Source organism: Methanomassiliicoccales archaeon, from assembly GCA_036504055.1.
GTDB lineage: Archaea > Thermoplasmatota > Thermoplasmata > Methanomassiliicoccales > UBA472 > DASXVU01.
The window spans coordinates 1-56055 of record DASXVU010000003.1 but is presented as its reverse complement, the minus strand read 5'-3'; the positions used below and the strand labels follow the sequence as shown (position 1 = coordinate 56055).

General features: G+C 54.0%; 63 protein-coding genes (1 of these 63 only partly in view). 28 read left to right on the top strand and 35 right to left on the bottom strand.

Annotation, left to right across the window (positions count from 1 at the left end):
* From VGK23_00635 to VGK23_00620, 4 genes are all read left to right on the top strand, one after another.
* Nucleotides 1-467: the final stretch of a hypothetical protein gene (locus VGK23_00635; GenBank protein ID HEY3419044.1), read on the top strand. 745 nt of this gene lie to the left of the window's left edge; only the last 467 of its 1212 coding nucleotides appear in the window; the start codon falls outside the window, past its left edge; its stop codon occupies nt 465-467.
* Between the two features lie 32 nt (nt 468-499).
* Nucleotides 500-1033 carry a RusA family crossover junction endodeoxyribonuclease gene (locus VGK23_00630; protein ID HEY3419043.1) on the top strand — a complete coding sequence of 178 codons (534 nt, stop codon included), beginning with the start codon at nt 500-502 and terminating at the stop codon, nt 1031-1033.
* A gap of 410 nt (nt 1034-1443) precedes the next feature.
* Nucleotides 1444-1596 carry a hypothetical protein gene (locus tag VGK23_00625; protein HEY3419042.1) on the top strand — a complete coding sequence of 51 codons (153 nt, stop codon included), beginning with the start codon at nt 1444-1446 and terminating at the stop codon, nt 1594-1596.
* 225 nt (nt 1597-1821) lie between these two features.
* A complete protein-coding gene (locus tag VGK23_00620; protein HEY3419041.1) occupies nt 1822-2172 on the top strand; it encodes an SdpI family protein in 351 nt (116 codons plus the stop codon).
* Between the two features lie 118 nt (nt 2173-2290).
* Here the strand turns inward: VGK23_00620 and VGK23_00615 are convergent, their stop codons facing one another.
* A complete protein-coding gene (locus VGK23_00615; protein HEY3419040.1) occupies nt 2291-3085 on the bottom strand; it encodes an ABC transporter permease in 795 nt (264 codons plus the stop codon).
* Nucleotides 3085-4059 carry an ABC transporter ATP-binding protein gene (locus VGK23_00610; GenBank protein HEY3419039.1) on the bottom strand — a complete coding sequence of 325 codons (975 nt, stop codon included), beginning with the start codon at nt 4057-4059 and terminating at the stop codon, nt 3085-3087. The genes VGK23_00615 and VGK23_00610 overlap by 1 nt, the downstream gene beginning before the upstream one ends.
* Nucleotides 4060-4152: 93 nt before the next feature.
* Here VGK23_00610 and VGK23_00605 point away from each other — a divergent pair, with 93 nt between their 5' ends.
* From VGK23_00605 to VGK23_00595, 3 genes are all read left to right on the top strand, one after another.
* Nucleotides 4153-4842, top strand: a complete 690-nt coding sequence (locus VGK23_00605; GenBank protein HEY3419038.1) for a TetR/AcrR family transcriptional regulator C-terminal domain-containing protein — start codon at nt 4153-4155, stop codon at nt 4840-4842.
* A gap of 97 nt (nt 4843-4939) precedes the next feature.
* Nucleotides 4940-5173 (top strand): Lrp/AsnC ligand binding domain-containing protein, encoded by a 234-nt coding sequence (locus VGK23_00600; protein HEY3419037.1) that lies wholly within the window; start codon nt 4940-4942, stop codon nt 5171-5173.
* A 44-nt stretch (nt 5174-5217) separates the two neighbouring features.
* Nucleotides 5218-5853 (top strand): hypothetical protein, encoded by a 636-nt coding sequence (locus VGK23_00595; protein HEY3419036.1) that lies wholly within the window; start codon nt 5218-5220, stop codon nt 5851-5853.
* 23 nt (nt 5854-5876) lie between these two features.
* Here the strand turns inward: VGK23_00595 and VGK23_00590 are convergent, their stop codons facing one another.
* Entirely contained in the window at nt 5877-7127 is a 1251-nt protein-coding gene (locus VGK23_00590; protein ID HEY3419035.1) for a hypothetical protein, read from the bottom strand.
* Nucleotides 7128-7331: 204 nt separating this feature from the next.
* On the opposite strand from VGK23_00590, the gene VGK23_00585 reads away from it, so the two are divergent.
* Nucleotides 7332-7958 (top strand): LysE family transporter, encoded by a 627-nt coding sequence (locus tag VGK23_00585; GenBank protein ID HEY3419034.1) that lies wholly within the window; start codon nt 7332-7334, stop codon nt 7956-7958.
* Between the two features lie 168 nt (nt 7959-8126).
* On the opposite strand, the gene VGK23_00580 is transcribed toward VGK23_00585, so the two are convergent.
* Together VGK23_00580 and VGK23_00575 are read right to left on the bottom strand one after the other, a co-directional pair.
* The gene (locus VGK23_00580; protein ID HEY3419033.1) at nt 8127-8414 is read right to left on the bottom strand and encodes a winged helix-turn-helix domain-containing protein; all 288 of its coding nucleotides are present in this window, start codon (nt 8412-8414) and stop codon (nt 8127-8129) included.
* 721 nt (nt 8415-9135) lie between these two features.
* Nucleotides 9136-10629 (bottom strand): PQQ-binding-like beta-propeller repeat protein, encoded by a 1494-nt coding sequence (locus VGK23_00575; GenBank protein ID HEY3419032.1) that lies wholly within the window; start codon nt 10627-10629, stop codon nt 9136-9138.
* Nucleotides 10630-10779: 150 nt separating this feature from the next.
* On the opposite strand from VGK23_00575, the gene VGK23_00570 reads away from it, so the two are divergent.
* Nucleotides 10780-11265 (top strand): hypothetical protein, encoded by a 486-nt coding sequence (locus tag VGK23_00570; GenBank protein ID HEY3419031.1) that lies wholly within the window; start codon nt 10780-10782, stop codon nt 11263-11265.
* A gap of 141 nt (nt 11266-11406) precedes the next feature.
* Complete coding sequence (locus VGK23_00565; GenBank protein ID HEY3419030.1) at nt 11407-11733, top strand: hypothetical protein; 327 nt, start codon at nt 11407-11409, stop codon at nt 11731-11733.
* Here VGK23_00565 and nadA read toward each other — a convergent pair.
* From nadA to VGK23_00545, 4 genes are all read right to left on the bottom strand, one after another.
* Nucleotides 11730-12638 (bottom strand): quinolinate synthase NadA, encoded by a 909-nt coding sequence (nadA, locus tag VGK23_00560; protein HEY3419029.1) that lies wholly within the window; start codon nt 12636-12638, stop codon nt 11730-11732. The two genes, VGK23_00565 and nadA, sit on opposite strands and share 4 nt — an antisense overlap.
* Nucleotides 12639-12746: 108 nt before the next feature.
* The gene (locus VGK23_00555) at nt 12747-13364 is read right to left on the bottom strand and encodes a superoxide dismutase (protein HEY3419028.1); all 618 of its coding nucleotides are present in this window, start codon (nt 13362-13364) and stop codon (nt 12747-12749) included.
* 17 nt (nt 13365-13381) lie between these two features.
* The gene (locus tag VGK23_00550; GenBank protein ID HEY3419027.1) at nt 13382-14167 is read right to left on the bottom strand and encodes a hypothetical protein; all 786 of its coding nucleotides are present in this window, start codon (nt 14165-14167) and stop codon (nt 13382-13384) included.
* A gap of 40 nt (nt 14168-14207) precedes the next feature.
* Nucleotides 14208-15074, bottom strand: a complete 867-nt coding sequence (locus tag VGK23_00545; protein ID HEY3419026.1) for a DUF362 domain-containing protein — start codon at nt 15072-15074, stop codon at nt 14208-14210.
* A 129-nt stretch (nt 15075-15203) separates the two neighbouring features.
* Between VGK23_00545 and VGK23_00540 the strand changes: the two genes are divergently transcribed.
* The 5 genes from VGK23_00540 to VGK23_00520 all read left to right on the top strand — a co-directional run bounded on the left by VGK23_00540 (nt 15204) and on the right by VGK23_00520 (nt 19484).
* Complete coding sequence (locus tag VGK23_00540; GenBank protein HEY3419025.1) at nt 15204-15599, top strand: dihydroneopterin aldolase family protein; 396 nt, start codon at nt 15204-15206, stop codon at nt 15597-15599.
* Nucleotides 15600-15720: 121 nt separating this feature from the next.
* Nucleotides 15721-16263: an NTPase gene (locus VGK23_00535; GenBank protein ID HEY3419024.1), complete on the top strand. Its 543-nt coding sequence runs from the start codon at nt 15721-15723 to the stop codon at nt 16261-16263.
* On the top strand, nt 16260-17375 hold the full coding sequence (locus VGK23_00530) for a tRNA (guanine(26)-N(2))-dimethyltransferase (GenBank protein ID HEY3419023.1): 1116 nt from the start codon (nt 16260-16262) through the stop codon (nt 17373-17375). Before VGK23_00535 ends, VGK23_00530 begins: the two co-directional genes overlap by 4 nt.
* 27 nt (nt 17376-17402) lie before the next feature.
* A complete protein-coding gene (locus VGK23_00525) occupies nt 17403-18725 on the top strand; it encodes an adenylosuccinate synthase (protein HEY3419022.1) in 1323 nt (440 codons plus the stop codon).
* A gap of 216 nt (nt 18726-18941) precedes the next feature.
* On the top strand, nt 18942-19484 hold the full coding sequence (locus tag VGK23_00520; GenBank protein HEY3419021.1) for a hypothetical protein: 543 nt from the start codon (nt 18942-18944) through the stop codon (nt 19482-19484).
* Between the two features lie 73 nt (nt 19485-19557).
* On the opposite strand, the gene VGK23_00515 is transcribed toward VGK23_00520, so the two are convergent.
* The 5 genes from VGK23_00515 to arsB all read right to left on the bottom strand — a co-directional run bounded on the left by VGK23_00515 (nt 19558) and on the right by arsB (nt 22934).
* Nucleotides 19558-20559 (bottom strand): uroporphyrinogen decarboxylase family protein, encoded by a 1002-nt coding sequence (locus VGK23_00515; GenBank protein HEY3419020.1) that lies wholly within the window; start codon nt 20557-20559, stop codon nt 19558-19560.
* Nucleotides 20560-20657: 98 nt separating this feature from the next.
* Nucleotides 20658-20936: a zinc ribbon domain-containing protein gene (locus VGK23_00510; GenBank protein ID HEY3419019.1), complete on the bottom strand. Its 279-nt coding sequence runs from the start codon at nt 20934-20936 to the stop codon at nt 20658-20660.
* Nucleotides 20937-20991: 55 nt separating this feature from the next.
* Nucleotides 20992-21588: a hypothetical protein gene (locus tag VGK23_00505; GenBank protein ID HEY3419018.1), complete on the bottom strand. Its 597-nt coding sequence runs from the start codon at nt 21586-21588 to the stop codon at nt 20992-20994.
* Complete coding sequence (locus tag VGK23_00500) at nt 21578-21811, bottom strand: carboxymuconolactone decarboxylase family protein (GenBank protein ID HEY3419017.1); 234 nt, start codon at nt 21809-21811, stop codon at nt 21578-21580. Before VGK23_00500 ends, VGK23_00505 begins: the two co-directional genes overlap by 11 nt.
* A 4-nt stretch (nt 21812-21815) precedes the next feature.
* Entirely contained in the window at nt 21816-22934 is a 1119-nt protein-coding gene (arsB, locus tag VGK23_00495) for an ACR3 family arsenite efflux transporter (protein HEY3419016.1), read from the bottom strand.
* A 394-nt stretch (nt 22935-23328) separates the two neighbouring features.
* Here arsB and VGK23_00490 point away from each other — a divergent pair, with 394 nt between their 5' ends.
* The gene (locus VGK23_00490) at nt 23329-23658 is read left to right on the top strand and encodes a metalloregulator ArsR/SmtB family transcription factor (GenBank protein HEY3419015.1); all 330 of its coding nucleotides are present in this window, start codon (nt 23329-23331) and stop codon (nt 23656-23658) included.
* A 345-nt stretch (nt 23659-24003) separates the two neighbouring features.
* Here the strand turns inward: VGK23_00490 and VGK23_00485 are convergent, their stop codons facing one another.
* Genes VGK23_00485 through VGK23_00475 form a run of 3 tightly spaced genes read right to left on the bottom strand, consistent with a single transcriptional unit; the run spans nt 24004 to nt 25738 of the window.
* Nucleotides 24004-24306 (bottom strand): hypothetical protein, encoded by a 303-nt coding sequence (locus tag VGK23_00485; protein ID HEY3419014.1) that lies wholly within the window; start codon nt 24304-24306, stop codon nt 24004-24006.
* 20 nt (nt 24307-24326) lie between these two features.
* Nucleotides 24327-25094, bottom strand: a complete 768-nt coding sequence (locus VGK23_00480) for a sulfite exporter TauE/SafE family protein (GenBank protein HEY3419013.1) — start codon at nt 25092-25094, stop codon at nt 24327-24329.
* 8 nt (nt 25095-25102) lie between these two features.
* On the bottom strand, nt 25103-25738 hold the full coding sequence (locus VGK23_00475; GenBank protein ID HEY3419012.1) for an FmdE family protein: 636 nt from the start codon (nt 25736-25738) through the stop codon (nt 25103-25105).
* 104 nt (nt 25739-25842) lie between these two features.
* Here VGK23_00475 and VGK23_00470 point away from each other — a divergent pair, with 104 nt between their 5' ends.
* From VGK23_00470 to VGK23_00430, 9 genes are all read left to right on the top strand, one after another.
* Nucleotides 25843-26175, top strand: coding sequence for a hypothetical protein (locus VGK23_00470; protein HEY3419011.1), 333 nt, complete (start codon nt 25843-25845; stop codon nt 26173-26175).
* A 227-nt stretch (nt 26176-26402) separates the two neighbouring features.
* Entirely contained in the window at nt 26403-26696 is a 294-nt protein-coding gene (locus VGK23_00465; GenBank protein ID HEY3419010.1) for a 4Fe-4S dicluster domain-containing protein, read from the top strand.
* Nucleotides 26693-27748: a 3-methyl-2-oxobutanoate dehydrogenase subunit VorB gene (gene vorB / locus VGK23_00460; protein ID HEY3419009.1), complete on the top strand. Its 1056-nt coding sequence runs from the start codon at nt 26693-26695 to the stop codon at nt 27746-27748. The genes VGK23_00465 and vorB overlap by 4 nt, the downstream gene beginning before the upstream one ends.
* Complete coding sequence (locus VGK23_00455; protein HEY3419008.1) at nt 27748-29157, top strand: 2-oxoacid:acceptor oxidoreductase family protein; 1410 nt, start codon at nt 27748-27750, stop codon at nt 29155-29157. The genes vorB and VGK23_00455 overlap by 1 nt, the downstream gene beginning before the upstream one ends.
* 215 nt (nt 29158-29372) lie before the next feature.
* The gene (locus tag VGK23_00450; GenBank protein ID HEY3419007.1) at nt 29373-29936 is read left to right on the top strand and encodes a cupin domain-containing protein; all 564 of its coding nucleotides are present in this window, start codon (nt 29373-29375) and stop codon (nt 29934-29936) included.
* A gap of 11 nt (nt 29937-29947) precedes the next feature.
* Nucleotides 29948-31600, top strand: coding sequence for an AMP-binding protein (locus tag VGK23_00445; protein HEY3419006.1), 1653 nt, complete (start codon nt 29948-29950; stop codon nt 31598-31600).
* Nucleotides 31601-31702: 102 nt separating this feature from the next.
* Entirely contained in the window at nt 31703-32503 is an 801-nt protein-coding gene (locus VGK23_00440) for an alpha/beta fold hydrolase (GenBank protein ID HEY3419005.1), read from the top strand.
* A 374-nt stretch (nt 32504-32877) separates the two neighbouring features.
* Nucleotides 32878-33423, top strand: coding sequence for a DedA family protein (locus tag VGK23_00435; GenBank protein ID HEY3419004.1), 546 nt, complete (start codon nt 32878-32880; stop codon nt 33421-33423).
* A 273-nt stretch (nt 33424-33696) separates the two neighbouring features.
* Nucleotides 33697-35097 carry a radical SAM protein gene (locus tag VGK23_00430; GenBank protein ID HEY3419003.1) on the top strand — a complete coding sequence of 467 codons (1401 nt, stop codon included), beginning with the start codon at nt 33697-33699 and terminating at the stop codon, nt 35095-35097.
* A gap of 203 nt (nt 35098-35300) precedes the next feature.
* Here the strand turns inward: VGK23_00430 and VGK23_00425 are convergent, their stop codons facing one another.
* The 4 genes from VGK23_00425 to VGK23_00410 all read right to left on the bottom strand — a co-directional run bounded on the left by VGK23_00425 (nt 35301) and on the right by VGK23_00410 (nt 39457).
* A complete protein-coding gene (locus VGK23_00425) occupies nt 35301-36224 on the bottom strand; it encodes an ABC transporter permease subunit (protein ID HEY3419002.1) in 924 nt (307 codons plus the stop codon).
* Nucleotides 36221-37168, bottom strand: a complete 948-nt coding sequence (locus VGK23_00420) for an ABC transporter ATP-binding protein (GenBank protein HEY3419001.1) — start codon at nt 37166-37168, stop codon at nt 36221-36223. The genes VGK23_00425 and VGK23_00420 overlap by 4 nt, the downstream gene beginning before the upstream one ends.
* Nucleotides 37134-38078, bottom strand: coding sequence for a hypothetical protein (locus tag VGK23_00415; GenBank protein ID HEY3419000.1), 945 nt, complete (start codon nt 38076-38078; stop codon nt 37134-37136). The genes VGK23_00420 and VGK23_00415 overlap by 35 nt, the downstream gene beginning before the upstream one ends.
* Before the next feature lie 110 nt (nt 38079-38188).
* A complete protein-coding gene (locus VGK23_00410) occupies nt 38189-39457 on the bottom strand; it encodes a UbiD family decarboxylase (protein ID HEY3418999.1) in 1269 nt (422 codons plus the stop codon).
* Between the two features lie 120 nt (nt 39458-39577).
* Between VGK23_00410 and VGK23_00405 the strand changes: the two genes are divergently transcribed.
* Complete coding sequence (locus tag VGK23_00405; protein ID HEY3418998.1) at nt 39578-39808, top strand: hypothetical protein; 231 nt, start codon at nt 39578-39580, stop codon at nt 39806-39808.
* A 32-nt stretch (nt 39809-39840) separates the two neighbouring features.
* Here the strand turns inward: VGK23_00405 and VGK23_00400 are convergent, their stop codons facing one another.
* On the bottom strand, nt 39841-41613 hold the full coding sequence (locus VGK23_00400; protein ID HEY3418997.1) for a cation:proton antiporter: 1773 nt from the start codon (nt 41611-41613) through the stop codon (nt 39841-39843).
* Nucleotides 41614-41867: 254 nt separating this feature from the next.
* Nucleotides 41868-42302, bottom strand: a complete 435-nt coding sequence (locus VGK23_00395) for a hypothetical protein (GenBank protein HEY3418996.1) — start codon at nt 42300-42302, stop codon at nt 41868-41870.
* Between the two features lie 241 nt (nt 42303-42543).
* Between VGK23_00395 and VGK23_00390 the strand changes: the two genes are divergently transcribed.
* Nucleotides 42544-44238: a glutamate--tRNA ligase gene (locus VGK23_00390; protein ID HEY3418995.1), complete on the top strand. Its 1695-nt coding sequence runs from the start codon at nt 42544-42546 to the stop codon at nt 44236-44238.
* Between the two features lie 5 nt (nt 44239-44243).
* Here the strand turns inward: VGK23_00390 and VGK23_00385 are convergent, their stop codons facing one another.
* Nucleotides 44244-44477, bottom strand: a complete 234-nt coding sequence (locus tag VGK23_00385) for a LysE family transporter (GenBank protein ID HEY3418994.1) — start codon at nt 44475-44477, stop codon at nt 44244-44246.
* Between VGK23_00385 and VGK23_00380 the strand changes: the two genes are divergently transcribed.
* Entirely contained in the window at nt 44413-44622 is a 210-nt protein-coding gene (locus VGK23_00380; GenBank protein ID HEY3418993.1) for a hypothetical protein, read from the top strand. The genes VGK23_00385 and VGK23_00380 overlap by 65 nt on opposite strands.
* Here the strand turns inward: VGK23_00380 and VGK23_00375 are convergent.
* The 11 genes from VGK23_00375 to VGK23_00325 all read right to left on the bottom strand — a co-directional run.
* Complete coding sequence (locus VGK23_00375; GenBank protein HEY3418992.1) at nt 44617-44871, bottom strand: LysE family transporter; 255 nt, start codon at nt 44869-44871, stop codon at nt 44617-44619. The two genes, VGK23_00380 and VGK23_00375, sit on opposite strands and share 6 nt — an antisense overlap.
* 69 nt (nt 44872-44940) lie before the next feature.
* Nucleotides 44941-46848, bottom strand: coding sequence for a ferrous iron transport protein B (gene feoB / locus VGK23_00370; protein ID HEY3418991.1), 1908 nt, complete (start codon nt 46846-46848; stop codon nt 44941-44943).
* Nucleotides 46848-47555 carry a metal-dependent transcriptional regulator gene (locus tag VGK23_00365; protein ID HEY3418990.1) on the bottom strand — a complete coding sequence of 236 codons (708 nt, stop codon included), beginning with the start codon at nt 47553-47555 and terminating at the stop codon, nt 46848-46850. Before VGK23_00365 ends, feoB begins: the two co-directional genes overlap by 1 nt.
* 112 nt (nt 47556-47667) lie before the next feature.
* Nucleotides 47668-48498 (bottom strand): ion channel, encoded by an 831-nt coding sequence (locus VGK23_00360; protein HEY3418989.1) that lies wholly within the window; start codon nt 48496-48498, stop codon nt 47668-47670.
* Between the two features lie 77 nt (nt 48499-48575).
* Nucleotides 48576-49610 carry a radical SAM protein gene (locus VGK23_00355; GenBank protein ID HEY3418988.1) on the bottom strand — a complete coding sequence of 345 codons (1035 nt, stop codon included), beginning with the start codon at nt 49608-49610 and terminating at the stop codon, nt 48576-48578.
* Entirely contained in the window at nt 49595-50998 is a 1404-nt protein-coding gene (gene cysS / locus VGK23_00350; GenBank protein ID HEY3418987.1) for a cysteine--tRNA ligase, read from the bottom strand. The genes VGK23_00355 and cysS overlap by 16 nt, the downstream gene beginning before the upstream one ends.
* 24 nt (nt 50999-51022) lie before the next feature.
* Complete coding sequence (gene cysE / locus VGK23_00345) at nt 51023-51673, bottom strand: serine O-acetyltransferase (protein HEY3418986.1); 651 nt, start codon at nt 51671-51673, stop codon at nt 51023-51025.
* A gap of 389 nt (nt 51674-52062) precedes the next feature.
* Nucleotides 52063-52986 carry a cysteine synthase A gene (gene cysK / locus VGK23_00340; protein HEY3418985.1) on the bottom strand — a complete coding sequence of 308 codons (924 nt, stop codon included), beginning with the start codon at nt 52984-52986 and terminating at the stop codon, nt 52063-52065.
* 218 nt (nt 52987-53204) lie between these two features.
* Nucleotides 53205-53990, bottom strand: a complete 786-nt coding sequence (locus VGK23_00335) for a B12-binding domain-containing protein (GenBank protein HEY3418984.1) — start codon at nt 53988-53990, stop codon at nt 53205-53207.
* A 294-nt stretch (nt 53991-54284) separates the two neighbouring features.
* Nucleotides 54285-55691 (bottom strand): methanol--corrinoid protein co-methyltransferase MtaB, encoded by a 1407-nt coding sequence (gene mtaB, locus VGK23_00330; GenBank protein ID HEY3418983.1) that lies wholly within the window; start codon nt 55689-55691, stop codon nt 54285-54287.
* Between the two features lie 18 nt (nt 55692-55709).
* A partial coding sequence (locus VGK23_00325) for a cobalamin-dependent protein (GenBank protein ID HEY3418982.1) occupies nt 55710-56055 on the bottom strand: 346 nt, incomplete at its 5' end.

Here is a 56055-nt window from a genome sequence, read left to right as displayed (position 1 = left end):
GCGCATGGCACTTCTGGGACCTGGGCGGATATACGCTGCCTGGGACGATCGGGGTCATCATGACTTTGGTAACGATCGCCGGCGCCAGCTACTATGTCTACAGAAAGAGGGACACGACCACCTTTTGGGAAGGCTGCTTCATCGTCATGATGGTGTTCTTCCTGTTCTACCCGAAGATCCACCTGGGCTACTACCTGATGATCGTCGCGTTGCTGCTGGCGTGGGGAGCGACCAACAGGAAGATCCTTGTCAGGTGCTTCCTGTCATATCTCCCGCTGGGGCTGACGGTCCTCTTCGCCGAGCACGCCTCCAGTCGTCCGACGATAGATTTTCCCGGCTCCTGGTTCATCGGGTTCCTGTTGGTCATGATCGGCAACATCTTCCTCATCGACACCTTCATCAAGGCACGCAAAGAGCGTGTGTTCTTCGAACGTAAAGGACCAGTATTGCCAATTTCAGACAAATAATTATTAACTACAAAATACATTTCCGGTCTGGGATGCATTTGGAGTCGACCGAAGGCGTAATGGATGAATTTTCCGGCTACGACCGTAGTCCAGTGGAAGACCATCCGGAAGATTCGCCCCCAGTGGATGACCTTGACATGGTAGAGTTCTTCGTGGGCGGTGAACCGGTGCCACAGGGTTCCACCAAATCGTTCTACATCAAGAAGCTGAACCGCGTGGTGACCACACACGGCAACAAGAACACCAACCGCTGGAGGGAACGCATAGCCCACGAGGCGCAATGCGCGGATGAATCACGATCTTGCACGTTCTTCTCCGATGACCGGCGACAGGGTTATGACGTTCAGCTGCACTTCGTTTTCACTAAGCCGAAGAGCACTCCCAAGAAATACAAGCTGAACACCAAACGCCCCGATCTGGATAAACTGATAAGGGCCGTCCTGGACGGAATAACCGACGTGCTGATACCGGATGATGCGTTGGTGGTCTCGATCACCGCCAGCAAATGTTACGGTGATGGCAACCAACCGCCAGGCCTGAACATCAAGGTCACCAGGCTCCAATAGACCATTTGTTATTTGATTTTGGTAGGTATATGTCCAAAATCGGACATGAAGATGAGCCCAGACAGATAAGGGACCGGCGTTGGATCGGCACTCATAGGGCTCATCATATCCTTTCGGATCAGCTGACCCTCTTCTCTTCATCTCCAAGCTTGCTCTGCCGGAGTCCCCTATGTCCGATGTCATGACTGGCTTTTGCTTAAAGGTTTGGTCATGTCAACGGAGAAGGATGGGGTGGAGATAACCGTCGGGACGTTATGATTTCGTTGCATCTATGTAGCGAACGGGACAGAGCAAGAACGATTTGCCGATCGGACGACATTAGGGTTATTTCTCATCCGGCGATAAGTGTTCCTTACCGCGCTAGAAGGCTTTGCCACTATGCGGTGATAAAGAATATCGGTGAGATTGAAATGAAGAAGAAGTCTCTAAACGTGATGAAGAGCAAGTTCGTGGGACTCCCCTACTCGCTGACGGTGGCGCACCAGATCGAATCCAATGGCTATGGGTTTGTGGTGTCCGTCGAGACCGGGACCATCCGCGACGTGTTCGAGCCTGGAGCGTAAGGGAATAGGAAGTGGTTGTAATGAAGCTGCCGATACGAAGACGACGTGGGGAAGTTTCCTTTGAAGGCCGGGCAGCAAGCGTGGCTCTTGGTAGACGGCAATTCTGAAGACATCTGTCCGATCCTGTCTCTTTCTAGACCATTCAAGGCCCGGTCCCATCGCCCACATCCAGTAAATATTGGGTACCTCGATACATCGTAATAATCTAGAGGAGCCCGCGTGAACATGGAAGCTGTGAACATCATCTTTGGGATAATGTTCGTCTCCATCGGCCTTATTCTGATGGGCATATCGATCCCTCTCAAGAACGGGAAGGTGGCCATGAACCATGTCTATGGTGTCAGGCTCAGGAAGAGCTACACCTCAGAAAAGAACTGGTATCTGTTGAACCAGTACGGCGGAGAACAACTTCTCATCTGGTCATCGGTATTGGCCATTATCGGCGCCGCGACATTCTTCGTCCAGTTCAACAGCAACGAGCTGTTGTTCGGTCTGTTCGCGTTCATGCCTTTGATTGTGCTTATCATACCTGTGCTCCTGATCCTCCACTACTCCAGAACCCTTGACGACAACTGATCGGAACGTTTGGTTGATCGGGTGAGCATAGGACAAGAACCGATCGTTGAAATAGGGATCAAAGGGTTTTTGAGGGTTTGGTCGGCCGGATAATGATCCCTAAGAGGGATGGAAACGATCACCGGTTCCGCTCGCTCCGTGCGAACAAATACGTCCCTGCGACAAAGAGTCCGAGAGAAATGATCACGGTGACGGTCAGATCTATCCATGGGCTGTAAAGGACGACTTGGTTGTATGTCGGGCTCCCCCAGTAGAAGACACCTCTCATGAGGTCCACCACATATGTGGCGGGCATCAGATGGACCAGGACGTCGATCACCCCGGTCGAGCTCGCCACCGGTATGAGCGCCCCGGATAGGAACAACTGGGGGAACATGAACATCATTACGGCCTGACCGGCTGTCTTCGGGCTCGAACTGAAGATGCCGCTTACCAGGACGCCGAATGCGCTACCCAGCAGGAAAACCACCGGGATGACCAGTAGTATGAGCCCAACACCGTCCAGACTGATGTTTATCCCTATGGCTATTCCTATAAGGATGGTGGCCGCGACCGCCACCATACTGATGATGCTGCTGCCCACCATCTTGCCGATGATGATCGAGTATCTCGAAACCGGTGAGACGAAGATCTCCTGTGTGAACCCGGTCTCTCTTTCCTCCACGAGGCCGGTCACAGTATTTGCCGAGAACATGATGGCCAGACCGGCCACCATTCCCAGAAGAACGAACTGCATGAAGTCGTAACCTAGCCCTGCTCCCATGTTCTGTCCGATGGCGCTTCCAAGCATGCCAAGGAACACGGCCGGGAAGAAAATGCTCATGAAAATATTGCTCTTCCAGTCCCTGAAGAAACGCGTTATGTCCCGGGCACATATCGCAGCTACGGCATTGAACTCGTTCGAGAGCGACATCAGAACACCTCCGCGTCATCTCCATCGTGGCTGACCAGATCGATGTAGGCCTCTTCGAGCGAAGGGGTGTGCATCCGCATCAACGACAATGGGACCTTGATCTGCGAGAGTATCGCCTGCGGGGTGCCGTCGGTGAACCGGACCTTCAGACTACCGTCCTCGGCGATTTCTGTTTCGAAACGTTCCAGGCAAGCCCTGAGAGACTGTCTGTCCTCGGCGTCCAGTATGACATATCTGTCGACCATCAGGTCCTTCATCGCCTCCGGTGTCCCGTTGAAGAGCACCTTGCCGTGATTCACGATGCATACCCTATCGGCCCCTTCGGCCTCCTCAATGTAGTGGGTGGTCAGGAAGATCGTCATGTTCTCGTCCTTATGCACCGTCCGGAGATAGTTCCACAGAGATCTCCGGCTGACGGCGTCGAGCCCCTGCGAAGGCTCGTCAAGGAATAGCACCTTCGGCTTGTGCATCAGGCTGCGGATTATCTCCAGCTTCCGCTTCATGCCTCCAGAGTAGGTCTTGACCTGGTCGAAGATGTCCTGGTCAAGTCCCAGGACCTTGGCGAGCTCCAATACCCTATCTTGGTATTCCTTGGACATCAGGCGGAAGCTCGGCCGGTACCCATAGACACCATATAGGCTCACATGGAAGCGGATGTTCTCCTCGGCGGTCAGGTTGGCATCCAGGCTTGGATTCTGGAAGACGATCCCGATGTTCTTCCGGATCTCTTTCTGTTGCTTGTCCATGTCATAACCGGCAATGCGCACCACTCCGCTCGTTTTCGTGAGGGTGGTGGTCAGGATGGAGATGGTCGTTGTCTTTCCCGCTCCGTTCGGCCCAAGGAACGCGAAGAACTCCCCCTGGGCCACGTCGAAGCTAACCCCGTCCACCGCTGCCTTTTCGGAATTACGGTAACGCTTGCCCAGGTTCTCGACGTGGATCACTGGCTGTGTTCCCTTGCGGTCTTTGCCCATTGTCTTATCATTAACATCATTAATCTGATTTAACATCATTAAATTGACTTAAGGATGTTCAATTTTATATACCTTTCGACCCATTGTCTTATGATGAGAGAACGATCGAATCCCAAGGCCCCGCACCTAGAACCGGAGGCCGTGGTGAGGGCGGGCCTGGAGATACTCGACGAGGAGGGACTGGAACGCGTTACCTTGCGCCAGATCGCTTCCAGGCTCGGAGTCCAGGCACCGGCGTTATATTGGCATTTCAGGGACAAATCGGACATCATCGATGACATGGCGCAGGCCATCCTGAAGGACTGCGGCTTTGAGGACCTTACCGCCCCACCAGACAAAGACGCCTGGGCAGAATGGTTGGCCGTTACAGCACACTCCTTGCGCCAGGCGATGCTATCGCATCGGGAAGGGGCCCGCATCGTGGCCGGTGCGACTTTCCGCTCGAAGGCCATGGTGAGGCTCAAGACCATATCCACACAGGTTCTGAACGATGCAGGATTTGACCTCCTACATGCCAGCCTGGCATCCGAGACGGTCATCAATTACGTCTGGGGATATGTGATCGAAGAACAAAGCCAGCCACCCGAACCGGGATCCGGTCTTGAGCAGGAGGAAATCATCGAATCGAAATCCGAGCAGTTCCCAGAGTGGAAGATGATAGGGGAGGTCATAGATCAACGGAAAAAGATGACCGCAGAAGAGCTGTTCGATTGGGGACTCTATGTGATCATAGAAGGGCTCCGGATATCATTGAACAGGTCCGGCTTCTCCACCAACCGGTGAATTCCACTTCTTTTGTAAGGATGAGATCGGTAAGATGCGATAGCAAGTTTGATGCCCCCGCGGTAGTGTAATATTACCGATCAACATGCCAAGCGCGATGGTCATCCTGACAACGGACATCGGCAAGGAGAACGAGGTGGCGGAGGCCATCAGCATGATACCTGGCGTGGAGTCCTCCCATGTGGTCTACGGTGTCTATGACATCGTGGCCAAGGTCTCCGCCAAAACGAATGAGGAGTTCGACACGATGATCATGAGCCGGATACGGCAGGTCCCATATGTGCGCTCGTCCCTTACCCTTATCATCAGCCGGGAATACAAAAGAACATGACCGAATGAGACATACGGGAAATCAAAGTTAGAGCAGGTGAATGAGTGGACAAGTTCTCGGAGGACCTTGAGTCCTTGATCGCACGTCTCGTGAAGGACGCGGAGCCGAACGTGGCGGAGAGCATGACAAAGCTCGAGGAACGGTTGGTCGAGCTACGGGAAAAGAACCTGCTCAAGATAAACCACTCCGTGCTGGAACTCATCGTGGCCAAGTTCCTCGTCTCCGACGGATTCGACGTGGACCTGGAACATGTTCTGGACTCGGGGCTGAGCTGCGATGTCTATGCGGTCAAGGGGGAAGGGACCCTGATCGTCGAAGTGGAGACCGGTTTCGTCCCACCGGCGCATGCCCTCGACCCCATGGACTATATCAGGGCCAGGATCGCGAGCAAGATCGCCCGTTATAGCAACCACTGCCACAAGTTCAGCCTGGCAGCCCCGCCGCATTACATCATGCCCGTCCCACGGTTCTTCGTCAGGCCCCCCCGCACGCGTTCCGATGAGGAACTGACATGGATAAAGCGTTATTGCGACATGTACTACACCAGACCGCCGGTCTCCATGGACGAGATACTGAACTCCCGCATCCATAGCGTTCAGATCATCGACGTGGACACCGCCACAGTCAGGGAGATCGATCCGGTCAGCTACATAGACCGGTGCGAGAAGTGGTACGCTTAGTCAATTTGATTAGGCAGGACCATCTAAACGAAACCTACCTTCGAGCAATCGAGGGGCAGATGCTCGACCAGACCTTCGATCGCTCGTCTAGTGGCCTCCCTCGGCTCGTCCTCGTTCTGATAGCCCATCGACACAGACATCGACCCTCGGAACGTGGAGACGACGAAACAGGTAGAGGGCATGAGCGAGCCAGGATAGCAAACGTAGGCATCCCGGAGTCCATCGACCGCCGGGAGCGAGAACCATCCGGGGTTCGAGATGAAGACGTTGGATATACCTTCGTTCTGTTTGTTTGCCATCGCCTCGACCATGCGGTGGACGGCATTGCCCTCTGGATCGCAGAATCGGTCGAACGCGACCTGCTCCTTGATCCCCACCATGCCCATCTTCAGGCGCCTCGTCTCCCTGACGACCTTGGACAATATAGCCTCCGTCCTGTCCCCTGGCTCCCTTCGGATGCTGAAAGAGACATTGGCCGCCTGATTGCTCATGATCCTTTGGCAATCGGTCAGGTGCTGCCTGAGGTTGACCGGGAAAGAAATGGTCTGAGGTCCCTGGTTACCGGTCATGTCGCTCATCGAGAGGAAGTAGGCGGACAATAGCATGTCATTGATCGTGCCTCCACAGGCGTTCGTCGCCTCTTTGATGAGTTGAACCTCACCAGGAGGTATCACCGCTCTATGATACAGTGACGGTTCTCGGGAACGTCCGCAGATCGATGGCCACATGGAAGTGTTCATTTCAGCCGCATCCTTGGATGAGTCGCACATGTCGAGGAGACCTGCTGTCCATAGAGTGTCTCTGACTGGAAGGCCGGTGGAGCATCTGGGAACCGAGGAGGGATCGAGATATGCCTGCAGAAGCATGTTCGCCAGCACCATCAGGCCGAACCCGTCAGCAGCCGCGTGGGCAAGGTTGATGACGATCACGTCCCGGTCGGGGGTGCGAAGAAGGCGGATCTTGGACTGCGCATTTCCGTATGGGTCGATCGCCAAGGGAACATGACAGCGATAATCCCGCTCCTCGATGAAATTCACTGAGAATATCTCGTCACTGTCTTGCCTTTGTTGGAGGTCCCAATATGCTGGACCGCGCCCACGGACCAGCTTCGAGCCCAGGATAGGGAAGACGTCGTTGCATTGAGAGGATGCCTTGAACAGCCTTCCCATGTCCAAACGGCGATCGAACTCCATCACAGCGATCATGGTGGCATCGCCCATCAAACGGACCGAATCGGTGAAGAGGTCGAGCGAGGAGGCCGGCTGGCGCTGCATGCCGCGATGAACCTGATTCCATTTATTAATTGAATGCGCAACGATTCCATTTTACGAGAATGGTCTCCAAGATGCCGAAAATGGGCAAACCGGATTGTTAATGAACACTAGCCTCCTGGATTGACTCAGTGCTCCCCATTTCGGTCATGTAGATGTCATAAAATCAACTTTGAAATATGAGCGTGACCTTAGTTGGCAATATCCATGGAAGAATCGGCCCTGGTATTCCTGGCGTCCGTCGCCGTCATCACGGTCTCCGGAGCATTCATGCCCGGTCCGTTGTTCGCGGCCACCATTGCCAAGAGCTACAATGACCCGAGGGCGGGGATCAAGGTGACCGCAGGGCATGCCGCTATCGAGGTGCCGCTGATCGTCGCGATCTTCCTGGGGTTCGACCTCGTCCTGAAGGACCAGACCGTATTCGCATACATCGCGCTGATCGGGGGCGCCATCCTGATGTACATGGGAGTGTCCGAGTTCAGGGCCAGGAAGGCCATCGTACAGGAGAGGGATGACGGCCAGGGCTCTTTCACGACCGGCATGGTCACCACCATCACTAATCCTTACTGGGTCTTCTGGTGGGCAACGGTCGGCGCCACGCTCGTCACGACAGCCATCGGTTATGGGCTCATCATCCTCCCTATGTTCATCATCACCCATCTGGCCGTCGACCTCGGATGGAACCATTTCGTGGCCACGACGGTCTTCCGATCCAAGGGACTATGGAATCGTAGATGGCATGAATACCTCATCATGGCCGCTGCGATCATCATGATCTTCTTTGCTATGTATTTCCTGTACAGCTCGATAACCACACTGATAAAGTTCTGAGCAAGCATATCGGCACCATATACCCGATCGAACGTAAATAAAATATAGAGATATGCCATATAAAATTCTTGACTGCCATGAGCAGACAAGCCAGGATGATGGGAAATTCATCATGGCCAGAATATATGTCGGCTATCGAGTTGGTATCCAGTTGTATTCCTTATGCAACTACACATCAATGCCGAATGCATCCCCGAACTCCTGAACTTTGGCGAACTCCATCAAATATTTCCTACCTTTCTGGGTAATAACAAAATAGACAGTTTCACCGTCGGACCTCTTTTCGATCAGCCCCAAGGCAGTTATTTTGGTCAGATGATTCAGTAGCCGTTCGTGGGACAGATTGGCTTTATGAAGAAGATAGGAAACCTTTGCCTGTTCGCTCTCCTGGATCGCTCTTAGGATATCAGCATAGATCCGGCACCTGGATCGATATTGGGACGATCCCTCGATCATTATGATACCTTCAATCGAATCAAGGCGACCAGAAATGCGATGAATCCTATCAGTTCAAAGAAATACTGCAAACCGTAGTAATTATAATTCAAGTAAGTGCCTTGAAAAATGGAGAATAACGGCACCCCATATCCGTAGCCAACAAATAGGAATATGAATCCGATTATCACCAATAACGTATTCTTCGTCCTTTTGGCTCGATAATAGGCGAATAGTGATATGACGATCATTATGATCAATAAACTGGCTACGCCTCCAAAGATGTAATCGATTAGATATGGCTGGTACCAGCTGCTGTTTCCGTAAGGCAGATTATAGCTGGAGACCACCTCGTATACTATTAATCCAAGTTGGCCCAGAAATATGATACCCCCTACGATCCATAAGTTCCGCGAGATCCTTATCGATTGGGTCTTTCTTTCGTTGATATACACATATGCCAACAGAGCGAAGGGCAATACTGAAGACAATGAAAAGATGAAGGAGACATATCTCAATATACTGTATGACCAGGGTGATATGTCAAATGAAAAGCTGCCGTATGTAGCCAGAAAAACATTGATGGTCGGCGGAATAGAAAGGAGCAAAAATGCAGCACTGAGGAATAGAAGTCTCCAATTTCGGAACTTCAGATAACTTCTCAAAGAGACCAAAGTGATGCAGATCCCGACCGGGGCGATCAGAATGCTGGAAGCCAGAAGTATCTCCTCGATGCCTGAAGTCAATGCTCCAACCTCCCACTTCTTTTCTTCACTATGAACAGAACAATAACCAACGCAAACATCGCCATTGCCGCGATAATCGGGATGATCGTCTGTTGGTCCAGACCAGGGTCACCAGGTGTTGGTGTCCCTTTGATTCCGAGGAAATATTCCAATTGCCCACCTGGCAAACTCAACGAGTAGAGAAAGAACACTGTTCCATCTTGACCAATAACGACACCTTCGCCAGTCTGACCTGATTGGGATTGATCAATGAGTGAGGGAGGGTGCAGCCCATCTTTTTCCCACAAGATGGTGCCACTGTCGTTCAGCGCCATCAGATGATCTGAGGCCACATATATGATCCCGTCTGCGCTTACAGCCATAGGTCCGGATTCCGAGTGGATCGTCCATCTGGGCTGACCTTCGGGATTCATGGACATTATCCCAGTGGTTGGGGAGCCGCCTTGCACAGTACCCTTAATGATTTTTGTATAGCTGAAGTAAATGTTGTCATGAATGTCCATCACAGGAGGAGTGATCGTATAATTAGCGGGTTCATAGGCCCAATCCATCGTGCCATTGGGATAATATTTAAACAAATGATCCGCAGAGTAATCTGCGGAATTTGCCAACAGATAGATATTATCGTGGTTGTCGAGGGATATTGATTTGAAGCTCCCATTCTGGACCACACCTGACACACTCCATAATATATTCCCGTTAGGATCTATTGAAAAGAAGTGTCCATCAGCTGAAACCACATAAGATGTGGAATTACTGCTGACCGCAATCATATTTACTAATCCATTGATAGGAACCTCCCAGGCTAACGAACCATTGGAATATAGTGCGGTTACCGAGCTAACGCCCGAACTGATCGCAGTAAAGACAAGCAATCCATTGGGACAAACGGCCAATTGATTGTATTGAGAAAGGCTCCCTCCCGATGAAGCGTAATCCCATCTCTTAGAGCCGTCCTCTGGGTTCAATGCCAATATCCGGTTATCGACGTTTATCTGATAATTTCCCGTTACTGGATCCGGTGGTGTCTGTTGAGCTAGGTTGCAAATGCAATAGATATAGCCATCGGCCCCAACAACGAGGCTAGGACCTACCTCACCGTATCCTGCGGTCGCCGTGGAAAACCACTTCAAAGTCCCCCACGGATTGATGGCAACGAGACCTCTCTTTGATGGCGACTCATAGTCCTGTTTTTGTGCATAGATCGTTCCATCTGGACCGATGCAGAACCCGGAAAGATCAAAAAATGTCTTTCCGATATATGGCAGGATGTCCATTGAAAGGATCCACTGCGTCCGGTTCCCCACGTTCGTTGTATTGTATTGACTTAGACCATTATTTTGGGGGTTTCCTCCTGCCATCGATAGTCCTTGGTTTGAATTAATGTAACTTCCCTGAACGCTTCCAAAGATGGGCATAGCCATCATCATCCCCACAATAATGATGGCCGCCCATGACCTCATTGCTACTACTTCCCCACTGACCTTCATAGTGGACATAAACATGATAGTGATTAATTCGGTTTGTGGACGATAGTTCTATTTCAGATGGGTTGCGGAACGTTAGCGACGCATTTCATCAATACCGCCGCTCCATCATCGACCGGTAATGATTTTATCAAGGAACGTTTGTCGATGGCCATGGACGACAAGATGGAGAGATTGCTGCAAAAGTATTACGAGAAGGACTATTACGATTACCGTGAAGATTTGGTCGCCGACCTAGGAGACCTGGATGAGGATGCGATGGAGATAGCGCTTGAAGCCCGGGTCAGTAAGATGTTTCCTTTGATAGATTCGATAGGGCATCAGTTGGACCTGACATATCCAGACCTATCCGTCGAAGAGATCGTTCTGGCGATCAAGTACCTGATCGATGGGGAGATGGGCGGCTCGGTCATCATATACGAAGATGAAGTGCTGGAGTTTCCAAAGTTCACAAAAGAAGCAGAGCAGGTCGGTGACAAGATCAACTCCTGGATCGAGGCGTTCATGAACAAGAAGCATATGAACTTCGAGATCGTGGAGATCGTTTACGTCTTTGACGAACTCATACGCGGCTTCCGCGGCAGCGAGCAGGAAGACCAGTTCATCCTTATCCCGGAAGAGGAAGACGACGAGGAGTAGCAACGATCACGGAATATGCCGAACATGGCATATCTCCGATCACCTTTATCATTCACATACCAGCAAGAAATAGTCAATATTTTTTGAAAATCGACATAAAATTCTTAGGTATGAAAGCCCCATGCCTCGTGGGGAAGGAAATTGGACAGGGGCAGAGATTTGATAATCGATAATAGGATGAACAGAGGAGACCTCGGCACCGCCCCGATCTACATCATCGGTGGTATCGTCTTCGTCATTGGCCTGTTCATAATATTCGGAACTACATCGCACGATATTGGATTGATCGCAACAGGGATGGGACTGGTACTGATCGGCATCAACGACAAGCCCGAAGTGAACTTTCATCTGGTTAAGTATACCGGCCCCCCAGGCCTATTCCTCATCGTGTGGGGGGGTCCTATTATTTATTATTCAATGACTTTTAAAATTATCGGGCCACGGATAATCTCGTCTGGAATCCCCTAATCCCCTCTCCCGATCTCCATCATGCGTTCGAGCGGTTTCCTCGCCTTTTCGATCACGTCCGCCGGCAGCTCGATGGTCGGCTGCAGGGTCTCCAGACATTTGATGACCATCTGCCTTGTGATCATCTTCATGGTCGGGCAGATCGCCCCTTCAATGGAATAGAACCTCTTATCCGGGTTCTCCTTTTGCAACCGATAGGTCATCGTGCCCTCGGTGGCGATAATGAACTCTTGGGCGTCGGATGATTTGGCAAACTTCAATATGCCTTCAGTGGATGCCACCTTATCCGCCATGTCGATGACCTCTGGACGGCACTCGGGGTGGACCAAGACCAATGCCTTGGGGTGTGATTTCTTGAGCAGGGTTATGGCCTCTGGCGATATCAGGTCGTGGGTAGGGCAGAAGCCGGGCCAGACTATTATCTCCTTTTCCCGGAAGAACCTCTGAACGTAATAGCCCAGATTGCAGTCTGGAACGAAGAGGATCTGCCTGGCATCGAGATTGCCGACCACCTTCACCGCATTGGACGATGTGCAGCACACGTCGGTTTCCGCCTTGCAGGCTGCGGAAGTGTTGACGTAAGCGACGACCGCCGCCTCCGGGTATTTCATGCGAACCTCGTGCAACGATTCGGCGTCACACATGGCCGCCATAGGACACATGGCCTGAGGCTCAGGCAATATCACGGTCCTGGATGGGTTCAGGACCTTGGCCGACTCGGCCATGAAGTCGACGCCGCAGAAAATGATGACATCGGCCGTGGTCTTGGTCGCCTGAACCGAAAGGCCTAGAGAATCGCCCACGAAATCCGCTATCTCCTGGATCTCAGGAGGCTGATAGTTGTGCGCCAGGATGACGGCGTTCTTCTCCTTCTTCAGCTCCTGGATTCTTTCCCAGTCCTGCATTGGAATTGCGATGCTGAAGGCGGTATTAAAAACTTGGCGGCCAACCCCGGACGCTGCAGGGCTGGCCCGGTCGTTCCCGACCTGTTTGAGGACTGATGTTTACCCAGATCACTTCTGGGCGACCTTTTCGAACTGTTCCGCGACGAAGTCCCAGTTGACGTTGTTCCAGAATGCCTCTACGTACTTTGGCCTCAGGTTCTTGTAGTCCACGTAATAGGCGTGCTCCCATACGTCCAGGACCATGAGGATCTTGTATCCTGGAATGACGTTGATGTTGTGCTTCTCGACCTGCATTATCACCGGCCTCTGAGTCATCCGGCAGAACGCCAGTGCGGCCCATCCTGACCCTTCGGTGCTGGTGGCAACTGCGCTGAACTCCTTCTTGAACCGTTCGAAGGAACCGAACTCGGCTACAAGCGCGTCTCCAAGCTTTCCACCTGGCTGTCCGCCCCCTTGACTGGTCGGGGCCAGGTTCATCCAGAACATCTTATGCAGATGATGGCCTCCTACATTGAAGGAAAACTCCTTCTCGATCGCCTTCATGTCCAGGTCAACATTGTCCTTCCTGGCGGCCGCAAGCTTGTCTAGGATCGCATTGGCACCATTGACATAGGCGGCGTGGTGTTTGTCGTGATGCAGCATCAGCTGTTCCTCGGACAGGAACGGCGCAAGGTCCTTGTAGCCGTACTTCAGCGGCGGCAGTTCGTATTTCTTTCCGACTTCCATGTCATCACTCCTTGTCTTTATGGAACGACTGGAGCAGCCGGTATATTTCCGTTTTGGTGACGATTACGAAATATCGTAGACTCGGCGGGAAGAACAGCGCTCATCCGGTTTTCCCCATGGACAGTGGACACGCATTGTGCGCAGAATTTCGGAGGAGACCGTTTCAGCCACTGCTCTTCCCTCCGATGGCATATCATGCGATCAAACACCTCCGCCCGGTCCGATGGATCATGATCGGGATCGTTATTCTTTATTGCTTTAATGGGACAGACGTCGATGCATCTGGTGCATTCGCCACAATGGTTATTCAACGGTTTGGCCCCTTGGTCCAACCGGACATCGGTCAGGACAGTGCACAACCGGACCCTGGGGCCAAATTCGGGGGTTATCAATAGACTGCTCTTTCCGATCCAACCTAGACCGGCCTGGTAAGCTACTGCCTTGTGGGATATCTGGCCGGTGATCAATTCTCGGTCCATGGGGAAGGCAATGGTCACCGGCAGCGCATGGTGTCCATGATCCTTGATCAGGTCCGCGATTGAGGTCGCAACTTCGTCCTGTAGGCTCCTGGCATGGACCATGCATTCATAGTAACGGTCTACCTTAGATCTTTCATAAGCTGCCTGCATCGGTATTTCCCACAGAAGACTGATGGCATGATTCATGCCTCGGCCCAACCTTGAAACGCTCCCAAGGACCGGTATCCCTTCCATCGGGGCATATCCTACCTTGGCCAGGCCATAAGAGGTGATTATTGAATGGATCTCGTTCTTGATCTGCTCCAGTTCTCCCGACGGCAACATGGCGGCCTGGATTATCGTATGCACGGCAATAACATTTTTCTCAGGCGCTGAAGAGCGTGTCCCGGAGCTTTGCCACCAAACCTTCTGAGGCGTCATCCACCGGTACCAATTCAATTTCCTCGGGTGATGAAACTCCTATGCCCAGCTCCACCGCCCTTCGTATTTGGTCCTGTTCAAAGATCCGCTTTGATTCGATCGCCTTGGTGGTGCCATGCATCTTCAAGGCCGCCACCCCCACCGCATCCATGGCCACCCGGTCGTCCGAAGCCAGGGTGGTGTTGGCCTGCCATCGGGTCCCTGTCATGGGGCCTCCATCAACGAAAGCCTCCACCCCATCCATTATGATGAGTTTTGGGCGGTAGGCCACATTCATCTCGGCGATCATCTCCCGGATGTGGTCAGAGGAGTGCAGTTCGCGCATGTTCGATCCGGCCACCATTCCGGTCGTCACTTTCAGCGACATGGTGAAATGCCCACCGAAGCCATGGGTCTTCAGGCAGCACAACGTCACCACCACATCAGCCTCCAACACGGGCCTCGCGATCATGAACCCATCCCGCCAATGGGACCCTGGAGGACTTATCCTGGCAAACAGAGACTTTGGGATCTCGTCAAAGATGACGGTATCGAACCCTAGGCGATCTGCCATCGCGAATATTCCCTTTTCTTGGAACACCTCTCTGGTGTTTGCCGGGCCGCTCCGGTCACCGACCATCAAGCTCTTCGGACCGCTCTGCTGGACAATCCTGACCATCGATTCCAAGGTATCGTTATGGGTGGATCCCGGGGTCGGGTCGGCAGTATTGAAGTTCGGTTTTATCAATACAGTCTTGCCGTTCAATTCTGGCAGACCGAATGCCTCGACCACCTTCCTTGTACAAGCTTTGCGGTCGGGACCAACCGCCATGCACACCCTTGATTTCATCCGCTCATCTCAGAGACGTTTGGGCACGGACCCTATAATTATCTTTTAGCCGGTGAACGGTAACAAGCGTTCCAACTTTATAGGCCGGCAACATTACACTCCCAGGAGATAGTGAGCCTCTTGCCGAGCAAGCGTGAGAATCTGGCGGACAAATACTTCAACTGCAGCCAGAGGGAAAGGGTGGTGTTCGAAGCGGGGATCAAACTGGGAACCATCTACCACCAGTTCGTCGGCACCCCCCTCAGTTCCACCAGTGTGGATTCGCTGGAAAAGGCGATCCAGGATGGCGTGCGGGTGCAGCCGTTCGTCAAGGATGTCAAGGTTCATATCTCCAGGGATGCGTTGCGTCGGAAATCGGATGAGTACGACTATCAGACCTTGACCGGCCCGATGATGGATGTCATCCTAACGGTGAAGATGGATGGAGTGACCGTCGTCGCCGAGATGAGATACATCGAGGAGCTACATTATCCCCTGATGTACGTCAGGTCTATACTGGAGGAGTAGTCCTTTTTCCTATGTATGGTCTAATTTTTTCCATCGAAAAGATAAATAGCCCCAAACGCGTTACGGGTAATTCCTATTGCGGAATAGCGGTGAGGGCCTGGTTCGCCCTTCGGTGAATTTAATGAACAACATAAAGATCGGTATAACTGGCCTTCCAAGTGCGGGCAAGACGCACACCCTGGTAAAGGTTATCGAAATGCTCGAGACAGAGGGCCTCAAGGTCGGTGGCATGATCACCGAACCTATTTTGGACGATAAGAAACGAAGCGGTTTCTACGTAATCGACTGGCGCACCAAGGAGAAGGGAGTGCTGGCCTCCACGGACATTGTGAGCAAGTTCATGGTCGGCAAGTATGGCATCGACCTCAGTGTGCTGGAGGATGTCGGCGTCCGGGCGCTGGAGACGGCTTGCGCCGAGTCCGACGTCATCGTTATCGATGAGGTCGGGAAGATCGAGGTCGAGAGCGAGAAGTTCGTTAACGCGGTCAAGGCAGCGTTGGACGTGGAGAAGCCTATCCTTCTGACCTTGCACAAGAAATCGCGGAACCCGCTCCTTCAGGACATCCGGCGCCGGGACGACGTAAGGATATTGGAAGTGACGCCCATCAACCGGAACCTGCTTCCTTACAAGATAATGAAGCTCATGAAGGGAGAGCTTCTTTGAGCCAGCCGGCTGACTCCATCCTAGCCCGGGAAGGCGCCACGGACATTTACATCCCAGTCAACCATACCGATCACGGTCCCGGAAAGATTCAGGGCCGGGTATTCTTCAACGGCCAGATGGCATTCAACCGCGATGTCTCGGTCATGTTCTTCAGTTCACCGCAGGTGACGGTTCGCACGGCCATAGACGCCATGTCGGCGACCGGCGTGAGGGCGCTGAGGATCGCCAAGGAGGTCAGGCCCGACATCCATTTTGACATATGCGACCGAGATGCAATGGCCGCCGAGTTCATCAAGGAGAACATCGCCCTCAACGGCCTGGAGAACTGCACCGCGATCAACAACGACCTGCGCTGCCAGCTTGCCAGGGAATACTACGACTATGTGGACCTGGACCCATTCGGGACTCCCGTGGATTTCATTCCGGCGGCACTCCAGGCGTTGAAAAGGAACGGCATCCTGGCGATCACGGCCACCGACACCGCTCCCTTGGCCGGGGCGCAGTCCAAGAAATGCGTCCGCCGATACGGGGCGATACCCTGCCGGGGCGAGTTCTGTCATGAGGCCGGCCTTCGCATCCTGATCGGTTACGTGGCCAAGGAAGCGGCGAAGCTGGACAAGGGAACGGTACCGATGCTGTGCTTCTACGCAGACCATTATATGAGGCTATACCTGAGGATGCCCCAGTCGGCGTATCACGCGGATGCCGCTCTGGACCAGATCGGGTATATGCAATACGACCGGTCCACCCATGAAAGGACCACGTCGAAGCACCAGAGGACCCCGAAGGACTGCGGACCGATGTGGCTAGGACCGCTGGCGGACAAGGACTTCCTCGGCTCCATGGGGATGCCAGATTCCTTGGCGGAGAAGGACAGATGTGCCAAATACATGGAACTGTGGAAGGAGGAACTGGATGTTCCCTATTTCTATGAGAACAACGAACTGTCCTCAGTGGCCAAGCTGTCCCCTCCAAGGCGAGAGGTCCTGATGGAAAAAATGAGACAGATCGGCCACGCGTCCCGAACCCACATGTCACCCACTGGCTTCAAATCCGATCGAAGTTTCGCTGAAATACTGGCCGCCTATCGGGAGATAGGCCTCCCCGGATAACCAAACCTTAATTACCCAGAGACGGATTTGGCGGTTGCTGGTGAGCACCTGCCTAGCATCGCTGTCATTGGTACTCAATGGGGAGACGAGGGAAAGGGTAAGATCACTGATTATATCGCCGAGGGCGCGGACCTCGTGGTGCGGTACCAGGGCGGAACCAACGCCGGTCACACCATCAAGATCGGGGACGACGTCTTTGGCCTTCATCTTCTTCCTTCAGGGATCCTCAGGCCTAACACCATAAACGTCATTGGCAATGGTTGTGTCGTCGACCCGGACGAGCTGCTCAAGGAAATGAAGCAGATCGAGGACCGTGGCTATTCGATGAAGGGTTTGAAGATATCCGACCGGGCGAACGTCATCGTAAAGTACCACAAGATGCTGGATGGGGCCGAGGAAAGGCAACGCGGTGCAAAGGGCGTAGGCACCACTGGCCGCGGCATAGGACCATGTTATTCTGATAAGATCTCGCGGTCCGGGATCAGGATCTGCGACATCATGGACGAGGAGGCATTGAAAGAAAAGATGGACCTCATCTATCCGGTCAAGGAGAAATACCTGCATATTCTGGACGGACCAAAGATGGAGGCCAAGGACCAGCTTGTCCGATCATTGCTCGATTCCGGTAAACTGTTGGAGCAGTACGTCGTCGACGCCTCGGTACTGGTGAACGACGCGCTGAAGCACAACAAGAAGGTGTTGTTCGAAGGAGCGCAGGGCACCATGCTGGACATCGATCACGGCACATATCCCTACGTCACATCGTCCAACTGCATCTCCGGCGGGATCTGCACCGGCGTCGGCGTTGGTCCGAACAAGATCAATGATGTGCTGGGCGTCACCAAGGCATACACCACGAGGGTGGGAGCTGGACCGTTCCCGACCGAATTGAGCGATGACCTTGGAAAATACCTGCTCACCAAGGGCGGAGAATGGGGCACCACCACCGGAAGGGCCCGCCGCTGCGGCTGGCTGGACCTGGTGGTGGTAAAGCACGCTTGCCGGCTGAACGGCCTCACGGCCTTGGCGGTAACCAAGCTCGACGTCCTGAACAGCCTGAAGACGCTAAAGGTCGCCACTGCATACGAGATCGACGGCAAGAAGTTCGATGAGTTCCCCGCTTCTCTTCACAAACTGGAGAGGGCCAAACCGATCTATGAGGAACTTCCCGGATGGGACGATTGGGCAGAAGGCGAATCAAAGGCCGTGGCCCAGAAGGGATACCAGGCATTGCCCAAGAACATGCGTGACTATCTCGACTTCATCGCCAAGGTCACCGAGGTTGAGGTCAAGATCGTCAGCATCGGCAAGGAGCGCGAGGAGACCATCGACCTCAGGCACAAAGCCTGATCCCTGGCCGTTCCCGCATATTGCGGACAGAACCGCCTTTTCTCTATGGCCCAGAAGTATCCTGATAGGATGGCCATTGCTCTTCTTTTTCATTTAGTATACGAACGATGTTCCAGTGGAAAAGGGCAGACGAACGCTCATCCTCCTTTCGTCGATTTCATTATCCGAAAGGATGAACTACCCGTGACTTCGTATTAACACACAGAGGGTGAAAAAATGGTAACCGGCAATATGTTGGTGACCTTTCGCCCGAACCAGAAAGGTCACGCTGAGGAAGAGATAAGAGCAAGACTCAAGGACGTGGACGCATACGTGGACAGCATCGAGTACACGGACATGGAAGGCGTGTGCGAGATCAAGGTCCTTGGGGACCCGAAGGAAGTGGTGGCGGACCTAAGGAAGCTGTGTTTTCAGGACCCCGAGCAATTCCCCTATACACACCATTGGGTACCGCTGGAGAAATGGGTCGAACCTTACATCGATGAGATGCTGAAGGTGACGACCGAGTATGGAAAACAGATAGTCTCCAATGAGAGATGGATGATGCATCTGCATAAGCGCCATACCGATAGGCATTCGTCCGATCTCATCGAGAGACTGACCGCACCGATAAACCAAGGCATCGTCGATCTGAGAGATCCCCAAAGGATCGTCATCGTGGAACTGATGGGCGACCGGGCCGGCATGTCCCTGGTGAGGAGCGAGGAACTGCTGGACGTCATCAAGGTCAGGGAGACTATCGAGAAAAGGATGCTCTGAAGGACTGGATGGCAAATCCTTTTCACTAGGTCCGGTCAACGGTGGCCTTGAATTGAGCGCGTAACCAGCTGGCCTAATGAGTGGATCCATTAGCGGCATCAGCCATGGCCCTCATGTTCAGTAAAGGAGTAGCAGGATCGAGTCCGCAGGCTGGTGCCAGAACGTCGATCCCCTCCGCCAAGCAGCGCGTGCTGAGATCGAAGATCTCATTTGGCTCAAGACGTAAGATCGATAAAGGGTCTAGGTTGCCAACAGCTGCACACCGGCCTGATAGTTGCTCCTTGGCCTCACGAACACCCATTGTCTGGTGGATTGTCAGTCCGTCCGCCCCGCTGTTTGCCATGAGATCGAAATTGCATCCGGGATGCCCGCAATGGTGGAGGATGGAGCGGGCACCCATCTCATGTACTTCTCGTGCCAAGGTCTGCTCCCCCGGCAGGGCGTTATCCAGATATTGCTGTCGTGATAGGATCTCTCCGCTGGCCCAGGTGTCCTCAAGAACGATTACGTCAGCCCCTGCCTCCACCGCCTCATGGATGAAGGTAACCGCCCATCTTTCGGCCAATTTCAACACATTGCCGAGGAATGCGGGATTGATTATGATGTCCATGAGAGTGTCCCTTTCACCACGCAGGAAACAGGCCAGAGTGAACGGGGCGGTCACTGCGCACAGGACAGGCACCCTTTCACTTTTTAGTCGATGCACGGCCTCCAGCACAACAGGTGCCCTTCCGTCTTCCCGAGGGTTCGGGACCATCGCCCGATCGACCGCTTCCTGATCGACCAGGGGATGCCCGCTGACGTACGGGTGCCTAAGGATAGCCCCCATCTCGACCGATGCGCCAAAGGCAGAAGCGTCCATGGTGGTCTCGAAAGGAACCCTGGCCCCTTCCTGGCCTCCCAAGGTGACCGAGGCCAACGCCAGCGTGGCCATCAGTTCTGCGTTCGTATGGGCCAATGGCCACTCCGCACCCACTGACCGCTGGAGGTCCGCTATGGCTGTCTGGCCGGGACTGACACAGGGCGCTCGATCGACCACCCCACGGTCCAAGGCGGTCAGCAATCGCTCCTTCATGGTCAGCAGAATGGTGCCCCCGGAATCAGATAGATCGAATAGACCTCGAATAAATTTGTTTTGACGATATACGGATCGTTCGCCATGTTCTTCAATTCTCAATCGATCTTATCGTGCCACATCTTGATCGTTGCTTTCCTCGGATACGGCAATGGGAAGGGGTGCCTGCAGGAAACGCAGAACGTAGTGTCCATTTCAACCCAATAATGGCATACAGGGCACTCCTTACGGAGCGGTAAAGAACAGACCGGACACATGGGGTCCATCCTTTCCACGACCGATTCACATCTGATGCAGTGCCTTTTGACCTCTCCCTGAAGCCATGGAGCGGGCTCTTCCTTCCTCACTTTCACGATACGATACAATTTCGAAACCATGGACTGCCCGCTCTCGCATACTGTGCCCTTACATGATAGGTAGTGGCTTGATGGCTTAACCCCTGGCGATAAGGTACAACGGAAGCTCGAAGCCGCTGACCGGTCCGAGCTCCAACGCCCATCGGGTGATCCGCTCGATTCCGCTCTTCTGCTCGCTTGCCAGGCTAGAAATGATCGCTTTTCTTGCCGATGTTTTGCTGCCGACACCGCTCTCATTGATCGCCTTCATGACCGCCATCGGTGTGAGCGCCCCTGCAACGACGGAGTTGTCGAAGGTGTAGCCGATCGTATCGACCGGCACAAGATACGCCTTGACCTTGGTCTTGTCCAAGATCAGCTTCAATATCTGGTGCGTGATGATAGAGTTGCCCGTGATCAATACCGGCGAGCTATCGTCAGGCGAGTTGTACTCGAATAGCTTCTCCGGCACCTTCTGTTGCATGGGGTCGCTCTCTGGTAGGCGGATATCGATGCTCAGCACCGCGTCGATCGCCTCGGCCATCTTCTTTTCGATCTTCGGGCAGTCAACCGCCTTTGCATTCTTGTCGATCAATTTCTGAGCGAATTCGGCCCAGCCCTTATCCTGTCCAGGCAGGTACTTCACAAGATCTTCAGCTTTCAACTTATACAGGTCTATCTCTTCAATGGCCATTTGATTCCTCCTTCTTCGTTTCCTTCATGGTGATCTCGACGAAACCGGACATGCGCTGGCCCCCAGCGCCGCCGACTCGTTCAGCTAATGTGATTATTTCTTTGATGTCATCCTCGCCGATCCCCAGCTCCAGCGCCTTGCCGAGGTGATGCTTGAAACAGGGTTGGCAACGGCCGGCCACCGAGGCTGCGATGGCCGCTAGCTCCTTGGTGCGGGGGTCCATCATATCAGACTTCCTGTGTCCTCCCCCTGAATTTCCCACCCACATCGTAGTACTTCCGTTTGAAGTACAAGGACAGGTTCACCAGTGAAATTAGCGCTGGCACTTCCACCAGCGGTCCGATGACGGCCGCGAACGCGACTGCCGAGGATATGCCGAACACGCCAACGGCGACTGCGATCGCCAGTTCGAAGTTGTTGCTCGCCGCGGTGAACGATTGGGCAGCGGCATGACCGTAATCGATCCTGAGCCGCATGGAAAGCCAGAACGACAGCAGGAACATGATCGCGAAGTAAATGACCAACGGGATCGCGATCCTTACCACATCAAACGGTGTGTCTACGATCGACTGGGCTCTCAACGAGAACATGACCACGATGGTGAAGAGCAAAGCCAGCAGGGAGACCTTCCCCGCGACCGGCATGAACTTGTTGTCATACCAGTCTGCTCCCAATCTTGGTCTCAGAGTGTATCGGCTGATAACACCGGCGAAGAACGGTATCCCAAGATAGATTATCACGCTTATGGCAACGGAAACGATCGAGATGTCCACCGCCACTCCGGATCCCGGTGATACAACGTCCGATAGCACAGAGATCAGGAAATATGCGTAGAACGAGTAGAGGACTATCTGGAATATGGAATTCAGAGCGACGAGGATTGCTACATACTCGCTATCTCCTTCGGCGAGCTGGTTCCACACCAGGACCATGGCGATGCATCTCGCTACCCCCGTCAATATTAGACCGATTCGGTATAATGGTTGGTCCGGAAGGAAGATCCAGGCCAGGGCGAACATCAGCAACGGGCCGACGACGTAATTCAGCAGCAGGGACGTTGAGAACATCTTCTTAGCCTCTGGCTGCTTCGTAATCTGGCTAAGCTCTTCATACTTAACTTTGGCCAAAGGAGGATACATCATGAGTATCAGGCCGATGGCGATCGGGATCGAGGTGGTGCCGACGCTCATCTTGTTCAAGGAATCCGCGAATCCCGGAATGGAGACTCCGAGGACAACGCCTAATCCCATGGCGGCAAAGATCCAAACGGTCAGATACCTATTCAAGAACGACAGTTTCTTCAATCCGCTTGGAGCCGGGCTATTTTCCTCTACGGTCTCGCTCATCAAATCCCCCTAATTAATGGTCCCTGGCCATCTTGTTTCAATTATTGTTGAAGTGAAGCATTTGGTCGATATAAATAGGTTCCTGACCATTGTTATACTCATTCCAATGCACGACGCCTGGATGGTTCAAATGAAGAACCTTTTGTGAATATGCGCTCACAATTCCGCAATGTCACCGATGGACGAAGGTTGAAAAACACTCTCTAGTCATTATGGGGCTAAATGGGTCTTCCCTGGAGCTGATAATGGACCCACGGGTTCAAGGAATATCTGATGCAAGGGAAGATGCTGAAATCAATAAATGGATAATGGATACTCTTTATTACTTCAGGAGCGCAGAGGACAAGACATGGCCGGGAAAAGTACGTCGAAGAAAGATTGTTGTACGGATGTGATGAACCTTCCAAAGGAAATGGAAGAGGCCCTGAACGAGCGAGGTGGATTGGAGGGATTGAGAAAGCTTGTCCCTGACCAGGAAAATCTTACTTCTGAAGCGGAACGTTTTCAGGCGGTATCAGACCCGATACGGTTGCAGATCCTGCATGCTCTCCTCGTCATCGACCTGTGCCCCTGCATTCTTAAGGAGATAACCGAACTATCCGATTCTCGTCTGTCATATCATCTCAACATCCTGGAACAAGCGAAACTGATCACCTCTTCCCCGCGTAAGAAATGGCGTATCTATATGCTGACAGAGATGGGGAAGTCATTGATAGCATTCTAAAATTATCCAGATTTCCGAATGAACGGCTCAAGAAATAGAATGTTTGAAGAATGGAAGAGGAGACAAACGACCTCAAATACCTCCTTATGCTGGTCCTTAGGGAGTCTGGAATTCTATTAAGGAATTCGTTCAGGGCAGACCTTTTTGTAAACCATTCGGGAAGTATCGAGTATGTCCTCGGCTAGCCTCCTTGAGACTGAACAATGAGATTTCAGATCGATCGTAACTAGTCAGTACAATGTTATAATGCAAATTCTGTCCTCACTCAGAGAAGGTCGATATGTCGCTCATGATGTTCTAATTTCAATTAATGTTGATATAACGAAAAAAACAGACCGATGTTGATCAATTTTGTATTTCAGATCTGTTTGAATCGTTACTCTCTCGAACGGCCTGGGCTAATTCGGAACATGCGCTCTCTACGTCCCTTTTCGTGTTGGCATAGATCAAGGCATTCCCATTGGAATATAACTTTATGACAACCCCCTCGTCCTCAAAAAGGATGGTGAGTAATAACGGACTATACGTGACATTGATGCTAGGACGCTTTGAAAGAGCAACGCTCAGGGAGTCCAGATCTATTGGTCCATCAGCCATCGCCTCGTACTCTTCCGTCGACGAGCAGAGTTTTCTAATTCTGAACTTCATTACTATTGCCCCCTTAGTGATCAAGTCAGCAATCTTAGTATCAATTGTATGGCAAAGACCCACATGATCAGTCCGAAACCGACCTTGATCCAGTTGGATCTTAGCTTCACGGTCAATCTTGCCCCTATCGATGCGCCGATGAGCACTGCTATGCCTGTTGCAACAATCAGAGTTACTTCGAGGGCTCCGAAAGCCGAATGACCTATGACCCCAAACATCGAAGAGAAAATGATTATGAACGAAACCGTCCCGGCTGAGTTCTTTGTTGGATATTTGCAGATGAATATGAGAAACGGTACGATAATGATGCCGCCTCCAACGCCCAGCAGTCCCGACAAGATACCCACCAGGAAGCTGACGAAGACGATCGTGGCATACATTCTCCCGGAAAAACCGGTGGGGCAGACCTCGCTTTCCGCCTTCTTATCCCGCATTGTGTAGATCATCCTGGCCCCAGCACCAATGAGAAAGATGACAAATAACCACATCAAAATGGTTGGATCGACGAAATTGCCGAGGACACCCCCGATTAGGGAGCCGATACAAATCCCAGGGATGAATGCTGCCGACATTTTCATGTCAATCAATTTCTGGCGAAAGTAGACAATGGAGGCAGAAGCGGCCGTGAAAAGGTTGAGCACCAACGATGTCGATACCGATATGAAGGCCGTATAACCCAGTAGGAATAGGATCGGAGTGTAGAGAGAGCCGCCACCCTGTCCGAACATCGAGAAGATGATCGAGACCAGAAATACGGAGATAACGGCGACCCAGAACAACCCGTCCATGGATATCCCTACTGTATTCCCTTCAATACATTGACCCAGGTCTGGGTATACTCCGAGCAAGGTATGCACATCGGCTTGCCATCGACCATGCGCAAATATCGTTCGAATACATACTCGCCGCACTTGGTGCATTTGCCCTTCGAGAACGATCCCTTTGGCCGGCTGAAGGTGAAATCGGGCAGTCTCTCTACTTTGAACATATCCTCATCAGATGCATTCAGCACCATATCGACCACCTCGGCGACTACCGCTTCAGGGACATTAGAAGGCTCCACACCCTTCTTCCGGTAGTCGAAGAACTCGAACTTGCCCAGCGCGTCCTGGAACTCTGAACGAAGATATACTCTCACAGCTCCCTTTCCTGGGGCATAGAGTATAGTGGCTACCTTCCCGTAATCCAGCCGTTCCATCATCAATTTGCCATAAGTGCATCCAGTGGCGGACATGGCACCATCCATCATGCAAGTTTGCGGATGGCCAACCCCCATCTCCGAGAAGGCGAATGCACCATGGTCTTTGACCCTCTCGATTCCTAGCTCTTTTAGGCCCAGGATTCCCATTCTGTACCCGATGGGCATGAACGGGCAGACGTGCCCATGGAATACCCATGTCCATTCCGGAATCTCGAACTTTGTGTGGTTCATTTCATCCAAACCTCATTTCAAGATATGTTGAAATATTGCCTAGAGTATATACCCTTTGTCCCTGACCATTCATCTGGACCAAGAATAATTCATGAGGATGTCCCATGTCTTCCAAGGCAAAAGTGAACATGAACTTATGCGGTTATCAAACAACGATCGAGGTAACCGTTGCAGAGAACGGTGGTTATCACGTGAAAATCATATCACCGTGCCCAAAAGTGAGAAAATTCGCCGAAGGCCTTGAGCATCTGGACATAATGGACATTACCGATTGGAGCGGCAGCAAGATCCTGGACAGGATGAAGGATGGCGAGGTCGGCCTTCATTGCTCCGTTCCGACCGCTGTTTTGAATGTTGCGAGACTGGAGGCGGGCATGATCGCCATGTCCATGGCAAAGAAGGTCAAGGGAAACTCATGGGAATTCGTATTCGATTAGAGAAAATTTGTGTGAAACAAGTCAGATTTACATTTCAGGCCATTTATTAGTCTCTTTCGATGGTCGCCTCGGACCTTTGCTCAGCATTGTGGAATATCGTTGAGGCCATGGCGAAGATGGCCAGTGGGTGTGGCTTCGCTAATCTCCTTGTTCGTAAGACCTATGTGCGTTCCAGCATTTATGGGAATAATCTATCATATGAAGTGTGAAAATAATGATATGACCTATTGATTTTGCGATGCTTTAAGTATGATTCATCTCAATTTGCGGCTTCAATGTCAGAGACCCAGCAAGCGGGACTGCCCCGTCCCGTGATCATCGAGGACGAGTGCAAGGGATGCGGCAGATGCGTCAACGCCTGCCCGAAGAAGGCACTCCGCATGTCCACCAAGATCAACAAGAAGGGATTCATCCACGCGGAATATGTTGGCGAGGGATGCACCGGTTGTTCCATCTGTTACTATAACTGCCCCGAGCCCTATGCCATCGAGGTCCATACCGAAAAGAAGGTGACGAAATGAGAAAGTTCACAAAAGGCAATGACGCCGTGGTCATCGGTGCACTGTACGCCGGATGCGACGTCTATTTCGGTTACCCCATCACACCAGCAAGCGAGATAGCAGAGGGAGCGGCGGAACTTTTCCCTCAGCTGGGCAAGGAATATCTCCAGGCGGAATGCGAGACCGCCTCCATCAACATGCTCTATGGGGCGGCGAGCGGCGGCAAGCTGGCCATGACCGCCTCGTCCGGCCCAGGCATCAGCCTCATGCAGGAAGGCATCTCCTATATGGCTGGGGCACAGCTTCCGGCACTCATCGTCAACATCATGAGGGCCGGGCCGGGGCTGGGCAATATCGGCCCAGAGCAGGGTGATTATAACCAGGCGGTAAAGGGGGGCGGGCACGGCAACTACCATGCCATTGTCCTAGCCCCGGCTTCTGTCCAGGAGATGTGCGACCTGACAATCAAGGCTTTCGAGCTAGCCTTCAAGTACCGCAATCCGGCGATGATCCTGGCGGACGCCACACTCGGCCAGGTCAAAGAATCGCTAAAGCTTCCGGAAAAGGAATCGGAGAAACCGGATACCACCACCTGGTCCGTTCAAGGGGATGCAAAGACCCGCAGAAACCTGATCTCATCCATATACCTGGACCTGGAGTTGATGGAGAAGCATAACGAGATGCTCCAGGCCAAGTATGCCTCGATGGAAAAGGAGGCGATGAGCGAAACGTATCTCATCGAGGATGCTGAGCTGATCATTACCGGTTACGGGACGAGTGCGCGCGTTGCCCGTTCAGCGGTTGACCAGCTGAGAAAAGAGGGAGTGAAGGCCGGTCTCTTCCGGCCGATCTCTCTTATGCCTTTCCCCACCAGGGAGCTCAACCGGGTGATGCTGGGCAAGAAAGTCCTGGTGGCCGAGATGAGCAATGGCCAATATCGGGACGACGTGCTGCTGCACTTGGAACGAGAAGTGCGGACCCCGGTCCGACTGGTGAACCGCATGGGCGGCATACTGATCCAGGTGGAGGATGTGCTCAAGGCGGCACGCAGAATGATGAAGGAGGTGCAGTGATGGCAATATCTGTCAAGAAGGCCACGGGCCTCTATGAAAAGTTCGAACGGAAGGACGGAACGAAAACAACGACGTACTGCGCCGGATGCGGGCATGGCATCATCCAGAAGCTTATCGGGGAAGCCATGGCCGAACTGGGGATCCAGGACCGGACGGTCTTCGTCTCGCCGGTCGGCTGCGCCGCGTTCTGCTTCTACTACTTCGACTGCGGCAACGTCGCCGGACCGCATGGGCGGGCCTCGGCCGTCGCCACCGGCATCACCCGTTCGCTCAAGGACAAGGTCGTCATCGCCTACCAGGGGGATGGAGACATGGGGGCCATCGGCTTCAACAACGCGTTCCAGGCGGCCAACCGGGGCGAGCATTTCGCGGCGTTCTGCGTGAACAACAGTCTCTTCGCCATGACCGGCGGCCAGATGGCGCCGACCACGCTTCCGGGGCAGAAGACCACCACGACGCCGTTCGGGCGCGATGTGGCGAACACCGGTTTTCCGCTGCACATGTGCGAGGTGTTCGCCCAGCTGGAGGCTCCGGTCTATATCGAACGCGTCTCAGTAGCTGACACCAAGCGGATCATGCAGGCCAAAAAGGCGGTGCGCAAGGCCCTGGAGATCCAGAGGGATGGAAAAGGATACGCTTTCGTCGAGTTCCTTTCCCCCTGCCCCACCAACTGGCGAATGGACGCTATAAAATCGGCCGAGTTCGTCACCAACGAGATGGAGAAAGTGTTCCCGCTGGGATGCCTACGCGACAGAAGCGCCGAGCCTGGCCTTCAGCGGAAGCCGATCGAGCAAAAGACGCTCAAGGAGCTCATGGGAACCACCGGCCACGGCATCGACCCGGTACCTGACCCGAAGTTCGGCGAGAAACGCTTCAAGTTCTCCGGGTTCGGAGGCCAGGGGGTCCTCAGCCTCGGATTGGTTGTTGCGGAAGCAGCCGGAAACGACGGAAAGTACGTCTCCTGGCTCCCCAGCTACGGACCGGAACAGAGGGGCGGGTCTGCCTCCTGCTCGGTCGTAATGAGCGGTCAGCCGGTAGGTTCGCCGACCGTCGATAGACCCGACGTCCTGGTGTGCATGAACCAACCCGCACTGGAAAAGTTCATTTCGACCGTCAGCCAAGGCGGTGTTCTCATCTACGATAAATCGCTGCCAGTAAAGCCGGAGGCAAGGGGCGACGTTCGTGTGATAGCATTCCCAGCGATGAAGATCGCCGGAGACAATGGCGTGCCGAAAGCGGCTAACACCGCTTTCCTCGGCTGCATGAGCGCACTCGGGCTCATCGGGCTGCCGGAAGAACAGGTCATCGAAGCGCTGGCAGAGAGCTTCTCCTCGAAACCCGCTTTGGTGGAGAAGAACAAGAAGGTGTTCGAGGCGGCCAAGGCGTGGGTGACATCCAATATAAAGTGATCGGGCAAGCATGAGGTAGAATCACTTGGTTCGGCCTCATGCTTCATTTTCTTCCAACCGCTGACCGCACCTTAGACGGTCCTTACAATCAACCTTGACCGCTCTAGATAACCTTAAAATAGAAAACCAGGGCATTCGTTGCCAAAGGACCCGGTCTGCCAGCCGTCCATCGGACCGATGGCGTCCGTTCCATCAATTCGATTTGCAGGGATAGAATGACTTCTCCGGAAAAGCTCGGAACCCGAATACGCACGTACCGCGAACGCCTTGGACTCACACCCGAGGATCTGGCCAAGAACTCCGGTCTGGATCTGACGCTCCTCAAGAACATCGAGGAGAACAAGGCCTATCCGGCCATAGGGGTGCTGGTCAAGCTCAGCCGTGCCCTAGGTCAGAGGCTGGGAACTTTCATGGACGACCAGTTCATCGGGGATCCGCTGATCGTGCGGGCGAACGAGCGAAAGGAGGACACGCCGGGGGCCAGAGGGGCCGGACCCGACCATGCCCACTACTTCGCACTGGGAAAGGGCAAGACGGACAGGCACATGGACCCTTTCTACATCGAGTTCAATGGCGGCGGGGAGAGGCAGCTATCGTCCCATGAGGGAGAGGAGTTCATCATCGTGGTTTCGGGCAAGGTCGAACTGATCTACGGCAAGGAGACGTTCATCCTGGAAGAAGGTGACTCGATGTACTACAACTCGGTCGTTCCGCACCACGTCGGCTCGGCGACCAAGGGTCCCGCATCCATCTATGCCTCGGTGTACACTCCGTTCTGAGGTGATCAAAAATGCTAAGGAAGGAGATCACCAGGGAAGCAACGCTCGGCCAACTTCTGGACGAGACCGTGGCCAAGTATCCGGACAACGAGGCGATCGTCTACGCGGACCGCGATTACCGGGAGACGTGGAGCGAGTTCAGCGCCACAGTCGACCGGGTGGCGAAAGGGCTGATGGCACTGGGGGTCAAGAAGGGCGAAAAGGTGGCGGTCTGGGCCACCAACGTACCGCACTGGGTGACGCTGCAGTTCGCCACCGCGAAGATCGGGGCGATCCTGCTCACCATCAATATCAACTACAAGACCACCGAGATCGAGTACGTGCTGAAGCAATCCGACTGCGAGAACATATTCGTCATCGACGGTTATCGGGACACCGATTATGTCGCGATCATGTATGACCTGGTCCCTGAACTGAGGACGCAGCCGAGGGATAAGCTTCATACGGAACGGTTCCCGCACCTGCAGCGGGTCATGTTCCTCGGACCGGAAAAGCACCGTGGTATGTACTCGATGCCTGAGGTGATGTCCATGGCGACCCAGGTGACCAATGTCGAATATTCGGAGCGCCAGTCATCCCTGAGCTGCTACGACGTGGTCAACATGCAATATACGTCGGGCACCACCGGTTTCCCGAAAGGGGTCATGCTGACGCATCACAACATCGGCAACAATGGATATTGGATCGGAGCGAACATGAACTTCGGTCCGCAGGACCGCATCTGTTTGCCAGTACCTCTGTTCCACTGCTTCGGTTGCGTCCTGGGGGTCATGTCCAGCCTGAACTGGGGCAACACCATGGTCATCCTGGAGAAGTACGACCCGGTGACGGTCATGATGGCCATCGAGAGGGAGAAGTGCACCGGCGTCTACGGTGTTCCCACCATGTTCATCAACATACTGGAGCACCCGCTGTTTAGCAAGTTCGACTTCAGCACGCTGCGCACCGGGATCATGGCAGGCGCCCCCTGCCCGGTCAAGTCGATGAACGAATGCGTGGAGAAGATGCACATGACCGAGGTGACCAACGTATACGGGTTGACAGAATCATCACCCGGCATGACCCAGACCAGGTATGACGAGCCTTCCCTGGAAAGGAAGTGTTCCACGGTCGGTAAGGCAATGCCCGGAGTCGAGGTCGCGGTCATCAACCCGGACACCGGCGAGTTCTGCAAGGACGAGGAGCACGGAGAGCTGTGCTGCCGGGGCTACATCGTCATGAAAGGGTACTACAAGATGGCCGAGGAGACGGCCCACGCCATCGACAAGAACGGCTGGCTCCACTCTGGCGATATCGGCAAGAGGGACAAGGACGGATACTACTCGGTCACCGGTCGACTCAAGGACATGATCATCCGGGGCGGGGAGAACATCTATCCGAAAGAGGTCGAAGATTTCGTCCATCACATGCCCGGGGTGCGTGACGTGCAGGTCGTCGGTGTTCCCAGCAAGAAATACGGAGAGCAGCCTGGTGCGTTCGTGATCCTGCAACCTGGTGTGACCATGACCGAAACCGATGTACAGGACTTCTGCCGCAACAAGATCTCGTTCTACAAGGTACCGAAATATGTGGCCTTCGTGGAGGAATATCCGCTCACCGCTAGCGGCAAGATCATGAAGTACAAACTGAGGGAGCTGTCGGCCAAACTGTGGCCGGAAGCGTAAAGTGTGGATTCCCAAAGGAATCAAGGATGTCCCGAGAACCTTTCTCTGGGCCGGTTGTGGAAACCAAACATTTTTCTCCTTTCCTCTTTTCTAGGAGTCTTGATGCCGCACATGTCTGTAGGGGACACCAAGGTGCACTACGAAGTGCACGGTTCCGGGGAGCCTCTGATCCTTATCACCGGGCTTTGCGGGGATCTGACCAGCTGGAAGAAGGCGTTGCCCCTGCTGGAAAAGGAGTACAAGGTCATAACGATAGACAACCGGGGTGCCGGAAAGACCGAGCACCCAGGACGCCCATTCTCCATGGAGGACCTGGCTGACGATGCGTCCGGTCTGCTCACCGGGTTGGGTATAGGCAGATCCCATGTTCTGGGAGCGTCAATGGGCGGCAATGTTGCCCAGGAACTGACCCTCAGACACCCGGACCAGGTGGCCACGCTCACTCTCATGTCGACCTACATGAGGAGGCCGGAACGGTCAAGCGTCGGCATTGACGCGATGATCAACACCGTCAAGGAAGGCGCCAGCATCGAGACCTTCCTGACCATGATGCAGGCATGGTGCCTGACGAACGCCGCCTTCCGGGGCAGGGAGAACGTTTCTCAGAACGATAAACGGGGAGCGCGGGAAAGGGACCTTTACCTTGTGGACGGGTTTGCCAGGCAGAAGTGGGCGTTGGACCGGTTCGACTCTCATGAACGCATTTCCGCGATAACTGTTCCGACGCTCGTGGTCCATGGAAACGAGGACATCATGGTCCCGCCGCGGTTCGGAGAAGAACTCGCATCAAGGATAGAAGGCTCGAGATTGGTCCTTCTGGACGGGTGCGGGCATATGATAGCTCCGGACCGCTATACCCCGATCCTGCTTGATTTCCTGCGCAGGAACAGGATGCAGAACTAGGTCCATTCCGGTATCCTATGGAGCGATGACGCCGTTTTGCCGGATCTCCTTGACCGAGAGTGCCAAGGTTCCTCAGACCGGAATTCGAAATCTCCAAGGTCTGCCGGATACCCATTGCATCAGCAATGAAAGAGGGCGAGGAACTTTCCCGAACTAATTCCCAGGAAACCAGAGGGAACGATGTTCCAAGTCTCGGGGAAGGGGGCAAGTCTCGCCCTAAGCTGCGTCACTATCTATTCATCGTTTCCATGATCGTAATGTTTCTGTCGGTCTTGGCATTGCTGAACGCTTATTTTCGTTTCATTGACATACAATCATACAATCCATACCAGGAGGATGAACTATCATCTATCTTTCTGGCCGGGTATATCAGCATGTTCCTCAGCATTGCTTTCCTGCCCATTCCCGACTACATCCTGTTGCCGGCCTTCGGATACCTCTCATCGATCGGCCTGTTCGATGCATACCTGACCTTCCTGGTATGTTTCATCGCAGCTGTACTTCCGATAGGCTACCTTCCAGGCAGATTCGTGGGAAGACCGCTTTTGCTCAAAGGCCTTGCCTACCTTCGGATATCAGAGAATAGCCTGGATTCAGCCGAAAGACGGCTGAAGGAACATGGCCGGTTCTCGGTCTTCATTTCGACCTTCATTCCTTTTGCCTATACCGTTTCATCGGTCGCCGCCGGTTTGCTGAAAATGAATGTGATCGATTTTATGGCATCCAGTGCGGCAGGGTTCGGGATACGTTATGCCATTCTGGAGTACATCGGATATTCCAGTATCTTCATTTTCACGGCTTCTTTCGATTATTCACAACAGGCTGCGATCACCTTGGTATTGATCGTATCCTCCCTGTATGCGCTGATCTACCTCATGTTCATATCCCGATCATATCGAGAACGGGCCATCAAGAGATGAACACCGGAGACACCTGCCGGCCATCAACTTCTGCCTGAACGGTCGGAAAGAGTGCGATTAATCTCATTCCATAAGAAGCTGGAAGTATGACGGTGAGGGCAAAAAGTCCAGTTTCATGAGGCAACCCAGAGGATATTACATACGGCGGTAGAAACGAAAGATGCGATACGTTCGGCCAGCGAGAAAGGTGAGGCTGAGAGGACGACGAGAGTGCCGAAATCCGCTAAATCGCAACCAAATTTCAATACACCCGTTGATACGAAAATCACGAATATGTCAGAAGTTGTTTTGATCGCACCCTATGACCATACCACTCTGCGGGAGAGATTGGGTCTAAAGGCGCCTCCCCTGAACCTACTTTATCTTGCCTCATCGCTCCGCCAAAATGGATTCTCCGTAAAGATCATCGACGACAACGTAAAAGCAATGGGACCCGAAGAGCTCGCCCGGAACATTTCGCCGAACACCAGGATCGTTGGTCTGACCGCCGCGACATCGACTCTGAACTCGGCCGTCCACTATGCCGATGCGATCAAGTCTCGTGATGAGGGGATCGTGACCGTCCTGGGGGGGCCCCATGTCAGTTTTCTGCCGGAAGAGACGTTGGAACACGGTAAAGGTATCGATATCGCGGTGATGGGAGAAGGTGAGGACACAGTTGTGGATCTGGTATCCACATTGGAAAAGGGACATGATCTCGAGAACGTGAAAGGGATAGCTTTCAAGGCCAATGACAAAATTGTCGTGAACCGCCCCCGAGAGATGAGGCCCGACATCGACGCCTTTCCCATTCCGGCAAGGGATCTGATCCGCCTCGATGATTACAAGGATCCGGTGAAGAAGAAACCCATAGGCACCATGATCACATCCCGCGGCTGTGTGTTCGGGTGCTCTTATTGCGCTTCGTCGCGCATGATGGGGAGCAGGTTCAGGGCTCGGTCACCTACCTCCATCGTCGACGAGATGGAGATCCTAATCGAGATGGGGGTGGAGCACATTGAGTTCATCGACGACATCTTCGTCCTGAATCAGAAGAGGGCAACGGAGATCGCAAAGGAGATAATCAGAAGAGGACTGGACATCAAGTTCACTGCGTCCTCAAGAGTGGATACCCTGTCCACGCCATTACTGGCCGACCTCAAGAAAGCCGGGCTTAGCTCCCTTTACCTGGGCATCGAGTCCGGGTCCCAAAGAGTATTGGATCTGATGGGGAAGGGGACAACGCTGGCCCAGGTCCATGATGCCGTCGATAAGGCAAAGGAAGTTGACCTGAACGTTCTGGGTTCATTCATTCTCGGGTATCCAGGCGAAACCCTGAGAGAGATGGACGACACGATCCGGCTGGCGGTAAGGCTGAGACTGGATTTTGCCCAATTCTCCCTGCTGACACCATATCCTGGCACCCCCATCTTTGAGAGCATGAGATCCCGAGGTCTCCTCTTAACCGAAGATTATGACAGATTCACCGTGGTCGACCCAGTCATCGACTATGATAAACTTGGAGTGGGCCGCAAGGCGGTTTCCAGGAAGATTGTCATGGCATACCTTATTTTCTACACTCGACCCTCCTACATGTTCAAGCATCCATACCTGTTCAAGATGATCCCCCGTGCCCTCTTCCCCCGTGATAGGCAATTTCGACCCGATCGAATGCTTGCGACCCCGAGTGTCTGATGAATCGAACGATGCGGTTCAAAGATGGCATCAATTAATTATATGAAATAACATAATTTAATACCGGACATCAGGGGGATCTACGGGTCAAAGAGAGGCTTGGAAATGGTGGCCTATCATTCGCCGATCACCCGTTCAAATGTCAATTCCGATCAAGGATATGAGGTTGGGAAAGCCTCACCAGGCCTCGTTCATCACTTTCTCTACCTCCCAAGTATCCTGCCGATGATCCCACTATCTCCGACCTTGTCCAACCGTTCTGTCCTGAACGCAGCATATCCGATCGCGACGAAGACCAGCATCATGGCCAGGCCGAGGATCGCTCCCCCTGTGAGATCATATGGTACGGGATTGTAGACACTTGCGAAATCATTTGGGACTACGCCCATGCTTAGGTAGGTCCCCTGCGTCAAGATCATAGGGTTTGCCAGGTCCATGGCCAGGAACAGCGGCGGTATGAATTCGGTGGCATTGTTTGCCCCAACGTGGGGATTCGCCCTGTACGCCTCGTTTGCGCCCAAGGTCAAACTGAGGTTGAACATCATGGTCACCAGGAAGAACAGGAAGATGGCCAAGATGATCGGCACTGCTTTCTTTTTGGAAACGGTGGCAAGGAACAGGCCGATCGCGGCGAACACCAGCAGGATGATCAAAGGGAACATCATCGAAGCGAACAGTGTGTCAGCCCCTAGCGAGGGCATGTCCATCATCGCAAAGGCGATCAGATACGCGACCAGGGACACCGCCACCGCTATGAGGACCATCATCAGCAGCACTATGAACTTGCTCGCGAAGAACCTCTTCTTGTCGCATCCGGAGGTCAGGATGTATCGGAGCATTCCGGTGTCCTTCTCTGCCGTCATAGCCAGCGCCCCGGCCACTGTGAATATCGCCGAATCGATGGCGAGCAGCATGGTCCAATACTGACCCAGATTGACCTTCTGCTGGATGATCAAAGAGGCGGACGTGACTATGGTGGAACCCTTTGCGCTGTTGACATAGGATGAGCAGGACTGCACCGCTATGATGAAAGCGATAGCGGCAAGCACGACGATCAGGAAGATGAATCGGGCATCGGTGGAAAGGAGCTTCAGGTCCTTCCTCACCTGGATGAGCAACTGCTTCATCTGCCACCCTCCATTATGATCTCGGTGTACATGTCCTCGGCCTTCCTCTGGACGATCTTGGTCTCCACGATCCGGCCCCCGGCATAGACGATGGATGAAACGATGTCGGGTATCTGGGGCCGCTCCAGTTCGATCAATATCTCCTTTCCGTCGGGGGAAACGCTGAGCACCCTTCTCCCCGAGACGGCGTCCAACAGCTGCTGGCTCGGATTTTCGACGGTTATCTGCATATTCAACAGGTTTCCTTGTCTCTGGTAGCCCTCCTTGCCTATGATCTTGCCAGACTTGATGAAGATGATCGAATCGCAGACCTGGTCTATCTCATACAGCTCGTGCGAGGACAGCAGTATGGAGATGTCCTGGTCCTTAAGTGTCTTGAGCGATTTCCTGATGTCTATCATCGCCGTTGGGTCCAAACCGGAGAAGGGTTCGTCCATCAGCAGGACGCGCGGGTGATGCAGGATCGACCGGGCGATTGCCAGCCGCTGCTTCATGCCCTTTGAGAAATCCCCGACGAAGTCTTCCGCTCGGTCATCGAGGCCGAAGGCCTCAAGTCCCTTCATGGCCGACTGTTCCGGGTCGGTGATCCGATAAAGTCTGGCGAAATACAGCAGGTTATAGTAGGCGCTCAGGTCCTCGAAGAATGTCGGCCTTTCGGGAACATACCCGAAATCAGGCCGTCCGTCCCCTGAGGCGAGTCTTACACTTCCACCATTGCCTCTCTCAATGCCCATGATGATCTTGATCAGTGTGCTCTTCCCGGCCCCGTTCGGACCGACCAGCCCGCATATCTCGTTCCTATCTAACCGGAATGAGGCTTGGTCCAAAGCCTGGATGTTGCGGGTGGTGAACCGGTTCCCGTAGGTCTTGGAGATGCCGTCGACCGTTAGGACGGCCGATTCGTCGGAATCAGTAATAATAGGAGTAGTCTTGAGGACTATCATACCACCCCCCACCGATCAAATAATCCATCCGTTCAAAGGTAAAGTTGCACCAAGCGGTATCGATCCACCCGCTCAAGCGGAAGGATTGCATACCGTAACCACCATAGATGATGGTAGCTTCCTCGATCACTAATGAGTGGTTTCCTCCGGGGGCGATGTCGAACTCGGCACGTCTGAGGTCAGTTCCATTCGGGTCCCGATCGGTAACTCCGTTAATGGACCAGGACATGACACAGTGTGAATTGCCGACCATGGAAGTGGGTGCGCTAAGCGTCATATTGTAGGAGATCATCGATTCGTTCAGACCAGGGACCGATGACATTTTTAGGGTATCGAGATAGAAAATCGCGTTCTTATCGAGCTGGAACTTAACGGAATGACCCTCCAGGGATGTGAACTGCGGATATATCAGATAGTAGCCGGCCATCGCCTTGGTGTAGGCGTAATGGCTCATCTGGAAATTGCCTACATATGTGAATGCGGATCTCATTACGGTTGCATTCCATTCCAATGATTTTGTCCCGTCGGTGCTGTTGAAGTAATCGAATGAGACCGTCATGTCGCGGTTGTCCCAGCTCTGGATCTTGTTCAACATGTTACGGTCCCGGATGATCTGGTCGGGATCTATGCTATCTGGAATGCGTACTATATGGACTGAACCGAGCTTCTGACCATTGAACATGCTATTAATGTAATCGATCCCTGACGTGCTGAAATACACACCATCGGTCAGAGGGATGAACTTGAAAGAGATGTTCTCCCCCTCTGAATATGTGGTCTTGTCCGTCTTCACCGATACGTAGGCTATCCTGCCTCCCTGTGCATACTGCGACATCATGGACGCCAGTAATGCCGTCACGATCAACATCACCACGACAACCCATGCGATATACTGTCTCTTAAGCCTCAATCCCGCACCTTCTCGACCCGCTGCTTTCCAGCATTCCCCGGTGATGCAGTCCAGTCTAGAATAATAAAAGATATGGTAGAATTCGAAATCGGAGAAAGAGGATATTTGTTCTAGGGCAATTGAGCCTTCTCGTACCCTTTTGTCACACCCATCGGCCTGGTGGCGTCTATGGCGATCTTAGATGTGGTGCCATCAGCGCTCGGGTCCAGCGAAGAACCGGCCGCGTTGTTCACGACCATCAGCCCGCGGGAGGCCTGGAACCTGGTGGCCTCGGCCCATTCCACATCCTGGTCATTGAAAATGTCCACATCCTTGTCGACGATGGTGACCTTCTTCATTGAAGGGTGTCCCGTGAAAGCGGCCATGGCAGCGTTCATGGCGTCGCCCTCCTTGTTCTTGGTGATCGAAACCACGCCGTGAAGCCAGCAGCATCCACCATCGGTGAGCCTTACTCCATGCACCTGCGGTACCACCTGGCGGACCGTCTTGAACATGACCGGCTCGCGCGGCAATCCCATCAGCATGAAGTGTTCCAATCCGCCGGGAAGGACGACGTGAAGGATCGGGTCCTTTTGGTGATAGATCTTGTCCACGGCGAAGACCGGCTGCTTTCTGACATCGTCGTAGGTGCCGGTAATGTCAACGAACGGACCTTCGTCGACCCTGTCCGTGGTGAGGCGGCCTTCGAACACATACTCCGCATAGGCGGGGACCATGAGACCCTTGTCCGTCGGGGCGACGGCGACCGATTCGCCCATGCATGCCTTCCTCATCGATGCGGCGATCTCCATCTCGTCCAAGGCATAATCTGCGGATGTGGCAGCGGCGAGCAGGACAGACGGGCAGACCCCTACGCAGAACGCGACTGGCAAGTCCTTGCCCTTCTCCATGCTCAGCTTGTGCATCGTGAACAGGTGACGTGGAACGAGCCTGATGCCGAAACGATGATCGTCCAGGACCATGAGCCTGTGGAAGGACACGTTCTTCTTGCCTTCGAATTCGGAAATGGCCACGCCGGCGGTGATGTACCGCCCACCGTCCTTCGGATAGAACTTGGGGATCGGTAGCTTCGTCAGGTCGAACTTGTCCATCTCCACCTGGCGGAAGGCCGGGTCATCGACCTCCTTCGGTTTCACCGGATTGGAGATCGATTCTATCATCTTCGGCAATAGCTCCTCCTTCGTGATGCCCAAAGCGGAAGCGACTCGGGCGCGGTTGCTCCATAGATTGCCGACGACCTTGCCGCCGTTCACGTCGTTGAAAAGCACCGGGACCTTCTGGTTCTCGAACAACGTTCGGGTCAGCTGCAGGTCTGGCGAGCGCGGCTCGTCCACCTTAATGACGTCCTTCATACCCTTCAGGAGGCCCCTGATCGACATGAACGGGTGATTCCTTTCCCGATTAATAAGCAATAGCAAGGCACATGAATGGAATGATGTCCCGGGAATGACAGCTAAGAACAATGAAGCCCATTCCAACGGAAGGTGGCAGAGGTTCCCATGAAAGAGCAATTGAGGAAAAGATTGGATGAGCTGAAGGCCGAATACGAGTCTGGCCAAAGGGCGCTGGCAGAGCTGGAGGCGAAGGAGGCGGAGATGAGAAGTTCATTGTCCCGGATATGCGGTTCCATCCAGGTCCTGGAAGAACAGCTTGGAGGAGAGGATTCTAACGATCACATGGATCCGGTTCCGACCAGGGCGACTTCGAGGATCGTCAGGAAAAGACCTTGATCAGCTGATCCCTTCCGGGACGGCAAGCACCGTCAATGCTGCTCATCGTCCTCGAATCCCTTCCAGCGCTCCCGGTGTTTGTACACTGGATTGCCTGGCTCTGCGGTTTCTTCAGCCGGGACACGACGGAACTCCGGCATTTTGACCGAATCGTCGCAGGTGTGATGGTGGACCATCTTCATGAGATAGATGAACCAGGACACGTAGGCCACGGAAATGATGATGACCGAAGGCCAGTAGACGACCATCACGAACGCGTCGGTCACGCACATGATCATCGACAGGCTGATCACCGAAGCGATGTAATGAGAGATCTTGCCAGCATTCCCATAGATGGTCCCGAGATTGGAGTAGTCGATCTTCCTTACCACCTTGTCGATCTCTGAGCGAAGTGCGAACCAGGCCACCGCGCATGCGCCGAGCGAGATCATGAAGGCGGCCAGACGAAGTTCTCCGGTCAGGGAAAGGATCGATATGATGGACATAAGGTAGAGCGAGAGGGATATCGGCAAACCCTTCGACGTCTTGAAGAGCCTCAGGCCTCCGGGTAGGATCATCTTTCCCATGGTACGGGAGAAAATGGAGCCGCCATAGGCTATGTATCTGGGCACCCTAATGGCCATGCGGTCCGCGATCTCATAGCTCTTCTTGATGAAGTACGGACAGAGAACTGACATGACGAAGGTTATCGCTCCAGCTATCGGATAGAGCTCCGCCCCCTTGGTAGCGGTGGCGGCCTTGCTTCCGACGGTGGCGTACATCACCGATTCGCCCCCACGGGCGCTGAAGGATGAGCCGATGGATACCGCCTCCCTTCTGGGAAAGCCCACCAGATACGCCACTATGGACATGATGACGATCTCGTCCAATAGGATTATGACCACCGCTATGATGATGATCGACCAGACCGCGCCGAACATCGAGGGGTCGATGAACATGCCAAAGGACACGAAGAAGATGGCAACGAACGCGTCGCGGAGGGGAGCGATCTTTCTCTCCAGGCGCTTTGTGATCCGGGTCTCCGCAAAGGTGATGCCGATAAAGAAGGCGCCTATAAGGGATGGAACGCCACAGTATTCCGCTATGGCCGCGGTCAAGGCAATGATGCCCAGCATGAACAGGACGAACATCTCGTCGCTCTTCATCTTGTCCAGGCGTTTGATGACGTAGGGGATCACGACCGCGGCCATGACCGCGAAGAACACAAAGAAGGCCACCATGCCGACGATCATGTTGGTCGGTGAGAAAGTGGCATCCCCTTTGATCAGCAGGCCGCCTACCAGGGTCAGGAACAGCATGGAGATGAACTCTTCTAGAATTATCATGCCCAGCATGAACTCGGTCTCCGGCTTCTCCAGCCTTCCGAGCTCCACCAGCGTCTTCATGGCCACGGCGGAACAGCTCATCGAAAGGACCGCTGCCAGGAATATCGAATCGACCAATCCCCATCCCAGCCAGGCGGCGAGGAGGAAACCGGTAAAGAGGTTCAGCCCCACATCGATCAGCGAGAGCACGACCGCTGGACCCTTGACCCGCTTGATCTTATCGATGGAGAACTCCAGCCCGACAAAGAAGATGAGCAGGATCAGGCCAAGCTGGGAGAATAGGTCGATCAGACCGGTCTCGTGCACCACACCGTTGTAGACGATCGGACCGATCTCGATGTAAATGTAGGGGCCGATCAGTGCCCCTGCGATAATGTAGCCTAGGATAACGCTCTGCTTCAGCTTCGTGGCGATGGTAGCGCCTATGAATGCCACCATCAATATCGTTCCAATCTCAATTAACAGCTCGACGTTAGCCATGTATCATTGCCAGATCTGGCCCACCGTCTGACCATCGGCTCAGTGGATTCTTTGGGTTATCGGAACCGCGAATCCATTGGACAATGGAAGCCAAGACATTGCCGGGCCCCTTTCTGTGCATCCCGCTGATGTATTGTTTTCAAGTTTATGAAACTTACATGCAAAGACACTCGACCCGCGAGGACCAAGAACACGTGACTCGCTGAGTTAACGATCTTAGTGCTCAAAAGTCCGAGATCGGAAAGATCTCATCACTAGATTCCACCTGGTCGCGCCAATCTTGAATCGTCATTCATGCCATTCCTTATTTCCAGGCAGATTTCGAGATTCATCTCGAAAGAAAACCTTCCTTTGATCTTGATACCACCGATCCGACCTTTGAAGGGCAATGCCAGCCAAACAATATCGTCATATCTCACCAGCATCGGACTTGACCACCTGAATAATAGATGCATCTCGCTTGGACCTAAGCGGACCTCTATCGGATTATGTGCGTACTCTCGCCATACCTCGAACACTATCATCGTTCCAGCGATCCCCAATAGGAATAGACCGTTCAGGGAACCTTTGGTAATTGCGAATATCCCGAAGAACACCAATACCAATGCAGTCACGATCAAGATCTTGATGGATAGCGGTTCAGGCGAGTTCGTATATATCCTACCATCTGGATCGTTAGTTCCAGTCATTTTCCACAACCACCACAATGGCATTTCTATTCCTTGGCGATGCGCATGTTCTTATTCCATGAACTATCTAGGACAGCAAAAGATAGCACCCAAATGGCTATTTAATCTAGACTCAAGAATTCAAAATTTGCGAATCCGTTTTAAGGGAATCTTTCCATTGGATATGGCAACACATCCTTGGAGCCATTTTGTACAGTGCCAGCGAAAGGTAGAATATGACCATCCCTCATTCTCAGCTCGTATGTCAGACATGAACCTTGAGCTCGTGATCCGGAAGTACGCCCTTCAGAACGCCGTCCAGCACAACGGCTCCGCCAACCCCAAGGCGGTCCAGGGTAAGGTACTGGCAGAGCAGCCCGCGATGCGGACCAGGGTCGTGGAGATATTGCCCCTCATAGCTGATATCATCAGCAAGGTCAACGCCATGGCAGTTGATGACCAGCGCAAGGAGCTGGAGACGATCGATGCGTCCATGCTCAACAAGAAGGAGAAGGTGGAGCGTATCCATGTGCTGCCAGATCTTCCAGGGGCGACCGACGGTAACGTCGTGATGCGTTTCGCTCCCGGCCCGTCCGGGCCGCTGCACCTGGGACACACCAGGGTCGCCATTTTGAACGACGAGTACTGCAGACGTTACAATGGAGTGTTCATCAACCGGATCGAGGACACCAATCCGGAGAAGATCGATCCGGACGCCTATAGGATGATCCCGGAGGACTTGGAGTGGATGGGCGTGAAGGTCGACAAGACCGTGATCCAGTCCGACCGGTTCGACCTGTACTATGACATCGCCAGGCAGCTCATCGAGAAGAACGCCGCCTATGTCTGTACCTGTCCGGCCGATGACTGGAGGAAGATGAAGGAGGAGAGCAGGGCCTGCCCCCACCGCGATTTGCCCAAGGAGACGCAGCTTGAGATGTTCGACAAGATGCTTGCCGGGCATTTCGAGGAGGAAAAGGCCATAGTCGTGGTCAAGACCGACCTGAAACACCCCAACCCGGCCATCAGGGATTTTGTCGGACTGCGCATCGTTAAGCAACCGCATCCACGTGTCGGGACCCGGTTCTGCGTGTATCCGGCCATGAACTTCTCGGTCGCGGTCGATGATCATTTCCTGGGCCTGACGCATGTGATCCGGGGCATCGACCACCTGAACAACACCCTGCGCCAGGAATACATATTCAAGTACTTTGGCTGGAAGATGCCCTGGTACCACCACTACGGTCTGGTCTCGATCCCGGAGGCTATCCTGAAGACGTCGACGGTCGGCAAGGGCATCAAGACCGGGGAGTACTCCGGCTGGGATGACGTTCGCCTTGGGACCGTCCGGGCCATGGAGAAGAGGGGCATCTCACCCAACGCCATACGCCAGTTCTGGGTGGACTGCGGCATCAAGGAGGCCAACATCGAGTTCTCCTGGGAGAACCTCTACGCCTACAACCGGGACATCGTGCAGAACGAGGCGGACCGTTACTTCTTCGTTTGGAACCCCACGTCGCTCAAGATCACCGGTGTGGACAGGCTTGAGTCGCACGCCCCGCTTCATCCGGACCACCCAGAGAAGGGCGTGAGGAAGTATGTGCTGGCCGGCGACCCGATCGAGTTGCGGGTCGTGGCCGAGGACCTGGTGAACGCACAGGAACGGGGGAAACTGAGGCTCAAGGACCTGGGCAACGTTGAGCTGACCGAATCGGGCGTGGGCAGATACATAGGCAATGACCTGGCGATCCTGAAGGAAAAGGTCAGGATCATCCATTGGGTCCCTGTCGATTCCACACCAGCGACGGTCTACATGCCAGATGGGTCCACGAAGGAGGGTTTCACCGAGACCATCCCGGAGTTCGAGGTGAAGAAGGTGGTCCAGTTCGAGCGCTTCGGGTTCGTCCGCATCGATTCCGTGTCACCGAAGGTCAGGGCCTTCTACACCCATCCCTGAGACGTCTAGCCGTTGATCGATGACCAGAAGATCATGACCGCGAACAGCACCAGCACCATGCCGCAAACCACGTAGATAGCCTGGAACAGCCGTTTGGTCAGGAACCTCCGTCCGTAGGCCAGAAGCCCAGAATATCCAAGGCTCCAAACGACCGAACCGGCCATATATCCGGCCATGAACACTGCCAACGATGCCGAGTCAGGGTTGGGCGCTATCGCGGCAATGGCCGACCCGCCGATGCCCAGCCAGAAGGCTATCTGGGAATGGTTGCCGAGCGAGATGAGCGCCCCGGCCAGCAGACCGTTGCCTTTCTACGCCGCCACCGGTTCCCGGCAGCCCGACAACCTTGGCATCCTTGAAGGCCTTGGATGCCAGATATTATAGGAGAGAGCCACCGAAGAGGCCCAGAACGGTCCTGACATTACTGTCCTGCACCAGGAACGAGAGGCCGACGAGGGCGATGGCGGCCCAGGTGAAATCGCCGACGCATGAACCGATCTCCAGTGAGGCGGCCGGGCGAAATCCTCCCTTAACCCCGCGCCTCAGAGCCTCGGTGCTGATGGCACCTGGCAATCCGCAATAGATAAGTCCGACCACGAATGCCGAGGCGAAAAGAAGTACCAGCTCAAACACGTTCGGTGACTCGTTCCCATCTATTATTTCTCGATCATCGGTTCATATCGAATGTCTTTCGGTCGATCGTCACCTCAGAGTGAACAGGAAATGGGCCAGTCCACCCAGGGAGAAGGCGATCACCAGCGAGGCGGACGTCACCTTCAACGAGTCCTTCAGCCCGAACTCCTTCACCATCACCGCCAGCGCCGACATGCACGGCACGTACGTTGCCATTATGAGTGCGAACACGAAGAGCTGCTCCGAGCTCATGACCGATGCCAGGTTCGCGGTGCCGAACAGGATGACCAGTAACTGCAGCGACATCTCCTTGCGCATGACCCCGAAGATGAGCGCCACGATGATGATCGCCGGCAACCCGAGGAAACCCACCGTGAACGGGGAAAGAGGATCCACCAGCGCTCCGAGGACACCGTAGTTCATCAGGAATTCCAGCACCAGGCTGCCCACAAGCAGTATCGGGAACGCCACCACGAAGAAATCCCTTACCCGCATCCAGGTCTTGGACAGCACGTTCCTGGCCTGGGGCATGGCCATGTCCGGAATCTCGAACATGAGTCCGGACGGCTCGAACTTCATGTAATGGTTAAGCAGCCGACCCAGCACCAGCAGGATCGCCAGCAGGATGAGGTAGATGAGCGCTGCATACCAGATGCCCCCGAACTTGCCGATCGTGCCAAGGATGACCACCGTCTGGGCCGAGCAGGGGACCGCCAGTATGGTGATCGTGGCCAGGATCAGCCGCTCCCTCTTCGATTCCATCACCCTGGTGGCCAGGATGGCCGGCACGTTGCATCCGGTACCGACGATCATCGGGATTATCGCCCGGCCGTGAAGACCGAACTTGTGCATCACGCCGTCCAGCAGGATGACCACCCGCGGCAGGTAGCCGGAATCCTCCAGCAACGCCAATATCAGGTAGAACACCAGGATGTACGGTATGACGATCGATATGATGGCCTGGATCGAGAGGTCTATGCCTTTGGAGATCGAGAGCCCGAAGGTACCGCCGATGGCATTGGCCAGCCCATCGAAGAACCCGGATGTGAGCTGAAGGTAGACGGTCGAGAGGACCCCCTCCAGCGCTCCTCCGACGATGACGACGGTGAAGAACACGCCGATCAGGACCGCAAAAAGTATCGGGATGCCGGTGGCCGGCTTCAGGGTGATCTCGGATATCCGTTCCGCCCTGGTCAGATGGCGTTCCACCCGGCTCTGCACCTTCCTGATGGTCAGGCCGGCCTCGCCATAACGGTCACGGTTTATGTGCACGTCGATGTCCTCGTCGTGCTTCAGCTTGAAGGCGGCCCGCTCCTCCATGGCCATCTTCTTCACGGTGGCAGGAAGATGATCGGTGAAGTACTGATTGCCCTCCAGCAGCTTCAGGATGGCGCCCCGGGCTGGATAGACAGATTCGACGGTAGAGGCGTCAGGCGTGAGCTGGTGGATGATGTCCTCGATGCCCTCGGCGTACCTTATGGAGAAATCCGAAACCCTGGCCTTGTTCTCGATGATCGACTCGACGAGAACGTCCACGCCCTCTTCGGTGAGGGCGACCATCGGTACGACGGGGACCTTGATTATTTCTTGCAGAAGACCGACGTCGATGTGATGGCGCCTGCGGGCCACATCCATGAAGTTGAGGGCTACGATGACATTGAAGCCCAGCTCGATGAGCTGGTAGATCATGACCAGGCTCGGCTCCAGCCGGGTGGCGTCGGCGACCGCGACCACTACATCAGGGCGGTGCTCTGCCAGCAGCTTGACCGCCACCACTTCGTCCTCGGTGGCTCCCGTGAGCCCGTAGGTTCCGGGCAGGTCATAGACGTGAAGCGTGACCCCTTTGTGCACGACCGTGCCTTCCAGGTACTCCACGGTCGTACCTGGGTAGTTGGAGGAAATAGCACCCACACCGGTCATCCGGTTGAAAAGGACGGATTTTCCGACGTTAGGGTGCCCGACCAGGGCTACTTCCATTAAGCGACCCCGGTGTCCACCTTGCTTCGGTCTCTGCCGCAGGTGCCTGCCTTCTGGACGAAGACCATGGCGGCATACTCTCTGGCCAGGGCGATCCTGCTATCCTCCACGCTGACCAGGAACGGTCCGCCCATGGGCAATTCCTCCTCGACGCACACCTTGCGACCGGGTACGAAGCCCATGGAAATTATCCGCCTCACCTTGGCGGACTCGCTGCACTTGAGGTGGGTGATGAGGCCGGCCTCGCCGGGCCTCAGCATGGACATGGAAATTGTGGGTTCGCCGATGCAGTCCAGGCAGTTGTTCTCGCACCGGGGGATGGGCTTGCCCTTGGGCGAGGTCTGAGGATTGTTCATCATCTGGCACAGGCTTTTCTCGCTGACATCGGAGATGGTGTGCTCGAGACGGCAGGCCTCCTCGTGGCTCTTCTCGTTCTCCACCCCCAGGATGTCGACCAGGAATCTCTCCAGCAGCCGGTGGCGGCGTTTTATCTTGGAACCGATGCGGTTTCCTTCCTCGGTGAGCGTGACCCCTTTGTACTTCTCGTAAACTACGTAACCTTCCTCGGCCAGCTTCTGGACCATCTCGGTGACGCTGGCGGGCGACACCTTCAGCTCCGCGGCGATGTCCGTGGTCTTGGCCGGCTTGCCCAACTGGTTAAGCTCCCATATGCTTTCCAGGTACTCTTCGATGTTCTCGCTCACCATCGAACTGCCAAACAATTCTAGCACTATATAAGATTTAGGAGAGCCTAAATTTAGTTGTACGAATGATATTTCGTTCACTGATAATTGGTCATGGAATCGTTGTCAACATCGTTCAGGACCTTCCACTCTCCCTGGCGGATATGATCGCCTGTATGAAGATCGCGGTAAGGAAACCGAGCACCAGATACCCACTGACAGACTCGAACAGCATGACCGCCTTTCCTATGCCGACTGGGAAGATGTCAGAGGATCCCAGGGTGGTGAATATCAGCCCGCTGAAATACAATGCATCCCCGAAACTGACCGGTAAAAGGGTGGTCGATCCGGTGAACACGTCGGTTCTAAGCAGAAGTCCGTTCACGAAGTAGATGGTAGCGAAGGTGTACATTATCAGAAGAATGGTCAGGAACACCAACAGCAGCGGCACCCTCGAATCGCTCTGGACGATCCCGCGACGGATCACCGATTCCACCAGAAGTGTGATCACCAGCACCAGGGGGACGATGATCACGGCAGAGGAACCAATCCTCAGCACCGGCATCACCTCGCTGCCCAGGCCGAGGGTCAATAAAGCCGATGCTGAATAGACCAGTATCGAGGCGATTATCATCGCCAGGACGACCTTGCCCGAACGTTTCAGCTGATGATCGTCAAGGCCCCGGTTGAACCTGAACAGCACCGCCCCTGTCAGGTAGAACACGGTATTGAGACCGATGAACACAATACCAGACTCAAGCCGTGCCGCCGAGTCTCGGCTGGGCCCGCCCATGATCGGGACTATCAAAAATACCAGGAAGAAGGCCGCTATGATCGATCTTGATGGCAGGCTGGAGACCATAAAGAACCGGTGGAAGTAGTCAAATATCCCGCTGGTCGAGTAGATCCGGTTCCTCGTTCTTTCTCCTTTTTCCGTCTCGGCCATATTGACATCTACCGGTGTCATTAGTTCAACCACGGGCTATTCAGTTTTTTGCAGTTACGGATGTCCTCGTCATGCGACCAGGCTCGTAGATCGAGGCTTCAAACGTCCCGGAACGGGACTATGTCGCAGCATCCGCACTCATGGCACATGGTGTGGTACGTCCTGGAGGTCATGCCGTTCTCTTCCATGATCCCCTTGGACCGGATCGCCAGGTTCACGATCCTCTCCGGGGTGACCGGATCCAGTGGGCCCAGGGCCTCGGTCAATGGTACCCGGTTGAAGCTGTTGATGCGCAATGGGCGCAATGTAGCCACTATGCCTCTCTCGGCGAAGTATCTGATACCATCGAGCAGGTTCTCGTCCGACTCGCCTAGTCCTACGAGCAGGTTCGTGGTCACTTTGCCCTTGCCGAAAACTTCGACGGCATGGTCGAGCGCCTCGAGGATGAAATGATAGTGCAGCTTTCCGCACACCTTGGCGAACCGGTCCGGGTCGAAGGTCTCTATGTTGAGCTTGATCTCGTCCGCTCCGGCGGACTTGAGGTCATCCACATCACTGAGCTTCCAGATGTACGGTTCGACCCCGATGGGAACGTCGGGCAACGCCTTCCGGGTCTCCCTCACCACGAAAAGCATGCGCTCCACCGTCCTTTCCGGCGAGTCGACGACGGCGCTGGTGAAGGCCACGGATCGGAAGCCTTCCTTCCTCGATGCCTCGATCGCCATCTGGACCACGCGCTCTGGTGAAAGGTTCTTGGTTATGCGCTTGTCCAGCTTGCGTGATGCACAGAACTTGCAGTCGTAGATGCAGTCCTGTGCCAGATTGAAGAAAGCCTGTTCCGGGGCATGCGCTATCGTAGGTTTGATCTCGACATCGTCGATGAACGGCCGCCCGTTTCGAAGAATGCTGTATCCATTCTCCTTCGGAACGAGCTCGAACTCCCCTTCCTCGCGGCTTATCGCCTTCTTGCATCTGGCGCCCTCGAAGGAAATGACGATGGAGGTCGAACCGGCTCCCGGTCCAGCGGTGGAACGGCTTGGTAGATAAGGCAGGATCAGGTCCTTGGGTATCTTGAGGGGCCCTCCGGTTATCAGGATGGCCTTCTTCATCGCTACGCTCAGGCCTGCTTCCATCTCACGCCCTCCGCGGTATCCTCCAGAACGATGCCCTTCTCGGCAAGCTGATTCCTTATGGAGTCCGCCAGGTCGTAGGCCTTGCGTTTGCGCAGCTCCTTGCGTACTTCGATGAGGATCTGCATGACATCGTCCATGCGGTCGCCCTTGATCTCGGTCTGAGGCAGGATGCCCAGGATCTTGTCCAGATCCTCGAACAGGGAGATGACCCGTTCCGCTCCCTTCTTGGAGAGCATCTCATGGTCCATGAGCTTGTTCGACTCACGGGCCGCATCGAACATGGCCGCGATCGCCCCACGCGTGTTGAAATCGTCGTCCATGTGCTCTATGAACTCGCTGCGGGTCTTCTGCACCAGGTCCTCGGCGTCATAGTTGCCGGTGGCTGTTGGCGCATATTCCTTCAGCTCGGTATAGGAATTCTGGATCCTTTTCAGGCTGGACGCGGCTTCGTTCAGAGCGCTCTCACTGTAGTTGAGCGGGCCGCGGTAATGGGTATTGAGAAGGTAGAACCGTATCTCCTGGGTCTTGTAATGGGAGGCTATGTCCTTGACGGTGAAGAAGTTCTTCATCGATTTGGACATCTTGGCGTCCTGCACCTGGAGCATCCCGTTGTGCAGCCAGTACTTGGCAAGAGGTTTGCCGGTGACCGCTTCGGACTGGAGGATCTCGTTCTCATGATGCGGGAATATGAGATCGTTGCCGCCACCGTGGATGTCGATGGTCTCGCCCAGGTACTTCAGGCACATGGCGCTGCACTCGATGTGCCAGCCGGGACGTCCCTCCCCCCACGGCGAAGGCCAAGAGACCTCGCCGGGCTTGGCGGCCTTCCATAGACAGAAGTCCATCGGGTTATGCTTGATCTCATCGACACACACCCGGGCCCCAGATATCATTTCCTCCTGCTTGTTGCCGGAGAGCTTTCCATAATCCTTGACCTTGTCGACGGAGAAATAGACGCTCCCGTCCTCGGTCCTGTAGCCATAACCGTTGTCAACGATGCGTTTGACCATGGCGATGATCTCGGGGATGCACTCGCTAGCCTTCGGATAGATGTCCGCCTTCTTCACACCCAGCTTCTCGATGTCCTGGAAATACTTCTCGATGTACATCGCCGAAAGCTCGAGAGGCTTCATGCCCATCTCGGCGGCCCGGTTGATGATCTTGTCGTCCACATCGGTGAAGTTGGTCACCAGCGTTACCCCATATCCCTTGAACTTGAGATAACGGGCGATCATGTCGAAAACGATTATGGACCGCGCGTGTCCCATGTGTATGTCATTATAGACAGTCACTCCGCAGACGTACATCCTGACCTTTCGGTCTTCGATGGGTACGAAATCCTCCGCCTGCCCGGTCATCGTGTTATAAAGTGACAGTCCCATGCTCATCGCCGGCGTGACATGCAACTATCCTTATTTGGGCTTTTTTAGCTCCTCTTCTAACAACGTAAGCCGCCGTTCTAGGTCCGAGATCTTGTTGGATATGTTCGTGATGGCATCGCGCAGCGGGTCTGGAAGCTCGTCGTGGCGAAGGTCGGTCTTGAGGACCGGAACACCTTCCCTCTTGACCACCCGTCCAGGAACGCCGACCACGGTGCAGTTCTGAGGCACATCCTTGGTGACCACGGAACCGGCGCCGATCTTTACACAGTCTCCAATGGTGATGTTCCCGAGGACGATCGCCCCCGCCCCTATGGTGACGTTGTTCCCGATCGTCGGGTGGCGTTTGCCCTTGCTTGTGCTTACTCCGCCCAAGGTCACTCCTTGGAAGATGGAGACATTCTCCCCGATGATGGTGGTCTCACCGATCACCACACCGGTGGCATGGTCGATGAAGAACCCCTTACCGATGGTCGCCCCCGGATGTATGTCCGCCCCGGTCAGGAACCGTCCAAAATAGTTGATCGCCCTGGCCAGGAGGAAGTTCCCTTTTAGGAATTGACGATGTGATATCTTCTGGAGCAAAATAGCATGAAGACCTGGACTGAACCACAGCGCCTCGTTGAACGACCGGGCGGCGGGATCCCGCTCAAGGACGGTATAAACGGAGTCCTTCCAGCTCATGACCGATGCACAAACAGTTCCGGGAACAAATAGATTTCCTAAAAAATACTGCTGGCATTAACAGCATTAATATCATTGGACAAGGAAATCCCTCGAACCGGCGATTCTTCGATCGCTTGCTGAGATGTCAAGGCCTCTCATCGACCGCTTGGGCCTGACGATCCTTTGCGGGATGGAGGCAGGGAAGCGGTGGTGGAGACGCTGAAGCTCAACCAAACTCTACGCCCCTGCGATGGTAGACTACCGAAAGTTCGGATTCAGCCACTTCATGCCCAAATTATGGAGAATTAGGATAGGTCATCGAACGCGCGGCATGTGGCGGGACCGAGACCGGACGATGAAAAAAGATAGCGACGGACCGGTCCTAGACAGGTCCGTAAGCTGTTTGTTTATTGTGGAAGGTTGAACAGGTCGGTGCTCAGATACCTCTCACCCGTGTCCGGTGCAATGAAGACCACCTTCTTCCCCTTTCCAAGCTCCACTGCGACCTGTACCGCTGCACAGAGAGCCGCCCCGGACGATATACCCGCCAAAATTCCCTCTTTCTTGGCCAGCAGTCGCGAGTGTTCCGCTGCGTCCTCATCCTTGATCTGGATGATTCGGTCCACCACATTGAGGTCCAAGACCGACGGGATGAAACCGGCACCGATCCCCTGGATCTTATGCGGTCCTTTCTTCCCTCCGGACAGGACGGGAGAGGCGGCTGGTTCCACTGCGATGATCTGGGTTTTTAATCCCTTGGACTTGAAGTGCGTACCAACACCTGTGACTGTCCCACCAGTACCTACTCCAGAGATGAAGGCGTCCGGTTCGGGGAGGTCGGCCAATATCTCTCGAGCGGTGGTCTCCATATGTATCTTTGGGTTAGCTACGTTGTCAAATTGAAGTGGGATGTATCTGTTTGAGTCGCTCTCGCACATCTCTTTGGCCCTGCAGATGGCACCGGGCATCCCCTCGGGTCCTGGGGTCAGTACCAATTTTGCCCCTAAAGCCGCCAGCAACTTCCTGCGCTCCACTGAGAATGTCTCGGGCATGGTGAGGACCAGTTCATATCCCTTGGCCGCGCAGACCATGGCCAGCCCAATGCCAGTGTTTCCCGATGTAGGTTCTACGACTACTTGCTTCCCGGGAACCAGGATTCCTCTTTTTTCCGCATCCTCTATCATTGCAAGAGCTATCCTGTCCTTCACCGAATGCATCGGGTTGAAAGATTCCATTTTGACATAGATTGTCGCAGCCCCTTCCGGCGCGATCTTGTTCAAGCGCACCAAAGGCGTCCTACCGATGGTCTCGAGCACATTGTTATAGAGCATCTTACCTCACTCCAATTCCTGACTTATTTAAAAGATATTTAGTTTTAGCGATTGTTAAGATTCATATTTGAATAAACCTGACCCATATGGGTCAGATTATACAGGTTCTTATCCTTGTGAGGTGAACTTACCTACACATTAAAGAAGATTTCTGAACTTGATCTTAACTCGCACATTCACAATAGAATAATCGATGAGTTTGACCGATTAAAGAAAATTCAGACCTTTCCGCTTTTGATGTCATCCCAGTTTTGTCTGATCCTTATCCAATCCCAGCCATTGATGGCCTTGTTGGCCAGGACCAGTCCTTGGGATGCCTTCTCGGCATAAATGCCCAGGGGGAACGACTCGACGTAGCTTCGGTTCACGGCCCCACCAGCACATATGAAAGGCAACTCGATCCCTTTCTCCAACAGTTTCTGAGCGATCTTCGGGAATGCTGACATCGTGGCTGTCATAAGGGCAGTACCTGTAAGGATCACTGCATCGGTCTTGATCACCGTTTTGACCACATCATCGACAGGTACGTCGCGGCCCATGTCAATCACTCCGAATCCATTGGACCTCAACATTACCACTGCAATATTCTTTCCAATGTCATGAGGGTCCCCTTCGGCAACGTGCATCACCACCTTGCCTTTGCCTAGGAACTGTCCCTTCATGGTCCTCTCGGCGAACTTCAGACCGAGGTCGAAGGCGTCCGAAGCCACCATGACCTGAGGCAGATAATAGATGCCCCGACCGTACAGCTCGCTGACCACTTCCATCCCTCTAAGGAGTCCTTTGTCGACCAGCTCTTCCGGGCTAAACTTGGTCAGAGCGGCCTTGGTGTCCGCCTCGATGTCCTTATATCGCATCTGAACAACGTCCTCGGCCACCTTCTTCAGGAATGGGTCTTTGGGCAAGATCTTGGCCGCGATCTCCTCTGGACTCTCTTTGGCCTCTACCAGGATATCATATCTCTTGAATATCATCTCAAAATCGATATCGCTAAGATCGAACATTTAGACACCCCCGTCCAAGATGAATCTTGAAAGATTCATTTGGATGTTCACACAGAAAGGGGATTGACTTTGAATGTATTTATAGTGCATTTATTTTCTTTGTAAAGTTTTGATTGAAGATTTTTCATCCAAGCCACATACATTCAGAACAGGCTCGACAAGACTATGACCATGAAATAGTCGGTTACATCGATGAATCATCGAGTGTGATCATTTCATGGTGTAGCGATTCATAAACTGTGATGAGAAAAAGCAGGTAAAAGGTTTTGAAAAGGTTTACCGAATCTAAAAGTCTTACAACTCGTAGTTCTTCGGGTTGAACGCCTGGACGTCCTTGTAGGCCTTGAGGCACTGGTCGACGAACTTCGACTCCTCGTCCGGAAGGGCCTTCAAGTCGGTCATGACCTTGTTCAGCATGTCGCTCTCGTGCTTCGAGAGCTTCAGGCCGTTCTTGGTCTTGGCGGACTCCGAAATCAACTCGGCTGCCTTGATACCAGCTGCCCTTGATCTCAGGTAGATGCTGTTGCCTTCTGCGACAATTGCCTCACCGATCTTGTAGGCGTTGTCGTAGCGCAGACAGAATGCCTCTGGGGATCTGTACGAGTCGCATGCGGCGTAGATGTCCCTGAGGATCTTGTCCTGCTTCAGCTGCTTCGAGGTGTTCATCAAGGCGGCTTCGTACCCTATGACTCCGAGCCAGCACTGGACGGATGAGCCACCGAACTCCGGGTGGTATTCAACCGACTCGTTGGACCATAGGTCGCAGGTCGAAGCGATCAGGTTACCCATCAGGTCAGCGTGTGCGTCCTGGGCTCCCTTTCCCTCTTGGGCGGATGGGCGTCCGGAAATTGCCTTCAGGATCGGGCCTTCATAGCCGCAGTCCTTGTCCGGGCCAGTTGCACCGCACTCGATTGCCACCAGGGTTCTGGCGGAAGCGATGCAGCGGGTTGTTGCCGCGAAGGTCCTCGGGATATCCTTGTCCAGGTAGCCACCGGCCATGAACATCGAGGTGTTGGCGCCTGCGCAGTTTGTGTCTCCGCCGGCGATGACCTTGTTCTTCTTGGCGATGTCCACGATCTTAGTCCACATGTACTCCATGTCGATGGAGCCTAGGTAGCCGATACCGAAGAGCCACGCTCTGATATCCTGGTGCAGGATACCATAGTCGGACATCTCCTTGCCACCCATGGATTCGATCGAGAGCACATCGGCGCCGTTCTTGGCTGCGACTTCGATGGACTCGATGACCTTCTCAGGGTAGGAGGACTTCTTGTCCATGCCTTCCCTCAGGCCCTTCTCGGCCTCTCTCATGTCAGGCAGGGTGTGCCTTATGGCGGTCATGATTCCGTACTCATCGTGGTACTTCTTCATGACTTCCTTCTGGCCCGCAACTACCGGCTTGGCGAACTTGTCCGGCTCGTTACCGAGTTGGTAGATCCACTCGTTCTCCAGCTGAACTGCTGGGAATCCGAGGGTTACTGCCCTGTCCATGATGTCCTTCGTTATGTAGTCGACGTACTCGCGCCTCAAGGTGTCCGGGTTCTTCTCAGCGCCGGGTCTCGGTGCAAAGTTGATCTCTGGCACAACGAATCCCGCACCGGCCTTCATTCCGAGGCCGTATGAAACCGGGTATTTCGCGTCACCGAAGACGAGGTCGTCCGCGCTCTTGGTTTCCATCTTTGTGAATCTCTTAACTGCCATGTCTTTTCACCCCCCAATTTACGCCTTCCCGCCTGTGATGTCGTCCCACTTGGAGCGAATCTTCTTCCAGTCCCAGCCTTCGACTGCTTTGTCGGCGAGGCCCGGGCCTTGTGCTGCTGCTACGGCGTAGATACCGAGCGGGTAGGACTCTACGAATGACCTGTTCACTGCACCGCCGGCGCAGATGAATGGTATCTCTATGCCCTTCTCGATCAGTCTCTCGGCGACCTTCGGGAATGCGGACATGGTGGTGGTCATGAGTGCGGTTCCGGTTACTAGGTCCGGCTTGCTCTCCTCGACCTGCTTCACAACGTCATCCACTGGTACATCTCTGCCCATGTCGACGACACCGTATCCGTGGGAT

What these genes read in the sequence shown, in the direction of transcription:
- VGK23_00630 (HEY3419043.1), top strand. Translation starts at nt 500, where the DNA reads ATGCATTTGGAGTCGACCGAAGGCGTAATGGATGAATTTTCCGGCTAC.
- VGK23_00625 (HEY3419042.1), top strand. Translation starts at nt 1,444, where the DNA reads ATGAAGAAGAAGTCTCTAAACGTGATGAAGAGCAAGTTCGTGGGACTC.
- VGK23_00620 (HEY3419041.1), top strand. Translation starts at nt 1,822, where the DNA reads ATGGAAGCTGTGAACATCATCTTTGGGATAATGTTCGTCTCCATCGGC.
- VGK23_00615 (HEY3419040.1), bottom strand. Translation starts at nt 3,085, where the DNA reads ATGTCGCTCTCGAACGAGTTCAATGCCGTAGCTGCGATATGTGCCCGG.
- VGK23_00610 (HEY3419039.1), bottom strand. Translation starts at nt 4,059, where the DNA reads ATGGGCAAAGACCGCAAGGGAACACAGCCAGTGATCCACGTCGAGAAC.
- VGK23_00605 (HEY3419038.1), top strand. Translation starts at nt 4,153, where the DNA reads ATGAGAGAACGATCGAATCCCAAGGCCCCGCACCTAGAACCGGAGGCC.
- VGK23_00600 (HEY3419037.1), top strand. Translation starts at nt 4,940, where the DNA reads ATGGTCATCCTGACAACGGACATCGGCAAGGAGAACGAGGTGGCGGAG.
- VGK23_00590 (HEY3419035.1), bottom strand. Translation starts at nt 7,127, where the DNA reads ATGCAGCGCCAGCCGGCCTCCTCGCTCGACCTCTTCACCGATTCGGTC.
- VGK23_00585 (HEY3419034.1), top strand. Translation starts at nt 7,332, where the DNA reads ATGGAAGAATCGGCCCTGGTATTCCTGGCGTCCGTCGCCGTCATCACG.
- VGK23_00580 (HEY3419033.1), bottom strand. Translation starts at nt 8,414, where the DNA reads ATGATCGAGGGATCGTCCCAATATCGATCCAGGTGCCGGATCTATGCT.
- VGK23_00575 (HEY3419032.1), bottom strand. Translation starts at nt 10,629, where the DNA reads ATGAAGGTCAGTGGGGAAGTAGTAGCAATGAGGTCATGGGCGGCCATC.
- VGK23_00570 (HEY3419031.1), top strand. Translation starts at nt 10,780, where the DNA reads ATGGACGACAAGATGGAGAGATTGCTGCAAAAGTATTACGAGAAGGAC.
- nadA (HEY3419029.1), bottom strand. Translation starts at nt 12,638, where the DNA reads ATGCAGGACTGGGAAAGAATCCAGGAGCTGAAGAAGGAGAAGAACGCC.
- VGK23_00555 (HEY3419028.1), bottom strand. Translation starts at nt 13,364, where the DNA reads ATGGAAGTCGGAAAGAAATACGAACTGCCGCCGCTGAAGTACGGCTAC.
- VGK23_00550 (HEY3419027.1), bottom strand. Translation starts at nt 14,167, where the DNA reads ATGTTGCCGTCGGGAGAACTGGAGCAGATCAAGAACGAGATCCATTCA.
- VGK23_00545 (HEY3419026.1), bottom strand. Translation starts at nt 15,074, where the DNA reads ATGGCGGTTGGTCCCGACCGCAAAGCTTGTACAAGGAAGGTGGTCGAG.
- VGK23_00535 (HEY3419024.1), top strand. Translation starts at nt 15,721, where the DNA reads ATGAACAACATAAAGATCGGTATAACTGGCCTTCCAAGTGCGGGCAAG.
- VGK23_00520 (HEY3419021.1), top strand. Translation starts at nt 18,942, where the DNA reads ATGGTAACCGGCAATATGTTGGTGACCTTTCGCCCGAACCAGAAAGGT.
- VGK23_00515 (HEY3419020.1), bottom strand. Translation starts at nt 20,559, where the DNA reads ATGAAGGAGCGATTGCTGACCGCCTTGGACCGTGGGGTGGTCGATCGA.
- VGK23_00510 (HEY3419019.1), bottom strand. Translation starts at nt 20,936, where the DNA reads ATGGTTTCGAAATTGTATCGTATCGTGAAAGTGAGGAAGGAAGAGCCC.
- VGK23_00505 (HEY3419018.1), bottom strand. Translation starts at nt 21,588, where the DNA reads ATGGCCATTGAAGAGATAGACCTGTATAAGTTGAAAGCTGAAGATCTT.
- VGK23_00500 (HEY3419017.1), bottom strand. Translation starts at nt 21,811, where the DNA reads ATGGACCCCCGCACCAAGGAGCTAGCGGCCATCGCAGCCTCGGTGGCC.
- arsB (HEY3419016.1), bottom strand. Translation starts at nt 22,934, where the DNA reads ATGAGCGAGACCGTAGAGGAAAATAGCCCGGCTCCAAGCGGATTGAAG.
- VGK23_00490 (HEY3419015.1), top strand. Translation starts at nt 23,329, where the DNA reads ATGAACCTTCCAAAGGAAATGGAAGAGGCCCTGAACGAGCGAGGTGGA.
- VGK23_00485 (HEY3419014.1), bottom strand. Translation starts at nt 24,306, where the DNA reads ATGAAGTTCAGAATTAGAAAACTCTGCTCGTCGACGGAAGAGTACGAG.
- VGK23_00480 (HEY3419013.1), bottom strand. Translation starts at nt 25,094, where the DNA reads ATGGACGGGTTGTTCTGGGTCGCCGTTATCTCCGTATTTCTGGTCTCG.
- VGK23_00475 (HEY3419012.1), bottom strand. Translation starts at nt 25,738, where the DNA reads ATGAACCACACAAAGTTCGAGATTCCGGAATGGACATGGGTATTCCAT.
- VGK23_00470 (HEY3419011.1), top strand. Translation starts at nt 25,843, where the DNA reads ATGTCTTCCAAGGCAAAAGTGAACATGAACTTATGCGGTTATCAAACA.
- vorB (HEY3419009.1), top strand. Translation starts at nt 26,693, where the DNA reads ATGAGAAAGTTCACAAAAGGCAATGACGCCGTGGTCATCGGTGCACTG.
- VGK23_00455 (HEY3419008.1), top strand. Translation starts at nt 27,748, where the DNA reads ATGGCAATATCTGTCAAGAAGGCCACGGGCCTCTATGAAAAGTTCGAA.
- VGK23_00450 (HEY3419007.1), top strand. Translation starts at nt 29,373, where the DNA reads ATGACTTCTCCGGAAAAGCTCGGAACCCGAATACGCACGTACCGCGAA.
- VGK23_00445 (HEY3419006.1), top strand. Translation starts at nt 29,948, where the DNA reads ATGCTAAGGAAGGAGATCACCAGGGAAGCAACGCTCGGCCAACTTCTG.
- VGK23_00440 (HEY3419005.1), top strand. Translation starts at nt 31,703, where the DNA reads ATGCCGCACATGTCTGTAGGGGACACCAAGGTGCACTACGAAGTGCAC.
- VGK23_00435 (HEY3419004.1), top strand. Translation starts at nt 32,878, where the DNA reads ATGTTCCTCAGCATTGCTTTCCTGCCCATTCCCGACTACATCCTGTTG.
- VGK23_00430 (HEY3419003.1), top strand. Translation starts at nt 33,697, where the DNA reads ATGTCAGAAGTTGTTTTGATCGCACCCTATGACCATACCACTCTGCGG.
- VGK23_00425 (HEY3419002.1), bottom strand. Translation starts at nt 36,224, where the DNA reads ATGAAGCAGTTGCTCATCCAGGTGAGGAAGGACCTGAAGCTCCTTTCC.
- VGK23_00420 (HEY3419001.1), bottom strand. Translation starts at nt 37,168, where the DNA reads ATGATAGTCCTCAAGACTACTCCTATTATTACTGATTCCGACGAATCG.
- VGK23_00410 (HEY3418999.1), bottom strand. Translation starts at nt 39,457, where the DNA reads ATGTCGATCAGGGGCCTCCTGAAGGGTATGAAGGACGTCATTAAGGTG.
- VGK23_00405 (HEY3418998.1), top strand. Translation starts at nt 39,578, where the DNA reads ATGAAAGAGCAATTGAGGAAAAGATTGGATGAGCTGAAGGCCGAATAC.
- VGK23_00400 (HEY3418997.1), bottom strand. Translation starts at nt 41,613, where the DNA reads ATGGCTAACGTCGAGCTGTTAATTGAGATTGGAACGATATTGATGGTG.
- VGK23_00395 (HEY3418996.1), bottom strand. Translation starts at nt 42,302, where the DNA reads ATGACTGGAACTAACGATCCAGATGGTAGGATATATACGAACTCGCCT.
- VGK23_00390 (HEY3418995.1), top strand. Translation starts at nt 42,544, where the DNA reads ATGTCAGACATGAACCTTGAGCTCGTGATCCGGAAGTACGCCCTTCAG.
- VGK23_00380 (HEY3418993.1), top strand. Translation starts at nt 44,413, where the DNA reads ATGAACACTGCCAACGATGCCGAGTCAGGGTTGGGCGCTATCGCGGCA.
- feoB (HEY3418991.1), bottom strand. Translation starts at nt 46,848, where the DNA reads ATGGAAGTAGCCCTGGTCGGGCACCCTAACGTCGGAAAATCCGTCCTT.
- VGK23_00365 (HEY3418990.1), bottom strand. Translation starts at nt 47,555, where the DNA reads ATGGTGAGCGAGAACATCGAAGAGTACCTGGAAAGCATATGGGAGCTT.
- VGK23_00360 (HEY3418989.1), bottom strand. Translation starts at nt 48,498, where the DNA reads ATGACACCGGTAGATGTCAATATGGCCGAGACGGAAAAAGGAGAAAGA.
- VGK23_00355 (HEY3418988.1), bottom strand. Translation starts at nt 49,610, where the DNA reads ATGGAAGCAGGCCTGAGCGTAGCGATGAAGAAGGCCATCCTGATAACC.
- cysS (HEY3418987.1), bottom strand. Translation starts at nt 50,998, where the DNA reads ATGAGCATGGGACTGTCACTTTATAACACGATGACCGGGCAGGCGGAG.
- cysE (HEY3418986.1), bottom strand. Translation starts at nt 51,673, where the DNA reads ATGAGCTGGAAGGACTCCGTTTATACCGTCCTTGAGCGGGATCCCGCC.
- cysK (HEY3418985.1), bottom strand. Translation starts at nt 52,986, where the DNA reads ATGCTCTATAACAATGTGCTCGAGACCATCGGTAGGACGCCTTTGGTG.
- VGK23_00335 (HEY3418984.1), bottom strand. Translation starts at nt 53,990, where the DNA reads ATGTTCGATCTTAGCGATATCGATTTTGAGATGATATTCAAGAGATAT.
- mtaB (HEY3418983.1), bottom strand. Translation starts at nt 55,691, where the DNA reads ATGGCAGTTAAGAGATTCACAAAGATGGAAACCAAGAGCGCGGACGAC.